This is a genomic window from Kitasatospora sp. NPDC096128, from assembly GCF_040303105.1.
Classification (GTDB): Bacteria; Actinomycetota; Actinomycetes; order Streptomycetales; family Streptomycetaceae; genus Kitasatospora.
The window spans coordinates 1-57671 of sequence record NZ_JBEOSP010000044.1; the positions used below are offsets into that span (position 1 = coordinate 1).

Below are 57671 nucleotides of genomic sequence, written 5' to 3' on the forward strand. Positions count from 1 at the left end.
CCACACCGGCACCAGCCACCGCACCAGCCATCACGACCACCCTCACTCGGAGTAGGAGAAACCGGCGGACCGAACGGGGGCACTGCGGGCCTCCGTACCGTCCGTCCTCGTGTCCACCAGTCAAATCCACGCCGGGCCGGCGAACCATAGCCTCCGCACTCAGGCACATGCGTGAGCGTCTACGGCACCGGCGGGGCCCCGAAGCCCGGGGCGGTACCTCCTCCGCCCTCCACCAGAACACATCGGGGCCACCACGAACCACCGGCTTCGACCTGCCCTCCAGCGGTCCTTGAGCGGCGCCGGCGGCCCGGCGACCGCCGCGCGGCGGAAAGCTGTGGCGCCACGGCGACGGAGGGCGCTATGCTCCCCGGCGATGAAGACCTTCACTGCTCTCGGATCGGAGGTCCCGTTCGCGCAAGGTGAGTGCTGATGCTCACCCGCACCGCGATCGAGGACGACTCCCGCTTCTCCTTCTGGCGGCGCGTACGCGAGTACGCCGTGCCGCCCACCATGATCGAAACCGCCACCGCGCGCCGACTCGCCGGTGACTGGGCCGGGGCCTGCGCCGCCGCCAACGTCGAGGTCGACTTCCGCCTGCGGGACGTCGCGCACGCCCACGGGCACGCCGTGGCCGAGCGGGTGCGCGAGGACCTGCGCAGCCTGGCGCCGGACCTGCTGCGCTGGCACCTGCCACGGACCGCCCCCGACGGACTGCTGCGCGCCGGGCTGACCGTGCCGCTCGCCCGTTACCCGGGCCGACGGCCGGTGCACCTCGTCGTCCGCACGCCGCCCACCTGGGCGGAGTACGGGCAGCGCTTCGGCCTGGCGCTCTGGGACGGCTCGGACCCCGGCCCGGCCCCGCACCCCCATCCGTACCCCAGCCGCCGGTACCGGCTCGACCTGCACCGGCACCTGTGGGACGCGGACCGCAGTGGGGAGTTGGCGGAACGGGCCGGCACCCTGCCCCCAACCGACCCACCGGACACCGGAGTCGGGCCGCACGGGCTGCGCCGCGCCGTCGAACGCTGGTCCGCCGAGGCCGAGTTGCTGCTGCGCGCCGAGGGGCTCCCGCCCGGGCCCGTCGCGGTACGGCTCGGGCGCGGCGAGCGGCTGCTGCTCGGACCCGACGGCCGCGTCGAAACGGCCGGCGGGGACGTCCGGGCGCTGCCGCTGCTGCCCGACGCGGCGACCTGGGTGCCGCCCGACCTGGACCTGCTGCGCGGCGGCGAGATCGAGCCGGAGCGGCTGCACCCGCTGGTCGCGGCCGCACTGGCGCCCGGCCACCGGACCGGCCACGAGGCCCGACCACCCGCCGGGCAACGGCTGGTGGAGTGCCGCGGCGCCCGGCACCGGATCGCCGTGGTCGACGGGGTGCTGACCGCGCTCGACCACGACCCGGCCCAGCTGCGCCGCGAGGAGCTGCTGGCCGCACTGTCCGGCACCCCGCTGCCCTGCCTGCGCGCGATCGACCAGGCGCACCGCGATCCGGTCGAACTGGCCGGTGTGCGCCGGCGGTTGAGTCACGGTGACACCGCCGGGGCGCTGGCCGTCGTCGAGGACCTGCTCGGCCCGCAGGCCGCACTGCGCGAGGGCCCGCTGCGGGACGAACTCGCGGCGGCGGCCGAGCGCCGGATCGCCTACGGCCTCTACCGCTCCGGCCTGACCACCGACCAGCAGGCCAGGGCCGCGATGCCCGTGACCCGCTACGACCTCTACCGGTTCGGCATGCCCCGGAACCGGGGGCGCCGGCACGCCTTCCCCCGGCCCCCGCACTCCGCCGCCCGCTGAGCCCCGAGCGAACCCGTACGAAGCCCGCGCCGAGACACGCGCGGAACCCCCCTGGCTTCCTCCGAACTCCAGAAGGTGATCACCCATGCCCATGCCCATGCCCGTGACCGCGCCCGCCCCGGCCCGACTCGACGTCGCCCGCCACCTGCTCGACCTGCTGGCCGACACCCGCACCGAACCGCGCCCGGACGACCAACTCGAGGCGCTCACCCTGGCCGTGGCCGCCGACCTGCCCGTGCTGCTCTGGGGCGAGCCCGGGATCGGCAAGACCGCCGCGCTCAACCAGCTCGCCGCCGCCCTGGAACTGCCGCTGACCACCGTCATCGCCAGCGTCCACGAGCCCTCGGACTTCTCCGGCCTGCCGATCGTCGGCGACGACCCGGCGCAGCAGGGCATCCCGCTGGCCCCGCCGGACTGGGCGGTGCGCCTGGTCCGGGCCGGGCGCGGACTGCTGTTCCTGGACGAGTTGTCCACCGCCCCGCCCGCCGTCCAGGCCGCGCTGCTCCGGCTGGTCCTGGAGCGCCGCATCGGCTCGCTCCAACTGCCGTCGGGTGTCAGGATCGTGGCGGCGGCGAACCCGCGATCCTCGGCGGCGGACGGGTGGGAGCTGAGCCCGCCGCTGGCGAACCGGTTCGTCCATCTGCAGTGGGTGCACGACCACGAGGTGGTGGTGCGCGGCCTCGGCGGGGTGTGGCCGGTCGCCACGCTGCCGCGGCTCGATCCGGCGGAGCTGACGGCGGCGGTCGCTTTCGCCCGTCGGGCCGTCTGCGAACTGCTCACCGTGCGGCCGGAGTTGGTGCACAGGCTGCCCACCAGCGAGACCAAGCGCGGCGGCGCCTGGCCGTCCCCGCGCAGCTGGGACATGACGCTGCGGCTGATCGCCTTCGCCACCGCGGCCGGCTCCTCCCGGGAAGTGCTGTCGCTGCTGGTCCGGGGCACGGTCGGGGACGGGCCCGGCCTGGAGCTGATGGCCGCGATGGACCGGATGGACCTGCCGGACCCGGAGGGGCTGCTCGCCGACCCGGCGAGCGCCGTGCTGCCCGAGCGCGGGGACCTGCGCCAGGTGGTGCTGGACGGAGTGGTCGCCGCGGTCCGCAACCGGCCGGAGCGGGCCCGCTGGGACGCGGCCTGGGCGCTGCTGGTGCGGGCGATGGCGACCGGGGCGCCGGACGTGCTGGTCGTCCCGGCCACCACGCTGGCCTCGCTGCGCCGGGAGGACTGGGAGGTCCCGGCGGCGATCGAGCACCTCGCCTCGACGGTGGCGCTGTCCCGGCGGGCCGACCGCGCCGCCGTCCGGGTCGCCGCCCGGACCGACGTGACGGCCGGCCGATGAGCGCGGGCAGCACGGCGAAGGGCAACACGGCGAAGGGCAGCGCACCGGGCGGCAGCGCACCGCCGGACACCGGCTGGAACGCCCGGCCCACCGCCACACCACTGGACGTCCGCCGGCGCGGCAGACCGCTGACCGCCCGCCCGCTGACCCGACCGGTGTCCACCCCGGTGCCCACCCCGGCGTCCGCACCGGCCTCCGCGTCCGCGGACCCGCGCCCGCTGGACCTCGACAAGCTGTACGCCGCCCGGCTGCAGGCCGTCCGGGCCCGCCCGTACCTGGCGACCGCGCTGTTCGCCCTGCACCTGATGGAGGACCGGCAGGTGCCGACCATGGGCGTCGACCGCTACTGGCGCTGCTACGCCTCCCCCGCCTTCGTCGAGCGCACCGCGGTGGAGGACCTCGCCTCGATCTGGGTCCACGAGGTCTCCCACCTGCTGCGCAACCACCACGGGCGCAGCGACCGCCTGGCCCGCGACCTCGGCCTGACCGGCCCGGCGGACCGGCTGCGGATGAACATCGCCGCCGACTGCGAGATCAACGACGACGCCTTCGGCGACGGCCTGGTCAAGCCCGCGGGCGCACTGACGCCGAAGCTCCTCGACCTGCCGGAAGGGGAGCTGATGGAGGACTACGTCCGCGGTTTCAGCTTCGACCTGCGCCGGCTGAACCTGGCCTGGCTGGACTGCGGCAGCGGCGCCGACGGCGTGGACCGGCCCTGGGAGCTGGGCCCGGACGGCGCCCACGGGCTGACCGCCCAGGAGCAGGACGCCGTCCGCTTCCGGGTCGCCGAGGGCATCCGGGGCCGCCCGGGAGACGCCCCGGCGGGCTGGCGGCGCTGGGCCGAGGAGGTGTTCCACCCGCCGCAGCCCTGGCGGCAGTTGCTGGGCGCGGCGCTGCGCTCGGCGGTCTCCGGGCCGGGTGCGGGCGGGGACTACAGCTACGGCCGTCCGGCCCGCCGCGCGGTCTCGCTGCCGGGGGTGGTGCTGCCGAGCCTGCGGCGGCGCCCGCCCCGGGTCTCGGTGGTCATCGACACCTCCGGGTCGGTCTCCGACGACGAGCTGGGCAGCGCGCTGCTGGAGGTCGCGGCGATCGGCCGGGCGGTCGGCGGCCGGCACGACCTGGTCACCGTGCTGTCCTGCGACGCGGCCCTGCAGAGCGTCGGCGGGCTCTGCCGGTCGGCGGGCATCCCGCTGGTCGGCGGCGGCGGCACGGACCTGCGGACGGGCTTTGCGGCGGCGCTGCGGACCAGCCCTCGGCCGGACGTCGTGGTGGTGCTGACGGACGGGCAGACGCCCTGGCCGTCCGTCGCGCCGTCCTGCCGTACGGTGGTGGGCCTGTTCCGGCGCCCGGCCCGGTACAGCGAGAACGACGGCGGGTACCGGCCGGACGCACCGCCCCACTGGGCCCGGGTGGTGCGGATCGGCTGAGGAACACGACGGCAGGAGCGGCGCGAGGCGGTCGGCCCCCGGGATCAGCGGGGGCCGACCGCCACGTGGCGGGAGCCGTCAGCCCACCATGGCCGCCAGCACGCTGCGCCAGTCCTCCCCCGGCTCCGGCTGGAGCGCGGCGGCCAGGGTCTCCGCCCGGTAGTGCCACGGGCGCCGCAGGTCGGGGTCGGCGTCGGGGCGCGGGTCCAGGGCGCTGGCGGAGCCGAGCAGCCGGATCAGCTCGGTGCCGAACTCCGCCCAGGAGACGTGCCCGGTGATCGCGTTGACGATCCGGCCGGCGGCGGGGCCGTCGGGCCGGGCGCAGGCGGCGAGGGCGCGGGCCAGGGCGGCGGAGTGCACCCAGGCGGCGCCGTGCCACTCCTCCGGCTCGCCCGGGGCCGCGGCGGGCAGGGCGATCGGGCGGCCGGCCAGGGCGGCCTGGTAGAGGTCGCCGGTGGAGCCCCAGCGGAGCTGGTCGCGCAGGCGCTGGTGCGGCCCCCAGACGATCGGGGCGCGCACCACGGTGGCCGGGCCGTGGCCGGTGGCCTCGGCGTGCTCGAACAGCATCCGCTCGCAGTCGAGCTTGGCCTGCCCGTACGCGGTGACGGGCGCGCCGCTGGGGCCTCCTTCGGCGACCTCGGTGCCGGGCGGGCGCCCGTAGGCGTCGATGCTGCTGACGAAGACGAACGGGCCGCCGGACCAGCCGTCCAGCAGGGCGCGCATGGCGGCCGTGTCGACCTGGTGCTCGGTGAAGGTGCAGGCGGCGTGGATGACGGCGTCCACGCCCTTGACCGCGCGCTGGAGGCTGTCGAGGTCGGCGAGGTCGCCCTCGGCGATCTCGGCGCCGTGCAGGGCCGGCAGGTGGGCCGACTCCGGCCGGACCAGGACGCGTACCGGCCGCCCCTGGGCCATCAGTTCCTGCAGCACGGCGGCCCCGACGCCGCCGGTGGCGCCGGTGAGCAGCACGGTGCCGGTGCGGGGCTCGGTGCTGTGGAAGGCGTCGGTGCGGGTGAGGGCGGCCCGGCGCTCCTCCTCGCGGAGGGCGAGCAGGGCGGCGAGGGCGCGCGGGGTGCGGTGCTCCAGGATGTCGAGTCCGGTGAGCGGCACCCCGGCCCGGGTGCGCAGGCGTTCGGCGAGCTGGACGGCGACCAGCGAGTGGCCGCCGAGGGCGAAGAAGTCGCCGTCGGCGGGCGGGACGCTGCCGAGCAGTTCGCCGAAGGCGGTGCGCACGAGGTCGAGCGGGCCGGCCGCGGCCGGAGTGGCGGTGGCCGCGGGGACGGCGGCGCCGGGCAGTCGGCCGCGGTCGACGGCGCCGTCCGCGCCGCGTGGGATGCGGTCCAACAGGGTGACGGCCAGCGGCAGTTCGGCGGCCGGGACGGCGGCCCGGAGCCGGGCGCGCAGGTCGGTGCCGCTGGGGGTGACCGGTCCGCGCACCACCGCGTAGGCCAGCGGCGGACCGTCCGCGGTCTCCACCACGGCGGCGTCGGCCACTCCGGGGTGGGCCGCCAGGGCCGCCAGCACCGGGTGCCGGGTGGTGGGGAGCAGCAGCTCACCGGGGAGTTCGGCGAGCGGGAGCTCCGCGTCCTCGACGACCGCGCGGAGCACGGCGGCGAAGACCTCGGCCAGCCGGGCCGCCGTGGCGCCGTCCAGTGCCGCGTGGTCGTGCTGGACCAGGCAGCGCGGCCGCGGGCCCTCCTCCAGCACCAGGGTGAGGTCGAACTTGGCGAGTCCCAGGTCGACGTCGACGTGCTCGGCGTCCAGGCCGGGCAGCGTCAGGGCCGTCGCGGGCTGGACGAGGTCGCAGCTGACCGACAGCAGCGGGGTGCCGTCGGCGCCGCGCGCGGCCGCGCCGAGCCGCTCGACCACCAGGTCGAAGGGCACCTGGTGGTGCTGCTGGGCGTCCAGCAGGGCACCGCGCACCAGGGCGAGCGCCTCGGCGAAGGAGCCGTCGCCGACCATGTCGGCCCGCACCGCGAGGGTGTTGACGCCCAGGCCGACGGTGCGGCGCAGTTCGGGCCGGGCCCGGTGGCCGCTGGCGCAGCCGAGGGTGAGGTCGTCCTGGCCGGCGGCGGTGCGCAGGGTGGCGAAGGCCGCGGTGAGGACGACGGCGAACAGGGTGGCGCCGTGCCGGGCACCGAGCTGTCGCAGGCCCTCGACCGTGGCGGGGTCGAGCGGCACGGCGTGCAGGCCGGCCCGGCGGTCGCGGGCGCCGGGGGCCACCGGCCGCAGCAGCGGCAGCGGGCGGGCGCCGGCCAGGTGGGCGGCGAGGGTGTCGGCGGCGGCGGTGAGTTCGGCGTCGCGGGCGCGCTCCTGGCGGGCGTACTCGGCGTACGGCATGCCCGGGGCCGGGAGCCGGGGCTCGGCGCCGTCGCGGGCGGCCCTGTACAGCTCGGCGAGGTCGGCGGCGAGGACGGGCAGCGAGCCGCCGTCGACCGCGATGTGGTGGATCGTCAGCAGCAGGGTGTGGTCCTCGGGCGCGTGCCGCAGCAGCAGGGCGCGCAGCACCGGTCCGTCGGTGAGGTCGAAGGGGCGGCCGGCCTCGGCCGCCAGTTGCTCCGTCGCGTCGGAGCCGGCGGCGTCCACGACCGGCAGCGGCACCGGGCCGGCCGGTTCGATGTGCTGGTACGGCTGTTCGCCCTGGCGCGGGTAGCGGGTGCGCAGCACGGCGTGCCGCTCGGCGAGGCCGGTGAGCGCGGTGGCGAGGGCGTCCCGGTCGAGCGGTCCGCGCAGCCGGGTGGCGATCGGGACGTTGTAGAGGGCCCCGCCCTGGCCGAGGTGCTCCATCAGCCACATCCGCTGCTGGGCGTGGGAGAGCGGGGCCGGGCCGGCGTCGACATCGGCGGCGGCCGGGCGCTGGGGGGCGAGGGCGGTGCGGCGGTTGCGGGCGCGCCGCAGCAGGTCGTTCTGGTCGGTGCTCATCGCTGGGGTGCTCCCGGGGTGTCGTCGGCGTCCCGCAGGGCGCGTTCCAGTAGTTCGGCCTGGCCGGCCACGGTGGGGTGGCCGAGGAAGTCGGCGAGGGACAGGTCGATGCCGAACTCTCCGGCCAGGTCGTCGACGACCCACATGGCGAGCAGCGAGTGGCCGCCCTCGGCGAGGAAGTCGGCGGCCGGGTCGTTGATCGGGCGCTCCAGGGCGCGGCTCCAGGCCTCGGCGACGACCTGCTGGATCGGGGTGAGTCCGGCCGCCACGCTCGCGCCGTCCGCCACGCCGCCCGCCACGCCGCCCGCCGCACGGTCCGGGGCGGCGGCGAGCGCGCGCCGGTCGACCTTGCCGCTGCCGGTGAGCGGCAGTTCGGCCAGGACGACCCAGGCGGTGGGCACCAGGTGGGCGGGCAGCCGCTCGGCGAGCCGGGTGCGCAGGGTCTCGACGGCCGCCGCGCAGCCCTCGGCGGGGACGACGCAGGCGGTGAGCGCGGCGTCGGCCCGTCCCGCCCGGCGGACCACCACGGCCGCCTCGGCGACCTCGGGGAACCGCAGCAGGGCCTGCTCGACCTCGCCGGGCTCGATCCGGAAGCCCCGGACCTTGACCTGGTCGTCGGTGCGGCCGTGGAACTCCAGTACGCCGTCGGGGCGTTGGCGCACCAGGTCGCCGCTGCGGTAGGCCCGGCCGCCGTCGGGGAGCTCGCGGAAACGCTCGGCGGTCAGTTCGGGGCGGTCGAGGTAGCCCAGGGCGAGCCGGCTCCCGCCGATCCACAGCTCGCCGACCGTGCCGGGCTCGACCGGGGCCAGCCGCTCGTCCAGGACGAGGGCGCGGGCGCCGCCGAAGGGCCGTCCGATCGGGACGGGGCCGCCCTCGCAGTCGGCGGGGGCGACCCGGTGCGCGGTGGTGAAGGTGGTGGCCTCGGTGGGCCCGTAGGCGTTGTACAGCTCCAGCCAGGGGAAGGCCCGCAGCACGGCCCCGGCGTGCTCGGGGGCGAGGGCCTCGCCGCCGACGGCCAGGGTGCGCAGCACGCCGAAGATCCGGGACTCCGTGGCGGCCAGGTGGTGGAAGAGCGCGGTGGTGAGGAAGGCGGTGGTGACGCCGGACCGCTCGATGTCGCGGACGAGCTCCTCGGCGCTGGGCCGCTCGGCCGGGGAGACGGCGACGGCGGCGCCGCGGGCGAGCGGGGCCCACAGTTCGAAGGTGGCGGCGTCGAAGGAGGGGGTGGAGTGGAAGAGCACCCGGTCGCGCGGGCCGATGGGCAGCCCGTCGGGGGCGGTGACCAGGTCGGTGACGGCGCGGTGCGGGACGAGCACGCCCTTGGGGCGGCCGGTGGAGCCGGAGGTGTAGTAGAGCAGGGCGGGCGCGTCCGGCTCGGCGGCGTCGGGCACCGCTCCCCCGGTCTCCTCGGTGCCGCGCTCGGTGAGCACCAGGGTGCGCTCGGCCGGCAGTCCGGCCTCGGCGAGCAGCGCCTTGTCGCCGAGGACGAGCCGGACGTCGGCGTCGGCGGTCATCTCGGCGATGCGCGGGGCCGGGTAGGCCGGGTCGAGCGGGACGACGAGGGCGCCGGCCCGCCAGACGGCGAGCTGCGCCACGGCGAACCTGGCCGAGCGGGCGCACAGCAGGCCGACGGCACTGCCGGGGCCGATCCCGTGCGCGGCCAGGACGGCGGCCAGGCGGCCGGCGGCGTCGTGGAGTTCGCGGTAGGTGAGGTAGCCGACGCCGTCGGTCAGGGCGAGCGCGCTCGGCTGCTGCTCGGCCTGCCGGGCGACCAGCGCGGGGAGGGTGGGGAGGGCGGGTGTCATGGCTGGGTCCCTTCCGGGCGCCCCGGCGCTGGGGCCGGGGCGCCGCTGTTCAGGTCAGGAGGTGCGAACGGGGGCGGCACGCGGGACCGGTCCCGTGTGCGCCCGGACGCGGCCCGCAGGGCCGGACAGGCCCTCAGGCCAGGGCCGCGGTGGGCATCCGCTCCTCGACCAGCCGGGCGACCGCCCGCAGGTCGGGCTGGCGCAGCAGCAGGGGGGCGCGCAGCCGCACGCCGTACTCCCCTTCCAGGGACTCCAGCAGTCTGGCGGCGGCGAGCGAGTTGCCGCCCGAGGCCAGGAAGTTGTCGCCCGGGCCGACGTCGGCGCGGCCGAGCAGCTCGCGGCAGAGCTTCAGCACGGTGCGCTCGACCGGGGTGTCGCCGTCCTCACCGCCGGCCGCCGGGACGGTCGGCTCGGCGGCGAGCAGCGCCGCGCGGTCCACCTTGCCGTTGGGGTCCAGCGGGAAGGTGTCGACCAGCCGGACGGTCGAGGGCACGGCCTGCTCGGGCAGCCAGGGCCGGACGGCGTCCAGCAGGCTCACGGGCTCGGCGTCGGCGTCGGCCTGGACGAAGGCGAGCAGCCGGACGCCGCCGGCGGACGCCGTCTCGGCGGCGACCACGGCCCGGCGCACCCGGGCGTCGCGCTCGAAGGCGGCCTCGACCTCGGCGGGTTCGATCCGCACACCGCTGACCTTGACCTGGTCGTCCAGTCGGCCGTGGAACTCCAGCACGCCGTCGGCCCGCATCACCACCCGGTCGCCGGTGCGGTAGACCCGGTCGATGCCGTCCACGCCGGGCGGCACCTCGACGAAGCGGCGGGCGGTCAGCTCGGGGTCGAGGTACCCGGCGGCCAGGCCTCGGCCGCCGATCCGCAGCTCGCCGGCCGTCCCCCTGGGCACCGGGCGGCCCTGCTCGTCGGTGACCAGCAGGACGGCGCCGGGGATCGGCAGGCCGATCGGCGGCGCGCCGGCGCCGTGGCCGCCGCCGGGGGCCATGGTGTGCACGGTGGTGGCGACGGTCGCCTCGGCGGGGCCGTAGGCGTTGTGGACGCTCGCGGTGACGTCCGGTCCGGGGGCGAGGCGCAGCCGGTCGCCGCCGACCACCAGGTGGCGCAGGGCCAGCCCGGCGGGCCAGGGCCGGTCGAGGATCGGCTCGGCCAGCGGGGTGGGCAGCAGGCAGGCCGTGATGCCGGACTCGCGCCACCAGTCGGTGAGCGCGCCGGAGTCCCAGCGGACGCTCTCCGGGGCGACGACGAGTGCGGCGCCGGAGGTGAGGGTGGCCCACAGCTCCATCACGTGCGGGTCGAAGGCGACGCCGACCAGCAGGCTGTGCCGCGCGCCGGGGCCGAGGCCGGTCAGCTCGCGGTACCAGTGCAGCACCGCGCCGAGCGCCGGTTCGGTGACGGCGACGGCCTTGGGGGTGCCGGTGGAGCCGGAGGTGAGCACGGCGTAGTGGGTGCCGATCGGCACGCTCACCTGCTCACCGGGTGTCAGGGCGGCCAGCACCCCGGCGGTGGTCAGGTCCTCGGCGGGCAGGGCGGCTGCGGGCAGGTCGAGTTCGAGGCGCTCGCCGCCGGGCGGCAGCACGGCGTCCTCGCCGATCAGACACGCCGGGCGCAGCTGGGCGGCGACGGCCCGCAGCCGCTTCTCGCCGGGGCGCGGGCCGAGCGGCAGGTGGACGGCGCCGAGCTTGGCTATCGCGAGGGTGACGGCGACCAGCGCCGCCGAGTGGCCGAGGCAGACGCCGACCAGGTCGCCCGCGCCGACCTTGCCGCGCAGCGACTCCGCCACGGTGTCTGCGAGGCGGTCGAGTTCGGCGTAGTCGAGGGTGCGGTCACCGTCGATCAGGGCGGGCGCCTGCGGGGTGCGGTGCGCCCAGGTGGTGAAGAGGTCGAGGACCGCGCCGTCCTGGTGCGGGCGGCCGTAGCCGATGCTCAGGGATTCCATCATCGTCTCCAGATACGTACGAGAAACCGTCAGTTCAGGCCCATGGAGCGGGCGGTGATCACCTTCTGGACCTCGGCGGCCCCTTCGATGATCGTGGTCATCCGGACGTAGCGGGCTGCCTCGTCGACCAGGACGGTCATGAAGCGTCCCCGGTGAGGACGCGTGCCTGGTCGGCCAGCACGGCGTGGCGGAACAGGGTGCGCAGCGGCGGGCGGCTGCCCAGGTGCGGCTCCAGGAAGGCGGCGAGCTGGGCGGCGAGCAGCGAGTGGCCGCCGACCTCGAAGAAGTGCGAGTCCGCGGTGAAGCGGTCGTGGCCGAGCACTTCGCGCCAGGCGGCGGCGATCAGCTCCTGGCCGGGGTCGGCGAAGTCGCTGGGCGCGCTCTCCCGCTCCTCCGGGGCCTCCTCGACCAGCCGGGCGAGGGCGGCGCGGTCGGGCTTGCCGCCGGGCAGGGTGGGCATCGCGGCGACGGCCGTCCAGGTGGCGGGGACGAGTCCGCCGGGCAGCCGGCGGGCCAGCGCGTCGTGCAGGGCGGCCTGGTCGGGGCGCTCGGCGCCCTCCAGGAAGCCGACCAGACGGGGGCCGGTCCGCGGGTCGTGGTGCAGCAGCACCGCGCAGGAGCGGCCGCCGAGTTCGGCGGAGGCGGCGGCCTCGATCTCCTCCAGTTCGATCCGGTGGCCGCGCAGCTTGACCTGGTTGTCGGCGCGGCCGAGGAACCGCAGTCGTCCCTCGGTGTCGCGGTAGCCGCGGTCGCCGGTGCGGTAGACCCGGGCGCCGTCGAGCCCGGGGAGGGTGGTGAACCGGGCCGCGGTGGGCTCCGGCAGGCCGACGTATCCCTCGGCCAGCAGCCCGCCGCTGACGGCGAGTTCGCCGACGCAGCCGTACGGGAGCGGGCGCAGCGTCTCGTCCAGGACGTGCAGGCGCACGCCGTCGAGTTCGGTGCCGAGCGGGATCTCGCCGTCCTCGGCGACGTCCTCGGCGGTGACCCGGTGGACGGTGGAGGTGACGGTGGCCTCGGTGACGCCGTAGGCGTTCAGCACCGTGGTGGCCTCGGCCAGGCCGGCCAGAGCGCGGGCGGGCAGCCGCTCGCCGCCGAGGACGAGCAGGCGCGGCTTCCAACGGCCGTCGCGCAGCGCCTCGCGCAGGTCCTCGCGCACCGCGAGCAGGTAGCTGGTGGGCAGGTTGGCGACGGTGACGCCGCGGGCGGCGAGCACGGCGACCAGCTCGGGCCCGGTGGGCACCTCGCGCTGCGGGACGACCAGGGCGGCGCCGACCGCGAGGGCGGGCAGCACCTCCTCCAGCGACACGTCGAAGGACGGCCGGGCGAACAGCAGCACCCGGTCGGCGGCGGTGAGTCCGTAGCGGGCGGCGATCGCCGCGACGTACCCGGCCAGGGCCTCGCGGCCGACCAGGACGGGCTTGGGCACGCCGGTGGAGCCGGAGGTGTGGATGATGTAGGCGCCGCCCTCCAGGACGGCGGCGGGCTCGGCCTTCGGGAAGGCGGGGCCGTCCAGCAGCGCCGGGGTGACGCCCTCGGCGGGCAGCGCGAGGGCGCTCTGCCGGGTGGCGAGGACGAGTGCGGGGGCGAGCCGCTCCAGCAGCAGGCCGAGCCGGGCGGCCGGGTCCTCGGTGGACAGCGGCGCGTGGACGGCGCCCAGGCGCAGACAGGCCAGCAGGGCGACCACGCTGTCCAGGCCGCGCGGCAGCACGGCGGCCACCGGCTGGCCGGCGCTGACCCCGGCGGCGCGCATCCGGTCCGCCAGTTCGCCGACCCGGCGGTCCAGTTCGCCGTAGGTGATCCGCTCGGTGCCGGCCAGCAGGGCGAGCGCCGTCGGGTCGTGGCCGGCGGCCGGGTCGAGCCCGAGCGGGACGACCGGGGCGGCCGGCTCGGCAGCGGGCGCGGGGGCCAGGTCGGCGAGCACCGTCTCCGGGTCGTCGAGGTAGCGGCGCAGCAGCTCCAGCAGGCGCTCGGCGAGCAGCACGGCCCGGGCCTCGCCGAACAGGTCGGCGTCGTAGTCCCAGATCAGGGTCATCCCGGCGGCGCCGTGCTTCTCGCCGACCACCCGGCGGTCGTCGGGCAGCAGCACCAGGTCGAGGTCGAAGCGGGTGGTGCCGGTGTTGAAGCCCTCGTACAGGGAGACGTCGAGGCCGGGCGCCTGGACGTCGGGCAGCGCGGCGTCGTGGGCGCTGAACATCACGTTGAACAGCGGGTTGTCTGCGCCGCCGGTGTGCAGGCCGAGCCGGCGGGTGAGCTCCTGCACCGGCAGGTCCTGGTAGGGCAGGGCGCGGAGCAGGACGTCGGTGACCTCGTCCACGGCCTCGGTGCCGGAGGCGGCCGGGTCGAGCCGCAGGCGCAGCGGCACGGTGTTGACGAACATGCCGACGGTGCCCTCGTAGCCCTCGGGGCGGTTGCCGACGGCGGTGCCGACGGTCACCTCGCGGTGGCCGCTGTGCCGGCGCAGCAGTTCGGCGAACAGGGCGAGCAGGGTGCTGAACGGGGTGTGGCCGTCGGTCTTGCTGCGCTCGCGCAGCCGCTCGGCGAGGTCGGCGCCGATCGACTGGCGCAGCTGCCCGCCGCGGTGCCGGCGCTGGACGCCGGGCCGGGCCAGCCCGGGCAGGGTGACCTCGCGCGGGGCGTCGGCCAGCTCGCGGGTCCAGAAGGCGAGGGCGCGCTCGCGGGCCTGCGGGTCGGCCTCGGTGCGGGCGTGCCGCTCGTACGACGGCGCGGCGGCCAACTCGTAGGACTCGCCGAGGACGTGGGCGCGGTAGACGGTGAACAGGTCGCGCAGGAAGATCGCGAAGGAGTGGCCGTCGTGGACGAGGTGGTGCTCGACGTGGATCAGCCGGTGGTGGTCGTCGGCGAGCCGGACCAGGTGCCAGCGCAGCAGCGGCGCCCGCTCGGTGTCCAGCGGCTCCTCGGCCTCGGCGGCGAGCAGGGTGCGGAACACGGCCTCCGGGTCCGCCTCGGCGGCGAAGTCGCTGTGCCGCAGCTCCGGTCGGCAGTCCTCGGCGACCCGCTGGCCCGGGAGGCCCTCCGGGCGGGCCACCAACTCCAGCCGCAGGCCGGGGTGCTGTGCCAGGACGGCGGTGAGCCCGGCGTGCAGGGCGTCCCGGTCGAGGGTTCCCCACAGGTCGAGGACGCCGGTGAAGTTGTAGGCGCGGCTGCCGGGCTGCATCTGCTCGTGCAGCCAGACGATCTCCTGCGAGGGAGAGAGTGCGAACATGGAGGATTCCCTTGTGTGGTGGGCGTGTCGGCACTGCGGTGGCCGGGCGCGGGCGTGGGGTCGTCCCGGTGCGGCCGGTGGGAGCCGGGCCGCACCGGGGTGGGGGCGCGGCCCGGGGTCCTCGGGCGGATGTGGTCCTTGGGGAGGATGGGGCCTGAGGGGCCGGGGCGTCCAGAGGTGACGACGCCGGACGGCTAGAGGTGACGGCGCAGCACGGCGAGCAGGTCGGCGAACGCGGCCTCGGCCTCGGCGGCCGGGAAGCGCTCGTCGTCCCAGGCCAGGCGCACCGTCAGTTCCTCGCCGTGGGAGGCGGAGACGGCCATCGGCGCGGCGAGCGGACGCCCGTCGAGGTCGACCTCCCGGCCGGGGACGCCGCCGAGCACCAGCGGCGGGCGGCGTTGCAGGTCCTCGAAGGTGAGCATCGCGTCCAGCCCGCCGGACCAGGGCGATCCGGCCGCGCGGGCGGCTCGGACCACCTCGTCGAAGGGGGTCCCGGCGTGGTCGAGGTCGTCCCACCAGTCGTCGCAGAGCGCCTCCAGGTCGGCGGCGGGCTGCGTCGGGACGGCGTGCACCAGGGTGTTGAGGAAGCAGCCGAGGGCGGCGGGCGCGCCGGGCGGGCGACCGCCCCAGGGGTAGCCGAGCGCGAGCGGGCCGTCCGTGCGCGAGCTGTCCGCGGGCCGGCCGCCTGCGGACCGGCCGCCTGCGGACCGGCCGCCTGCACGGTGCAGCCGGCGGGCGGCGGCGCCGACGGCGTCCAGCAGGGCGGGGAAGATCGCGCCGCGGGCACTGCCCCCGACGGCGGGCAGCCGCTCGACGAGCATGCCGGTGGTCCGCGCGGCGCCGCCGCCCGCCCCGGTCAGGCCGCCGAGCCGGCGCCCCCAGTGGGCCTGGGCGGCCGGGCCGGCGGCGGCCTCCTCGGCAGCCAGCTGGAGTTCGACGGCCTCCCGGAAGTCGGCGACGGCCCGCGGGTCGGGGCCCGTCGCCGGACTCCGGTCGTCCCGCCGGTAGGCCTCGGTGAGTTCGCCGACGAGCACCCCGAGCGACTGCTCGTCGCAGGCCGCGTGGTCCAGCGCCAGAGCGAGCAGGTCCTCCCCGCCGTCCGAGCCGCCGTCCGAGCCGCCGTCCGACTGCCGGGCCACCAGCAGGCGCAGCGCGGGCCCGTCGAGGGGCCAGTCCAGCAGCGCTTCGCGCAGCGCCTGGCGGGTGTCCGCGCCGGGGGCGACGTCGAGCCGGGCGACCTCGACCGAGGGGCCGCCGGTGCGCAGCACGGGGGTGCCGCGCACGGTGCCGAAGGCGCCGCACAGGGCCGGGTGGCAGGCCGCGACGGTGGTGGCGGCGCGGCCCAGGCGCTCCAGGTCGAGGGCGCCGGCCGGGTAGGCGAAGAACACCGGGGCGACGTCGGAGCGGGTCAGCGGCGCGAGCCGGCGGGTGATCAGGAACCGCCGTTGGGCGCCGGTCAGCGGGAGCAGTTCCACCGGGGAGTCGGCGGCGGCGGAGCGGTACCGGGCGAGGTAGGCGGCGGTGATGCTGGCGTGCACGGAACGGTCTCCGGTTTCCGGTGTCGGCTGGGGTCGGTCGGTGGGGTCGGGGGGTCAGGGAGCGGTGGGGCTCCCGGCGGGTTGCCGGGTGTCCTCGCTGTGGGCGTCCGCGCCGTGGGCCTCCTCGCCGCCGTGGGCCTCTTCGCCGTCCGCGTCCGCAGGTTCGGCCGGTGCCGTCGGCAGCTCGCGCATCCGCCGCAGCGGCGACAGCAGCAGCGGCACCGGCACCAGCAGGAAGCCCGCCGCGCACAGCCACAGCGCGGCGCGCGGGCCGGCCCAGTCGGCGACGGCCCCGCCGCCGAGGGCGCCGATCGGCAGGGTGCCCCAGACCAGGAAGCGCATGGTGGCGTTCATCCGCCCGAGCAGCTCGGGCGGGCAGACGCTCTGCCGGAAGCTCACCTGGGCAACGTTGTAGGCGACCGCGCCGAACAGCACCACGCCCGAGCCGAGGCCGAACAGCACGGCGCCCGCGCCGCCGCCGGACAGCGGCCAGAGCAGCGCGAACGGCGCGCTCACCACGGTGGCCAGCCAGATCAGCCGGGCCTGTCCGACCCGGCGGGACAGCTGCCCCGCGCACAGCGCGCCCGCCAGCCCGCCGACGGCGGAGGCCGACAGCAGGCCGCCGATGGCCCCGGGCGAGAGGTCGAGCACCCGGACCCAGAAGACGGTCTGCACGGCCATCAGCACGGCGGCGAACAGGTTGGACACCGCGGTGGCGGTGGCGATCGCCCGCAGCAGCGGGTGCCCGAGCACGAAGCGCACGCCCTCGGCCACCTCGGCGCGCAGCGAGCGCCCGGGCTCCGGCTCCGGCCGCTCCTCCGCGACCCGGATCCGGCTGAGCAGCAGGGCCGAGGCGAGGTAGCCGCAGGCGTCGGCCACGATGGCGAGCGGGGCGCCGAGCAACTGGACCAGCCCGCCTCCCAGGCCCGGCCCGGCGATCTGTGCCGAGGACCGTACGGTCTCCAACGCGCCGTTCCCGGCGACCAGTTGCTCGCGCGGCAGGACGGCGGGCAGGAAGGACTGGTGGGCCACGTCGAAGAAGACCGTGGCGACCCCGGTGACCAGCGCGACCAGGTAGAGCTGCGGCATGGTCAGCACTCCGAACGCCGCCGCCGGCGGGATCGAGCCGACCGCGACGCAGCGCACCAGGTCGGCGCGGATCAGGACCGGGAGCTTGCGCATCCGGTCCAGCCAGGCGCCGGCCGGCAGCCCGACCAGCAGGAAGGCCGCGGTCTCGGCGGCGGTGAGCAGGCCGACCTCGAACGGGGTGGCGTCCAGCACCAGCACCGCCACCAACGGCAGGGCGACCAGGGTGACCTGACTGCCCGTCTGGGCCGCCGCCGCTCCGGTCAGCAGGAGCCGGAAGTCGCGGTGGCCGAACAGACGGGCCTGGCGGGGGTGAGGCTTCTCGTTCATCGGTGCGACTCTCGGTCACACATTCGACACCGGGCAAGCACCAGGTCCCTTTCCGGACGATCCACGGCTCGACCGGATCCCGCCACCACGGTGACCGGCCCCTGCGCCTCCCTTACGAGCCCTGATGCCCCGGCGCCGATCGGGCGCGCGCCTGTCGCGGCCCGTCGGGCAAGGCCTCCGCGGCCCACCGGGGCGTCCGGGGCGGCCCGCGACCAGGGGTCCATTTCGCCGTCCGATATCCGGACACCGGCTTTCCGGCCATCGGCCCGAGCCGCTCAACTTGGCCGGAATCCATGGCGGAGGCACCTTCCGTAACCCCACCGTGATATCGGCGTAACCATCCGGAGCCGTGGCCGGCCGGCCACGGGCGGGCCCGATCCCCTACAGCCGGGTCACCGCCAGCACCGCCATGTCGTCGTCCCGCGGCCCACCCGTCCACCGGGCCACGTCCGCCACCAGCGCAGCCACCGCCTGCCCCGCCCCGGCGAACGGACCGAGCGGGGCCAGCCCGCGCACCGGGTCGTAGAACTCCCCCGCCGCGTCCCGCGCCTCGGTGACCCCGTCGGTCACCAGCAGCAGCGTGCACCCCGACGGGAAGGGCCTGGTCTCCACCTCCGGGCGCGCCACCCCCAGCGCGCCCATCCCGAGCGGCAGCCCCGGGTCGGCCGCGTCCCACCGGCTCACCCCGGGCTCCGCGCCGCCCAGCAGGTACGGCCCGGGGTGGCCGCAGTCCAGGGTCCGGGCGACGGCCTCCCCGGGCGGGAACTCCACCAGCAGCGCGGTGATGAACCCCTCCAGCCGCAGCTCCTCGCCCAGCCCCGCGCTCTCCCGGGCCAGCGTGCGCTCCAGGGCGTCCGCGAGCGCGGCGAGGTCCGGCTCCCGGTGGGCGTCCTCCCGGAACGCCCCCAGCAGCACCGACACCGCGCCCACCGCGTGCAGCCCCTTGCCGCGCACGTCCGCGATCAGCACCCGCACCCCGTACGGGGTGGCCTGCAGCGCGTACGCGTCCCCGCCGATCAGCGCCTCGTCCTGGGCCGCCCGGTAGCAGGCCGCGACCTCCAGCCCCGCCACCCGCCCCGGCGGCTGCGGCAGCACCGCCCGCTGGGCGGCCTCCGCCACCGACCGCACCCGCGCCAGCCGGCGCCCGTGCCGGGCCACCACCCGGTTCACCGCGATCCCGAGCAGCGCGGCGAAGGCGGTGTTCACCAGCTCCAGGTAGCCGTCCTGGGTCCCGATCGACCCGTCCCGCACGGAGAGCACCAGGATCCCGGTGACGTTCGCCAGCGCCACCGCGACGGTGTCCCGCAGCGACAGCAGCGCCCCGGACAGCACGGCGGCGGCCGCCAGCATCGGGTCACCCCAGTAGTCGGCCGGGTCCAGCGAGTTCCACACCAGGCCGCCGACGACCAGCAACCACGGCGCCAGCCGCACATACGGCGGCCACTGCACGGACCTCGAGGCCATCGGCTACCCGGCTTCCGTCTCACCTGCACCCGCGCGCCCGTACGCCGAGCGGGGGGCTCCTCCGATCGTAGGCACGGAGGACGCCGGGGCGCGCGAGGTGACCGGACCGGCGACCGACGGCCGGTTTTCGGCCACGCCCACGCGTCCGGCCCGCCCCCCCTGCGACCCGGATCCGGCACCCGGCATCCGGCATCCGGCATCCGGCATCCGGCATCCGGCATCCGGCATCCGGCATCCGGCATCCGGCATCCGGCCGCGAACGACCGCCCAGGCCCGAAGCCCTGCCCGCACCCTTCGCCACCGAGCCGGCACCCGTCACACGGTCAGGGTTCCGGGATCCGGCGGTCGGCCGGCGATGGCGCAATACCGGCCATCCGGCACGGTTCGGTTCGTGAGCGACGGTCCCCCTGTGAGAAAGTGACGGTGTCCAGACAATATCGCCCCGGTGTCCGACGCCGTCACGTCCGGCCCCGTGCCGCTGCCGGACGCGCACCCCTGACGGCGTCCTGGACACGGGACGGGACCGGGCCGGCCTGGGTCACCGGCCGGCCCGGTCCCGTCCCGGCGCCGGGCCCGGCGCCGTGAACCGTCAGCGGTCGTCCCGGCGGGCGGTGAAGCGCCCCGCGCCCCCGCCGGTCAGCAGTCCGGCCGGCAACCGCCGCCCGTACGCCACCAGCAGCAGGTGCTCAGCCCGGCCCTCCACCAGCAGCGGCCCCGGCCCGTACGACCAGCCGGTGTCCGTCGCGCGCAGCCGTACGCCGTCCAGCCGGGCGCCGAAGAAGCGCAGGCTGCGCGGCGAGACCCGGCCCAGCAGAGCGGTGGACCGGGGCAGCGGCAGGCGCGGGGGCAGGCCGAGGGCGACGGTGATGTCGAGGCCGTGGACGGCGTCGTGGGCCAGGGCGGCGATCCGGCCGCCGACCGGGGGCCGCCAGGGGTGCTCGGCGTGCTCGGCCAGGGCTGCGGCGAGCTGCTCCGTGGTGAGGGCGGCGGCGTCGCGGCGGGCGACCCGGTCGGCCATCCGGTGGACGTTGCCGCCGGCCCGGGTGAGTTCCCGCAGGGTCCGGAGGGTGGAGTGCCGGAAGCCGGTTCCCATGTGGGCGGCCACCTCGCGGACCCGCCAACCCCCGCACAGCGAGGGCGCGTTCCACTGCTCGGCGGTGAGGCCGGCCAGCAGCCCGGCGAGCTCCCGCCGCTCCGCCGCGACCTGCTCGCGGATCCATTCGACGCCGTGGTCCTGCTGCGCGCTGTTCATGCCCCCAGCCTGCGGCGGGAGTCGGCCGCACGTCCAAGACCGGGTTGTTCTGCCACCTATGATCATTCGTTATGGAACTCCGGCAGCTCCAGTACTTCGTCACCGTCGCCCGGCACGGCAGCTTCACCCGCGCCGCCGAACTGCTGCACCTGAGCCAGCCCGGAGTGAGCGCCCAGATCCGGCAGCTGGAGCGGGAGTTGGGCCACCGGCTGCTGGACCGCTCGGGCCGTACGGTACGGCTGACCAGGGTCGGTGAGGCGGTGCTGCCGCACGCGCGGGCCGCGCTCGCCGCCGCGGCGGCCGCCCGGCGGACGGCCCAGGAGTTCGACGGCCTGCGGCGCGGGCGGGTACGGCTCGGCATGGTCGCGGGCGCGGCGCTCACCCCGCCGCCCGCCGTGGGCACCTTCCCGGGGCTCGCCACCACGCTCGCCGCCTTCCGCCAGGAGCACCCCGGCATCGACTTCGCGCTCGCCGAGGACACCACCGCCGGGATGCTCGGCGCCCTGCGCGCGGGGCGGCTGGACCTCGCCGTGGTCGGCCTGCCCGCCGCCGCGAGCGGGCGGACGGACGACGACGGCTGGACGGCGCTCGCCGGGCTCGCCCTGCACCCCGTGCTGGAGGTCCCGTTGGTCGCGCTCTGCCCCGCGGACCACCCGCTCGCCGCCGGCGACGGCCCGCTGCCGGTCGCCGCGCTCGCCGGGCACGCCCTGGTGAGCACACCGCGCGGCACCGGCCTGCGGACGGCCCTGGAGCGCGCCCTCACCGGGGCGGGGGCGGCCCCGACCGTGGCCGTCGAGGCCGCCGCGCCGCCCCAGCTGGCCGAACTCGCCGCGCACGGGCTGGGCGTGGCCGTGCTGCCGGACCAGGAGCCGGTCACCGGACTGGTCGTCCGGCCGCTGGCCGACCCCGTCCCCCGGGTGCGGATCGCCCTGGTCTGGCCGACCGGGCGGCAGCCGGCGCCGCCGACCGCCGCCCTGGTGGCCCACCTGCGGGCCGCCTACCCGGGCCCGTGACCGGCCGCTACCCGGCCGCCGCCGTGCCGTCGCCGATGTGCAGCACCGCGGCCGCGCCGTCGAGGGTCTCCGGGTCGAGCGGGAAGTAGCCCAGGCGCGGGGTGGTGTCGGTCCGGGTGCGGGCCGTGCCCGAGAGCGGCGGGGCGGTCAACTGCCAGCCCCGGGGGCCGGACGGGAGCCCCGCCTCGTACGTCCCGGCCGGCGGCTCGCCGAGGCCGATCGCCTCGCTGCGCCCCAGGCTGCCCGCGATGAAGGCGTAGCGCCCGCCCAGCAGCGAGCCGACGATGTGGCCGGCGCCGTTCCAGCCGCAGTCCAGCTCCCCCTGGGACCAGGTGCTGGGGTTGCGCTGGAGGTGCCGGTTGTGGGCGAACACCAGGGTCGGCCCGCGCCGGGCCTCGACGGCGCGGATGTCGAGGAGGTTCTGCGCCATCAGCGAGTCGCGCATCCTGATCAGGCCGGAGATCCGGGGGCTCGGCTCCAGGCCCGGGATCGCCGACCGGGCGTGGTAGCGCAGCAGTCCGAGCCCGGCCCGCAGGTGCGTCCCGGCCCGGAGCCAGTCGGCGTGCGAGCTCGCCGCGATCAAGTCGGGTGCCCGTTCGTGGAGTTGGTTGAGGAGGTCGTCGGCGGTGCGGCGCAGCCGTACGGCCTCGGGAGTGGCGCCGGGCGACTCGGCGGCGTCCAGGATCGCCGCCTCGCGTTCCCAGCGCTCGTCCTCGCCGGTCAGCGCGGCGAGGTCGAGGTCGAGCCCGAGGTAGTCACGGACGTGTTCGAGGTAGCGGCGCGGGCTTGCGGCGGTGGTGTTCTCGGTCGGGATGTCGAAGCCGTGGCAGGCCAGTTGGTCGCCGGGTTCCCGGTCGCGGTTGAACTCGCGCATCCAGGCGACGAGTTCGCGGTTCGCCCGGTGGGCGCCGAAGCCGTGGGTGAAGCCTTCGGCCAGCACCGCGTCCAGGGTGCCGGTGCCGCGGCGGACGTGGTCGTCCACGGCGAGCGCGGCCACCCGGTCGGTCTCCAGGGCGATCGAGCGGAAGCCCTGCGCCACGAGTCGGGCGAACAGTCGGTTGCGGACCAGTCCGAAGGCCGGTTCCTGGTGGGTGGGCTCGCCGAGCGCCAGCAGTTCGCAGGAGGGGGCGCGGAAGTCTCTGATGTCCTGACTCATGAGCCTCAAGCGTATCCTTGGAAGAACGGTTGAGACTTTCGACGTCACAGCCCGGATTTTTCCGATGAAAGTCTCAAACGGGAGGACACTGCGGTGCGCCCCGCCGACCTCGCCCGCGAGCACGGCATCTCGACCCAGGCCGTGCGCAACTACGAGCGCGACGGCTTCCTCCCGCCCGCGACCCGCACCCCCACCGGGTACCGGGTCTACACCGAGCGGCACGCCGTCGCCCTGCGCGCCTTCCTCGCCCTCGTCCCGGCGTTCGGGCACGCGACGGCGGGCCTGGTGATGTCCGCCGTCAACACCGGCCGTCCGGACGAGGCGCTGACGGCGCTCGACCGGGGCCACGCCCAGCTGCTGCGCGACCGGGAGACGCTCGCCACCGTCCGCCGGGCGGTCGACCACCTCACCTCCGAGCAGCCGACCGACCGGGCCGACACCGGTCGCCCCCTCCCCGGCCCGCTCAGCATCGGCGAACTCGCCCACCGGCTCGGCCTCACCCCCGCCACCCTGCGGACCTGGGAGACGGCCGGCCTCCTCACCCCGGCCCGCGACCGCTCCGGCGGACACCGCCACTACCGCCCCGAGGACGTCCGCGACGCCGAACTGGCCCACCTGCTCCGGCGCGGCGGCCACCCGCTGGCACACATCGCCACCGTGGTCCGGCAGATCCGCACGGCAGGCGGCACGGACGGCCTGGCCGAGACCCTCGACGGCTGGCAGCAGCGCCTCACCACCCGCGCCCGGGCCATGCTCACCGCAGCGGCCCGGCTGGACGCCTACCTCACCTCGGCGCCCGGCCCGCCGGACGACCCGGACTACCCGGACGGGGCGGGCTGCTGAAGCACGGCGGTCGGCACCCCGCTCAACTCCGGCACCCCTGCCTCTCCTCGGCCCCCGGCGGGCCGGGCAGGACGGCGCCCGGGAGGCGGCCGCATCCTGCCGAGCCCGCGGAACCGCAGTTCCACCTCCGCGCGCCGCTCCGCCGGGACAACCGCGGTCACCGCCGGCCAGGACACCGGCTCACTCCCTCGGACGGACCTCAGGTGGACGACCATCGTCAGCCGGCCGTGACCCGCAGGTTGGCCAGCAGCTCCGTGCCGTCCGTACGCACCGCGAACACCCGCCCGGTGCGGTGCCAGCAGGTCACCGCACCGGCGTGCGCGCGCAGCCGGACCGAGGGGTCGGTCGTCGCCCCGGGCAGGACGGCGGTGAAGGCGGCCCCGGAGGCACCTCCGACGGTGGTCCGCAGGCCGTCCTCGGAGCGCTCGGTGAACGCCCAGTGGGCGCCGTCGGCACTGAGCACCACCGGCGGGCCGGTGACCGTCCGTTCCGCGCTCACCCGGCCGGTCCAGCTGAGCAGGTTCGTTCCGGGGACTTCGCCCGGCCGGGCGACCAGCAGCCGCCCGTCGGCGAGCGTCACCCGGTCGTCGGCGTCGTCCAGGTCGACCGCCGTGCGGGCGCGCAGCTCCCAGCCGGGCTGGTCCCACCGCCAGAGTTCGGTGAGCTCGGCGGTGTGGCCGCCGGCCCGGGTGTGGACGACCACCGCGCAGCCGGCGGGGGTGCGGGCGATCCGGCCCAAGGCCCTTTGGTCGCCGCCGAGTTCGCGGTGGACGACGGTCGGGCGGGCGGCGCGGGTGTCGAGCACGGTGAGGCCGTCCTCGTCGACGGTGAGCAGGTGGCGGCCGTCGTAGGAGGAGGCGATCCCGCGCACCCGCAGGGCCGTCCAGCGCTCGACCCGGCGGGTGGCCAGGTCGAGCCGGAACAGCTCGCGGACCGTCCCGTAGCGGGCGACCAGCAGCGCGGTGCCGCCGTGGTCGGCGACGACCAGCTGCTCGGCGGGCACGTCCCAGCGGACCCGGGTCCGGCCGTCCGGGCCGAGCAGCCGCACGCCCGCGTGGCCGCCGGCCACCAGCAGCAGGCCGGAGTCCAGCCGGGCCGCGTCCAGGACGGGCAGCGTGCCGGGGCGGTCGGCGGCGGTGACGGTGAGCGCCCCGCTCCGGCTGGGCCCGGTGCGCCGGGGCTTCGGCAGGTCGGCGGCTGCCAGCGGGTCGGCGCGCTTCAACAGCCGGGTGTGGACGGCGCTTTCGGAGCGCACGCCCGGGTGGCCGGACAGTCCGCCGGTGCGGACCAGGGAGCGTACGGCGAGGGTGGCGAGCTCGCGGTCGACGGCCGGGTCGGCGCACCGCAGCTCGGCGAGGGCCGCGACGGCGGCCGCGCGCTCGGCGGCAGTCGGCTCGGCGGCAGTCGGCTCGGCGGCAGTCGGCTCAGCCGCGTCGAGCACGGCCCGGACGGGCTGCACGGCGTCCTCGCCGAGCGCGAGCAGGTGGACCAGCGCCCGCCCGCGGGCCGCGCCGCCGAGTTCGGCGGCCTCGCGCAGGTCCGGCAGCACGCCCGCGCGCAGGGTCTCGTCCGGCCAGGCGGCCTCGACCGCGCCAAGCCGGTCCCCCGCCCGGCGCCGGTGGTCCACCCAGGCGGCGCGCAGCTCGCGGGCGGCCGCCGGGTCGGTCGCGGTGAGCCGCTCGACGGCGGTGGCGAAGGCGCCGCGCCGGTGGGCGATCCGCACCGCCCGCTCCCGGTTCCCGGCCCGCCAGTGCAGCCGCACCACCAGTTCCGCGGCCAGGCCGCGTCCTTCGGCGAGTTCGGCGGCCTGGGCGGTGCGGCCGTGCCGGTCCAGCAGGGCGACGGCCTCGGCGGGCGCGGCCAGCAGGTCGGCGAGCACGTACGCGGCCTCGTCGATCCGCCGGTCGCGCTCCAGGGCCTCGGCGGCCTCCCGGTAGAGGCCGGTCAGGTAGTCGTGGACGCTCGGCCCGCTGAGCGGCAGCGCCGTCGGCTGCCCGCCGCGGTCCTGCGGGCTGGGCCGCAGGGCGCCGGCGAAGCGGTCGGGCAGGCGCAGGGTCAGCAGGCCCTGCCCCGGGCGGCCGTCGGCGCCGCCGGACAGCCGGACGGCGTCGCGCAGGGCGTCCTCCCACCGGCGCTGGCGGAAGGAGCGGGAGAGCTGCTGCAGGTAGCGGGTGTGGCGTTGCCGGAGGAACGGCGCGGCGGGGCTGCGCAGCGCGAGCCGGGCCAGCCACTGGGCGTGCGGGCGCCGGGGCGGGCGCCGCCGGGCGGAGCCGCTGCCCGCGACCCCGCCGGAGCGGGAGCCTGTGCCGCCGCCAGTGCCGGAGCCGGAGCCTGTGCCGCCGCCAGTGCCGGAGCCTGTGCCGGAGTCGGAGCCGGAGCCGGCACTTCCAGTGGCTCCGCGGCCGGCCTTGCCCGCGGTCCGTGCCCTGCCCTCCTGGGCCGCGCGGATGCGGTCCGCGAGGAACGGGATCCTCGGCAGCACGGCCAGGGCGCCCCCGCACGTGCCGAGCAGCGTCAGCAGCCACCCGCGGCCGTCGAGGCCGTCGACCGCCAGGCCGGTGACGCCGACCAGCAGGCAGACGAGGGAGCAGAGGAGGAAGGTCCACCACTCCCGCCGCCCCACCGACCGCCCCGCCGCCGGGCCCGCGGCGGCCCCGACGGGCGGCCGGACCCGCCCGGCCCGGGCCGCCGTCCGCCGCATCCGCCGATCCACCCTGGCCCGGGCGTGCGGCAGGAGGAACGCCGGCCCGACGCTCAGGCCGACGGCCGCCGGGAGGACCGCGGTCACCCGGGAGAACCCCTCCAGGCAGACCAGCGGCAGGTACAGCACCAGGAGCACCAGGGCGCCGACGGCCAGGAGTTCCCGGGACGGGCGTACTCCGGCGTCGCCCCGCCCGGGCTGCTCGCCCAGCAGCCGCCCGGCCCGGCGGCTGCGCCCGGGGATGCCGGCGGCGGCGCGCAGGTCCACGGCGGCCGGGCTCGGCAGGTCGGTCTCGACCGGCTCGGTATCGACGGGGGTGCCGACCGGCCCCAGCCGGTGGAGGGTGAGCCCGCTGAGGTCCAGCCAGTCCGCGGGCTGCACGGCCCGCAGCTCGGCGATGACATGACGTTCCGTCAGGCCACCGGCGGTGAGAACGAGTTCACCGGCCGCGCCGGCCTGCCCCGGGCCCGCCACCAGCGCCCCGCCGACGGAGTGCAGCGGCGCGCCGGGCGCCCGGTCGGCGCGGGTCCGCTCCGGCTCGGGCAGCCTCAACAGCCAGCGCCCGTCAGGCAGTTCAGCCAGCTGGGCGCCGTCCTGCCAGTGCGCGAGCGCGCGTTCGGAAGCCTCGGCGGTGCCGAGCAGCGGCACGTCGAGGAGGAACCCGGCCGCGTCGACCACGGGGGTACCAAACGGAGGGCTACTGGCCGGAGTGCTGCCGGCCGGGGAACTGCGCATCAGTCGGTGCTCCTGATCACGGCGTGGGCGCGTCCGTCGACCGCGCTCGCGACCACCACCCGGCCCGGGCGGGGTTCGGCGGCGATCAGCGGCAGCCGGGGGTGGACGGCGGGCTCGGTCCGGCCGCCGGACAGCGCGGTGAGCGTCCGGTTGCCGTCGGCCCGGACGGCCCGCACCAGCCCGGCGGCCGGAGTGCAGGTGATCAGGACGGGTTCGAGGCCGTCCTCGACCAGTCCGATCACCTCGGCCTCCCCCTCCCCGAGGTGGATCCGGCGGTTCTCACCCCTGGCCGGGCGGACCTCCCAGGTCCGCCCGTCCTCGGACCAGCCGACGGCGCCGGCGCCGTGCACCAGGTGCGGCGCCCCGGAAGCCTCGGCGGGCAGCGGGACGGGCGACAGCCGGGGTTCCCGCGCGTGCCGGAACGGCCGCCCGTCCTCGGTCGAGACCACCGGTCCGTCGGTGCTCACCAGGCCTCCGGGCTGGATCCGGCGCCACTGACCGGTCACCGGCAGCACCAGGTCCTCCCCCTCTCGCAGCAGTGGCAGCACCGGCCGGGCCATCAGCTCGGCGAACCCGGCGGAGCCGGGTTCGGGCAGGCCGAGCGCCGCCGGCTCGACCCGGTAGTCGTCGGAGCCGCTCAACGCGCGGCCGCTCACGTGCAGCGCCAGCCGTCCGTGCCGCACGTACAGCACCAGCAGGCGCCCGCTGGTGCGCCCGGCCGCGATCACCTGGCCGGGCAGCTGGTGGCGGCGCGGCCGGGCGGCTCCGTCCACGGCGCCCCTGGCCTTCACGTCGAGGGCGATCAGCACGCCCGGCGTCCGGCCCCGGGTGAGCAGGGTGGCCGCGCTGCCGGTGAAGGCGGGCAGCGCACCGCCGACGGCGGGCAGTGGGGCGTCCAGTTGCGCCGAGGCCCGGAAGCCGCTGCCGCGCAGGGCTCGGACGGCGACCGCCGCCGGGGGCAGCGGCAGTTCGACGGCCGGTGCGCCGTCCACCCGGACGGTCACCCGCGCGACGCCCGCCGCGCTCCAGCCCGTCTCCTCGCACACCACCGTGCGCCGCCGGGCGGGCAGCCGGGCCGCCAGCCGGGGCGAGGTGAGCAGCCAGCACTGCGCGGCCGGGTCCAGCGCCCGCTCCGCGTACCGGACGTCCTCCGGGTCGGGGTCGCTGTGCTGCCGGGCCTTGAGCCAGCGCGGCAGCAGTTCGGCGAGGTCGCCGCCGATCAGCCGTCCGGGCGGGTCGCCCAGGACGCCGACCAGCAGCTCGGTGCCCCGGGCGGCCGCCCGGCGGTGCAGGACGAGCAGCGCGGCCAGCTGCACCAGCCGCGCCGCGCCCGCCTGGGCCGGCCCGGCGTCGACCAGGGCGACCACCTGGCCGCGGCTGACGGTGTCGCGCAACTCGGCTTCCAGTTCGAGCAGTTCGCCCTCGCTCCAGCGGCGCAGGAACTCCTCGGGGAACTCCTCGGCGAGCAGCCACTCGGACGGCAGCAGCCGCTCCGGCCGGCGGCCGCGGGCCAGGCCGCCGTAGCCGTCCGGCTCGCCCTCGGCCCCGGTGACGGGCTCGCGCGTGCCGATCAGCGCGTCCAGGCGGCGCAGCAACGGGCCGAGCGCGGTGGCGAGTTCGGGGGTGAGCGCGGACAGTGTCCCGGCCCAGGGCGCGATGGCGGCGGCGGCCGTCACGTCCCGGCCGCTCGCCCCGCCCGCCCCACGAGCCGTCACTGTGCCGGCCACCCTCGGCGCACCCGGGCCAGCCGCTCGTGCTGCTCCTCGACCCAGCCGTCCGCGAGGTCCACCGGGACCGCCATGGCCGTCCCGGAGCCCCGCACGTCCTCGACGGTGACCAGCGGCACCGCGAACTGGGTGTTGAACTCGATGTTGATCTCGGGGTTGCGCAGGTCGGTCATCCAGCACGCGTCCCGGCCGCGCGCCAGCTGGTCCAGGGCCGCCGCCCAGTCGTCCAGGTCCGCGGGCGAGAGGCGCAGCGGCAGCCCGCCGTTGCAGAAGGTGCTCGCCACCAGGACCTCGGCCTCGAGCTCCCCCGACCCGCCGCGGCCCAGCACCCTGATGACGACGCTGTTCTCCCGGTCGGCCAGGCGGACCAGCTCCACCGCCTCGGCCGCCTCTTTGCTGCTCACGCTTCCACTCCGTGCCGCTCCACTGCTCCGGTCCTCACTGCTCACACACTCGCTCAACGCCTGGCACACCACCGGCACCCGGCCCCCCGAGGCCGTCCAGGCCCGCCGGATCGCAGCCCGTCACCGGCCGGTCCCCGACCAGCGCGTGACCGGGGACGAGGACGCACACCTGCCCGTCCGCCGCCCCGAGCGCCGCCCGCCACAGGGCCGCCGCGGGCAGCGGGCGGGCCGTGGTGGGCACCAGCACCCCGCCGTCGGCACCCAGGTAGCGGGCGCCGTCGGCCCAGGGCAGGTCCCGCGCCTCGCCCAGGACCAGCAACGCAGCCCCGTCGGCTGCCACGGCGAGGCGGTGCCCGGCCGCCAGTCGGGACCGCGTCGCGGCCGCGAGAGCGGGGACGGCGTCCCCGAGGGCGAGGACGGCGACCGGCTCCAGCGGTGGTTCACGGCGCTCCCAGCGGAGCGGGGCACCGGTCACGAGGGGGCGACCACCGCGACCGCCGAAACCGCCGCGACCGCCGCGACCAGTCCGGCGCGGACGCCGGCCAGCGGCGCCGGCAGGTCGGCCGGGTCGAAGCCGGCGTCGATCTCGCGCAACACGGCCTCCAGCCGCAGCCGGGAGTCCTGACCGCCCGGCAGTCCGCCGCGTTCGGCGTGTTCGCCGCCTTCGCTGCCTCCGCCACCTCCGCCGTGTTCGGCGTGTTCGGCGAGCAGCGCGGCGCCGGTGCGCTGGAGGCGTTCGGCGCGGGCGGCGGTACTGCGGGAGAGTTCCTCGGCGGTGTGCGCCAGGCTGCGGTTGGCGGCCTGGTCGATCAGGTCGGCGAGGGTCTCCCGGGCGAGCGCCTGGGTGTCGGCGGTGGGGGCGATCAGCGGGAGCACCCAGAGGTCGCGGGCGGAGGCGGCGGTACGGCCGTCCAGGACGGCGGCCGCGGCGACCAGGTTCTGCGAGCGCACGGCCCGCCGGTCACTGACCGGGATGCCCGCCGAGCGCATCCGGCGCAGCGCGGTGGCCAGCAGCGGGGTGACGGCGTCGAGGTCGCAGCCGCGGGCGGCGGCGGTCAGCCGGTCGAGGGCGCCGAGCAGGTCCCCGGCGGCGACGGGCGCGGCCGGGCGGCGGCCGGACTCCAGGAGTTCCTCCAGGCGGGCGTCGGCGACGGGTTCAACGAAGACGCGGGCGAGGAAGCGGTCGGCGAAGGCCGCCAGAGCCGGGTCCTCGGGCAGGTGGTTGGCGGCGCCGACGCAGATCCGCAGCGGGCTGGCGAGCACGGTGCCGCCGCGCCGGAAGACCCGCTCGTTGAGCAGGCCGAGCAGGGTGTTCAGGACGGCGGTCGAGCCGAGGAACACCTCGTCCAGGAAGGCGATCTCGGCTTCCGGCAGCATCCCAGCGGTCTCGAACTCGACCCGCCCCTCGCGGAGCCGGCGCAGGTCGACCGGGCCGAACAGCTCGTTGGGCTCGGTGAAGCGGCCGAGCAGGTACTCGAAGTACCGCCCGCCGAGCTGCGCCGCGACGCGCCGGACGGCCTCCGACTTGGCCGTCCCGGGCGCGCCGACCACCAGCAGGTGCTCCCCGGCGACGGCGCACAGCACCACCGTCTCGGCCACTGCCTCCCGGCCGACCATGCCCCGCCCGGCGGCGGCCACCGCGACGGCGACGAGCTCGGCGTCGGCAGTGGGCGCGATGGCGGGGGCGGGTATCGGGGCGGCGGGGCTGCTCTGGGTCACGAGTACGAGAGTCTACGGTGGCCCGCGCGCCGCTCACCAGCGGGTTCCCGACCGGGCCCGCCGCCGCCACCTGCTGCGCCTGCGCCTGCGCGCTGATCGATCGGCAGGCCGGGGCGGATTCGACGGTGAGATTCCGGTAACGAGCCGTTCACGCCGCGCGGGCTCTCGGGGAAACAAGCGGTTCCTAGCGTGTCCGCTCATGGATGCACAGCTGTATACGCCCTCGACCGCCGCGCCGGCTGCCACACCGACTGCCGTACCGGCTAAGGGGGTTACGCCCACACCCGCACTGCGCGAGACGGTCTACACGAAGCTCCGTGCGGCCGTGCTGGACGGCGGGTTCGGTGCGCGCGAGAGGCTGGCCGAGGTGCGGCTGGCGGCCCGGTTCGGGGTGTCGCGGACCCCGGTGCGCGAGGCACTGGCACGGCTGGCGTCCGACGGGCTGATCGAGCGGGGGGACGGCGGCTTCTTCGTCACCATCCCCAACCTGACGCGGCTGAAGGACTTCTACGAGCTCCGGGTCACCCTGGAACTGCGCGGTGTCGCGCGGGCGATCGAGGACCCGTCCATCAGGCACGACCCGGCGGTGATCACGGCCGAGCTGGACCGCTGGTACGCGATGCGGGAGAGCCCGCCGGTGCCCGACCCGCGGTTCGTCGTGCAGGACGAGCGCTTCCACGCCGAGCTCTCCCGCGCCTCCGGCAACCCCGCGCTCACCGACGCCCTGGTGGCGGTCAGCGAGCGCATCCGCCAGGTGCGGATGTACGACTTCCTCACCCGGGACCGGGTCGAGACGACCGTCTCCGAGCACATCGAGATCATGGAGCTCGTCCGCGACGGACGTCTCGACGAGGGCTACCGGGCCCTGCACGCCCATGTGGGCGACTCGATGGCCGTGGTGCTGGAACGGGCCCGGCGCGCCATGTCCCAGATGGCCCTGCACGCCGACCGCCTCTGAATCCCCTGGCTGCCCGGCAGTCACCACCCGACACCGCCGCACCCCACACCCGGCACCGCCACACCCGGCACCGCCGCACCCCGGAAGGGCTGACCATGAGCACCGCCGAATCACGTCTGACGACGACCACACCACCCGACGCCGAGAAGAGCCAGGCGACGAAGGAGACCCTGGAGGACTACACCCTCCGTTTCGCGCCCCGCAGTTACCGCCGCTGGACCCCGATGGTCGTGGCGACCACCGCGCTCGGCGGCATCGCCTACATGGCCGACTTCTCCATCGGCGCCGGCATCGGCCTGGCCCACGGCACCGGCAACGCGCTGGTGGCGATCGCCGTGGCTGCCGCGGTCATCTTCGTCACCGGCTTCCCGCTCGCCTACTACGGCGCCCGCTACAACATCGACCTCGACCTGATCACCCGCGGCGCCGGCTTCGGCTACTACGGCTCGGTGCTGACCAGCGTCATCTTCGCCAGCTTCACTTTCATCTTCTTCGCCCTCGAAGGCTCGATCATGGCCCAGGGCCTCAAGCTCGGCCTCGGGCTGCCCCTGCCGCTCGGCTACGCGGTCTCCACGCTGATGGTGATCCCGCTGGTGATCTACGGCATGAAGGCGCTCAGCAAGCTCCAGGTGTGGACGACACCGGTCTGGCTGGTGCTGATGGTCGCCCCGCTGGTCTACCTGATCGCCGACGACCCCGGCACGGTCGACCGCTTCCTCTCCTACCCGGGCACCGGCGGCGCGGGCGGCGGCACCGGCGGCGGGGGTGGCGTCGACACCGCCGCCGTGCTCCTCGGCGCGGGTGTCTGCCTGTCCCTGATCGCGCAGATCGGCGAACAGATCGACTACCTGCGCTTCATGCCGCCCAAGACCGAGTCCAACAAGCGCAGTTGGTGGACCGCCGTGATCATGGCCGGCCCCGGCTGGGTGGTCCTCGGCGCCCTGAAGCAGGCCATCGGCGTCTTCCTCGCCGTCCACATCCTCACCGAGGTCGGCGCGGCCGCCGCCCCGGAGCCGATCCAGCAGTTCAAGGGCGCCTTCGACGCGATGATGCCGTCCTGGCTGGTCGTCCCGCTCGCCGTGGCCCTCGTCGTGATCAGCCAGATCAAGATCAACGTCACCAACGCCTACTCCGGCTCGCTGGCCTGGACGAATTCCTTCACCCGGGTCACCAGGCACTACCCCGGACGGATGGTCTTCGTCCTGGTCAACCTCGGCTTCGCGCTCGCCCTGATGGAGGCCGACATGTTCAGCTTCCTCAACAGCATCCTGGGCTTCTACTCGAACTGCGCGATCGCCTGGGTCGTCACCGTCGCCACCGACATCGGCGTCAACAAGTACCTGCTGAAGCTCTCCCCGCTGCAGCCCGAGTTCCGCCGCGGGATGCTGCACGCCGTCAACCCGGTGGGCGTGGTGGCCTTCGTCGCCGCCTCGGGCCTGTCGATCGCCATGTACTTCCACGCCCTCGGCGACACCCTCCAGCCGTACTCGCCGGTGGCCGCCGCCGTCATCGCCTTCGTCCTCACCCCGCTGATGGCGGTCGTCACCAGGGGCAGGTACTACCTGCGCCGCTCCGGCGACGGCATCGACGAGCCCCTGCTCGACACCGCGGGCAATCCCAGCGCGGTCGTCCTCGACTGCCACGTCTGCCACCAGCCCTACGAGCGCCCCGACCTGACCGCCTGTGACACCCATGAGGCGATCGTCTGCTCGTTGTGCCTGAGCACCGACAAGGTCGGCGACCACGTACTGCCCGCAGAGCCGGTACAGCCCGCACAGCCGCTCGGCGTCTGACCCCGACGCACCGGCGGCGCACCGCGCGCCGCCCCGACGCCCGCTCCGGAGGAGCCGCCCCGTGTTCGACACCCTGCTCGTCGCCAACCGCGGCGAGATCGCCTGCCGCATCCTGCGCAGCGCCCACGCCCTCGGCTTGCGCACGGTGGCGGTGTACTCCGACGCCGACAGCACCGCCCCGCACGTCCGGATGGCCGACCAGGCCGTACGGCTCGGCCCGGCGCCCGCCGCCGAGAGCTACCTGCGCGCCGACCTGGTCCTGGCGGCCGCCCTGGCGACCGGCGCGGGAGCGGTCCACCCCGGCTACGGCTTCCTCTCCGAGAACGCCTCCTTCGCCGCCGCGGTGGAGGCGGCCGGCCTGGTGTTCATCGGCCCGACCCCGGCCCAGCTGGAGGTCTTCGGCGCCAAGCACACCGCCCGGGCAGCCGCGCTCGCCGCCGGAGTGCCCCTGCTGCCCGGCAGCGGGCTGCTCGCCGACGAGGCGGCGGCGCTGAGCACGGCGGAGACGATCGGCTACCCGGTCATGCTCAAGGCCACCGGCGGCGGGGGCGGCATCGGCATGCGGGCCTGTGCCGGACCGCGGGAGCTGCGGGAGGCGTTCACCCAGGTCACCCGGCTGGCCCAGGGCAGCTTCGGGGACGGCGGGGTGTTCCTGGAGCGGTACGTGGACGGCGCCCGCCATGTCGAGGTGCAGGTCTTCGGCGACGGCGCCGGCGGGATCGCCGTGCTCGGCGACCGCGACTGCTCGCTCCAGCGCCGCAACCAGAAGGTCCTGGAGGAGGCCCCGGCACCGGACCTCCCCTTCCACGTCAGAACTCGACTGCACGCGACGGCAAGGGAGTTGTGCGCGTCGGTCGACTACCGCTCGGCCGGCACCGTGGAGTTCGTCCACGACCCCGCGCGCCAGGAGGCGTACTTCCTGGAGGTCAACACCCGCCTCCAGGTCGAGCACCCGGTCACCGAGGAGACCCATGGCGTGGACCTCGTCGCCTGGATGCTGCGTCTGGCCCGCGGCGAGACCGGCTTCCTCCACGAACCGGTCCCGCGCGGCCACGCGGTCGAGGCCCGGATCTACGCCGAGGACCCCGTCCTCGACCACCGCCCCAGCTCCGGCCTGCTGACCCGGGTCCGCTTCCCCGAGGGCGTCCGCGTCGACGGCTGGGTCGAGACCGGGCAGCTGATATCCACGGCGTACGACCCCATGATCGCCAAGATCATCGCGACCGGCGACGACCGCGCCGAGGCCCTGGACCGCCTCGCGCAGGCCCTGGCCGACACCAGGATCGACGGCGTGGAGACCAACCTCGGCCTGCTCCGCGCGGCCTGCCGGGCGCCCGAGGTGCGGGCCGCCGTGCACACCACCGCCACGCTCGCGGGCATCACCGATCCCCGTCCGCGCATCGACGTCGTGCGCGGCGGCGCGCAGACCACCGTGCAGGACTGGCCCGGGCGCACCGGCTACTGGGAGGTCGGCATCCCGCCCGGCGGCCCGATGGACGACCGCTCCTTCCGCCTCGGGAACACCGCCGTCGGCAACCCCGAGGGCGCGCCGGGCCTGGAGTGCACGCTGGAGGGAGCGGCCCTGCGCTTCTCCCACCCGCAGGTGGTCTGCGTGACCGGCGCACCGGCCGAGGTCCGGGTCGACGGACAGCCCGTCGAGCAGTGGCGGCCACTGGAGCTGACGGCGGGCCAGGTGCTGGACGTAGGAACCCCGAAGGGCCCCGGCATGCGGACCTACGTCCTCGTCCGCGGCGGCCTGGACACTCCCGACCACCTCGGCAGCGCCGCCACCTTCACCCTCGGCGGCTTCGGCGGGCACGCCGGACGGGCCCTGCGCGCCGGTGACGTCCTGCGCCCGGCGGCGCCCGCCCCCGACGCCCCGGCCCCTTCGGCGGTGCCGGCGGCGGACCGCCCGCACTTCGCCACCCACTGGCGGATCGCGGTCAGCGAAGGCCCGCACCCCGCACCGGACTTCCTCACCCGCGAAGGCCTGCGCACCGTCTACGGGACGGACTGGAAGGTCTCCGCCCAGTCCGCCCGCACCGGCGTACGGCTCATCGGCCCACGCCCCGAATGGGCCCGGCCGGACGGCGGCGAGGCCGGACTGCACCCCTCCAACGTCCACGACACCGCGTACTCCGTCGGCGCGGTCAACTTCACCGGTGACACGCCCGCCATCCTCGGCCCCGACGGCCCCAGCCTCGGCGGCTTCGCCTGCCCCGTCACCATCGTCCGCGCCGACCGCTGGAAGACCGGACAGCTGCGTCCCGGCGACACCGTGCGCTTCGTCCCCGTCAGCGAGGCGACCGCCGACGTCCTGCGCCGCACCCCCGCCCTGCCCATCCTGCCGACGGGCGGCGACCCGGACGGCGACGACGGCGTCCTCGCCCGCCGCCCGGCCACCGACACCACCCCCGAGGTGACGTACCGGCGCGGCGCCGAGGACAACCTCCTGGTCGAGTACGGTCCGATGACGCTCGACCTGGCACTGCGGATGCGCGTCCACGCCCTCGCCCAGCACCTGCGCGCCCTGCGCCCGTCGGGGCTGGTCGACATCACTCCCGGCGTGCGATCCCTGCACCTGCACACCGATCCCGACGCGCTCCCGTTGCGCACCCTCCTCGGCCTGCTCCAGGAGGCGGAGGACCAGCTCCCCGCGACCGCCGACCTGACCGTCCCCAGCCGGGAGGTCCACCTCCCGCTCTCCTGGGACGACCCCACCGTCCAGGAAGCCATCGCCCGCTACACGGCCTCGGTCCGCGACGACGCACCCTGGAACCCGTCGAACCTCGAGTTCATCCGCCGCATCAACGGCCTGGACAGCGTGGCGGCCGTACGGCAGGCCGTCTTCGCCGCCCAGTACCTCGTCCTCGGCCTGGGCGACGTCTACCTCGGTGCCCCCGCCGCCACCCCGCTCGACCCGCGCCACCGCCTGGTCACCACCAAGTACAACCCGGCCCGCACCTGGACCGCCGAGGGCGGGGTCGGCATCGGCGGCGCCTACCTGTGCGTCTACGGCTTGGAGAGCCCCGGCGGCTACCAGCTCATCGGCCGCACCGTCCCGGTCTGGGGCGGGCTGCGCCCACCCCGCTCCTTCGCGGACGGCGAGCCCTGGCTGCTGCGCTTCTTCGACCGCATCGTCTGGCACCCGGTGAGCCCGGAGGAACTCCTCGACGTCCGCGCCGACCTGGCCGCCGGACGCACCGCGCTGGACATCCGTCCCGGCACCTTCTCCCTCGGCGAGCACGAGCGCTTCCTGCGCGAGAACGCCGACAGCATCGAGGCCTTCCGCACCCGGCAGGCGGCCGCCTTCGAGGCGGAGCGCCAGGCGTGGGAGAAGGCGGGCGAGTTCGCGCCGCGCGAGGCACCCGACCCGGTCGTCCAGGACGCCGCCGCCCTGACCCTCGAACCGGGCAGCGTCCTGGTCGAGGCACCGCTCAGTTCGACCGTGTGGAAGGTCGAGGCCCGGCCGGGCGCCCTGGTCTCGCCCGGCCAGCCGCTGCTCGTGCTGGAAGCCATGAAGATGGAGGTGGTGGTCCGGGCCCCGGCCGGCGGCGTCGTCGCCGACGTCCTCGTCACCCCCGGCCAGCAGATCGACGCCGGCGCCCCGCTGGCCGTCGTCAGGGAGACGGCCGCAGAGACCGCCGCAGAGATCGTCGAAGAGACCGTCGAAGAAGCAGAAACCGTCGAGGAAGAGGTATCCGCATGACCCAGGCCCCGACCGTCAGCTGCGCCGAGCGCGTCACCGACGCCTACCGGCGCATCGCCGAAGCCGACCGGCCCGAGGTCTGGATCACCTTGCGCCCGGAGACCGACGTCCTGCCGGAGGCCCGCGAACTGGACCGGCGCATCGCCGCCGGGGCCGAACTGCCGCTGGCCGGAACGGTGGTGGCCGTCAAGGACAACATCGACGTGGCCGGCCTGCCCACCACCGCCGGCTGCCCCGACTACGCCTACACGCCGGGCAGTTCGGCACCCGCCGTACAGCGGCTGGTGGACGCGGGCGCGCTCGTCCTCGGCAAGACGAACCTGGACCAGTTCGCCACCGGCCTGGTCGGTACCCGGAGCCCCTACGGCCCCGTCCGCAACGCGCTGCGCCCCGAGAAGATCTCCGGCGGCTCCAGCTCCGGATCGGCGGTCGCCGTCGCCCTGGGCATCGCCGACATCGCCCTCGGCACCGACACCGCCGGCTCCGGCCGCGTCCCCGCCGCCCTCAACGGCATCGTCGGCGTCAAGCCGACCCTCGGGCTCGTCCCCACCACCGGGGTCGTCCCCGCCGCCCGCTCCTACGACGCCGTCACCGTCTTCGCCCGCACCCTCACCGAGGCCCAACGGGCCCTGGCCGTCATGCTCGGCCCCGACGAGAGCGATCCGCTCAGCCGCAGCTGGCCGGACGACGTCCGCCTGTCGGCCCCGGAGCACCCACGCATCGCGATCCCCGGGGACGCGGACCTCGCACCGCTCTCCCCGGAGGCTCGGGCCGCGTTCCACACGGCCGTCAAGCACCTGGAGGCCACCGGCGCCGAGACCACCGTCATCGACGTCTCGCCCCTGCTCCAGGCGGCACGGCTCCTCTACGACGGCGCGCTCGTCGCCGAACGCTACGCCGCGGTGGGCGAGTTCATCTCCCGTGACCCGTCGGCCGCCGACCCCACCGTGGCCGGGATCATCCTCGCCGCCGCCGACCTGCCCGCCCACGCCCTGGCCGCCGACCAGGAACGCCTCGACGGCTACCAGGGGATCGCCCGCCGGCTGCTGTCCGGCTACGACGCGCTGCTCCTGCCGACCACCACCGAACACCCCGACATCGCCGCCGTCCAGGCCGACCCCGTCACCGTCAACTCCCGCCTGGGCACCTACACCAACTTCGTCAACCTCCTCGACCTCGCCGCCGTCGCCGTCCCGGCCGGCGAGGCCGACGGCAGCCCCTTCGGCGTCAGCGTCATCACCCGCGCCTTCGAGGACCAGCCCGCGCTCGACATCGCCGCCCGTCTCACCGGCGAACAGGCCCCGACCCCCCTGCCCGGCACCGGGGTCGACCTCGCCGTCTTCGGCGCCCACCTGCGCGGCCAGCCCCTCAACCGGCAGCTCACCGACACCGGCGCGCGCTACGCGGGCGAGGTCACCACGACGGCCGCCTACCGGCTCACCGCGCTGACCACCGTCCCGCCGAAGCCCGGCCTGGTCCGGGTCGGCCCGGGCGCCGGGGGCCCGATCACCGGGGAACGCTGGACCCTCTCACCCGCCGCCCTCGGCCGCCTCCTGGCCGGCCTGCCCGCTCCCATGTCCCTGGGCCGGATCGAACTCGCCGACGGCAGCTGGGTGCTGGGCTTCCAGTGCGACCCGCACACCGCGTCCACCGGAGCGGACATCACCCACCACGGCGACTGGCGCAGCTACCTCGCGACGATCGCATCCTGACCGGACGGACGGTGCCAGCGGCGGGGTTCCCCCGTCCATGAGGACGGGTTCTCACCGGTGGAGCCACGTCGCCGTCACGGTGAAACTTTCACCCTCGGGATCGAACCGATCGGCCGAATCACCAGGACGACGGGATGGAACCCGACCATTCCTTGACAGGTCGCGGCCACTGATGCAACGTCATCACTCCGAAACACGGCCGAAACACGAGCAGGCCCGCCGCAGGCTCGGCAAGATTGTTAGCGCTCACAACGCCCGACGAACCCTTGCCGACAGCCGGGGCGCCTGCTCGACCGCCGCCGCCGTCACCAGCCCGCAGAGGAAGAGGTCCCATGCCACGATCCCGGTACCTGAAGTCCCGCCTGCTCGCCGTACTCCTCGCGATCGGCGCCGCGTTCGGCGTGAGCCTGTCCGTCGCCCCCCAGGCCGGTGCCGCCTCGTTGACCCGGATCACCGACTTCGGCGACAACCCGACCGGCCTGCAGATGTACGTGTACGTGCCGAACGGCGTCAAGGCCAACCCGCCCGTCCTGCTGGCGCTGCACGGCTGCCAGGGCTCCGGGCCCTACCTGTACTCCAGCACCGACTTCGGAGCACTGGCCGACCGGTACGGATTCATCGTCGTCTACCCCTCGACCAACCCCGGCGGCAGTTGCTGGGACGTCTCCTCCGACCAGGCGCTGAGGCGCAACGGCGGCAGCGACCCGGTCGGGCTGATGTCGATGATCACCTACACCGAGCAGCACTACGGCGGGAACCGCAACGCCGTGTACGTCACCGGCGAGTCCTCGGGAGGCATGATGACCAACGTCATGCTCGCCGACTACCCGGACGTGTTCAAGGCGGGCGCGGCCTTCATGGGCGTGCCCTACCACTGCTTCTACACGGGCACCGTACGCGGCTGGAACGGCCCCTGCGCCGGGGGTCAGGTCTCGATGGCCGCGCAGCAGTGGGGCGACCTGGTGCGCGGCGCCGATCCCGGCTACACCGGGCCGCGCCCCCGCGTGCAGTTGTGGCACGGCACCGCCGACCCGATCCTGAACCACCGCGACCTCGGCGAGGAGACCAAGCAGTGGACGAACGTCCTCGGAGTGGGCCAGACCCCGTCCTCGAGTGACACCCCGGCCGCCAACTGGAACCGGAGCCGGTACGCCGACCGCTCCGGCACCACCCAGGTCGAGACGTACAGCATCGCCGGGGCCGGGCACCAACTGCCCGTCCAGGGCACGCCGATGGCCGCCACCGCCATCCACTTCATGGGGCTGGACGGCAGCCGCACCGCCCCCGCCGGCACGGGTGCGCTGCGCGCGGTGGGCGCGGGCAGCTGCCTGAGCAACCCGAACTCCAGCACCACGCCCGGCACTCAGCAGCAGATCCGCGGCTGCACCGGCGGGGCCGAGCAGACCTGGACGCACAGCCCGTCGAACGAGCTGACGCTCACGGTCGGCGGCAGCGTGCTGTGCCTGGACGCCGACGACCGGGGCACCGCCAACGGCACCAGGGCGATCGTCTGGTCGTGCAACGGCCAGGCCAACCAGCAGTGGAACGTCAACTCCGACGGCACGATCACGAGCGTCCAGTCCGGCCTGTGCCTGGATGTGACCGGAGGGTCCACCACCGACGGCACCCCGGTCGAGCTCTGGTCCTGCAACGGCGGCACCAACCAGCAGTGGGCCCTCGGCCGGCCCTCGGCCGGTCGGACCCCACCGCACACCGCGGTGAACGCGAACAGCAGTGAGCGCGAACAGCCGTGACAAGGGAGAGCCGCTTGACTTCCTCCCCCTCCCGGAGGAGGGGGTTCTCCTCGGCCTCGCGGCTGAGCCGCTGCGCGTGAGCGCCATGGCCAACGGCACTCAGGCCCGACTGTGGGACTGCAAGGGCGACGCCGGCCAGCAGTGGAACGTCAACTCCGGTGGCAGCATCCCGTGCCGGTGGCATCCGGGCACAGGCCCGACTGCGCTCCGGTGACCGTGCCGACTGCCCCCCGCGCGGTCAGGACTGCGCCCGCTCCGGGGTGCGTTGCAGCCGGAAGGCGTCCGCGAGGACGGCCTGGGCGAGCACCCGGGCCGGGCCGCGGGCGGTGGTGCGTCCGGTGGTGAGGGCGAAGTCGGTGGTGCCCAGGTCCGGCAGGCCCGGCTGGTCGGGCAGCGGCCGCAGGCCCGACGGGATCAGGCTCCGGGCGTGCGGCACCACGCCGAGGCCGGCCAGCGCGGCGGCCCTGACCCCGGACAGGCTGGTGCTGGTGCAGGCGATCCGCCAGGGTCGGCCGTCGCGTTCGCAGGCCGCCAGGGCGCGCGCCCGGGTGATGCTGGGCGGCGGGTAGACGATGAGCGGCAGCGGCTCCGCCGGGTGGTCCGGCCGGAAGTCCTCCGCCGCGGCCCACACCAGCCGGTCCTGCCAGACCAGTCGGCCCTGGGAGTCGCCGCCCGGCGGGCGCTTGCCGAGCACCAGGTCGAGCCGCCCGTCGGCCAGTTGCTCGTGGAGCACGGCGCTGAGCCCGACGGTGAGTTCGAGGTCGACCTGGGGGTTGCGCCGCCGGAAGCCCCGCAGGATCTGCGGCAGTTCGGTGTGGACGAAGTCCTCCGAGGCGCCGAACCGCACCCGCCCGCGCACCTGTGTCCGCGCGAAGTGGTCGAGCGCCTGCTCGTGCGCCTCCAGGATCGCCCGGGCGAAGCCGAGCATCTCCTCGCCTTCGCCGGTGAGCTGCACGGAGTGGGTGTCGCGCAGGAAGAACCGCCGCCCGGCAGCCTCCTCCAGCCGCCGCACGTGCTGGCTGACCGTCGACTGCCGCAGGCCCAGCCGTTGGGCGGCGCGGGTGAAGCCGCCGGTCTGGGCCACCGCGAGGAAGGACCTCAACTGCACCGGATCGAACATCCGGCCACCCTATCCGCTGATATCACGAATCATGATGACAGTGAGTGCGACCAGCAGGATTCACCATCACCCGAACGCGCGTCAGGCTGAGACCGTCCCAGCCGAACCACCAGCGCGGAGAACCATGCCCGGCCCGAACGCCCCAGCCCCAGCCCCAGCCCCACCCCGATCCCGCCCAACAGGCCGCCTGCGCGCCCGGCCGCTGCTGCGGCGCCGCGCCCGCCTCCGGGTCGACCCGTTCATCGCCTCCCTGCTCGGCACCGTGGCACTCGCCGCCCTGCTCCCCGCCCGCGGCGCCGCCGCCCCGGTCGTCTCGGACGCCGCCACCGGCGGGGTCGCCGTGCTGTTCTTCCTCTACGGCGCCCGGCTCTCCGCCCGCGAGGCCTGGAACGGGCTCAAGCAGTGGCGGCTGCACGGCACCGTGCTCGCGGTGACCTTCGTCCTCTTCCCCCTGCTCGGGACAGCCGCCCACCTGCTGGTGCCGAGCGTCCTGACACCGCAGCTCTACCAGGGCCTGCTGTTCCTGACCCTGCTGCCCTCCACCGTGCAGTCCTCGATCGCCTTCACCTCGATCGCCCGCGGCAACACCGCCGCCGCGGTCTGCAGCGCCACCTTCTCCAGCCTCTTCGGCGTCCTCCTGACCCCGCTGCTCGCCGCCGTACTGCTGCACACCAAGGGCGGCGTCTCGGCGGGCACCGTGCTGGAGATCGCCGAGCAACTCCTCCTGCCCTTCGCCGTCGGCCAGGTGCTGCGCCGCTGGATCGCCGCCTGGACGGCCCGCCACCGCGCCGTCCTCGCCCTGGTGGACCGCGGCTCGATCCTGCTGGTCGTCTACAGCGCCTTCAGCGCCGCCGTCGTCGGCGGGATGTGGAGCACGCTCTCGCTCCCCCGGCTGGCCGCCCTGCTGGTGACCGAGTCGGCGTTGCTGGCACTGGTCCTGACCGCCACCCTGCTGGGCGGCCGCCGGCTCGGCTTCGACCGCGGTGATCTGATCGCGATCGTCTTCTGCGGCTCCAAGAAGAGCCTGGCCGGCGGCGTCCCGATGGCCGCCGTGCTCTTCCCCGGTGCGGCGGCCGGGCTGATGGTGCTGCCGCTGATGCTCTTCCACCAGCTGCAGCTGATGGTCTGCGCCGTCCTGGCCCGCCGCTGGGCCGCCCAGACCCCGGCCGCCCAGGCCCCGGCCGCCGGGGCGAGCCGCCCGAACGAAGCGCTCGCCCAGGCCTGACGCCCGCCGGAGCCCTCACGACCAGGGGTCGCACGACCGAGGCGGGCAGGAAATCCAGGTGCCCCGGCCGCCACTCGCCCCTACCCTTCCCGCCATGGACAGTACCGGGGCCGAGCGGCTCCTGAACGTCGTGGACGTCGAGGCCACCTGCTGGGCCCGCGGCCAACCGCAGGGCGCGGTGAGCGAGATCATCGAGATCGGGCTGACCGTCGTCGACCTGGCCACCGCGGAGCGCCTCGCCCGGCACCGGATCCTGGTGCGTCCCGTCCGCTCCACGGTCAGCGGGTTCTGCACGGAGTTGACCGGCCTCACGCAAGGCGAGGTGGACGGCGGGGTCGGCTTCGCCGAGGCGTGTCGGCTGCTCGCGACCGAACACCACGCCGGGTCCCGCCCGTGGGCCAGTTGGGGCGACTACGACCGCAACCAGTTCACCCGGCAGTGCCGGTCCACCCGGACGCCCTATCCCTTCGGCCGGCACCACACCAACGCCAAGGCGGTCTTCACCGAGGCGTACGGCCTGCGCAGACGCCCCGGCATGGCGGAGGCCCTGGAGCTCGCCGGGCGGCGGCTCGAAGGCCGCCACCACCGCGGCGAGGACGATGCCTGGAACATCGCCGGCCTCGTCCTCCACCTCTCCGAGCGGGGCGTCTGGCCGGACCCGAGCTGAGCGCCCCGTCTCCCCTGTTCAGACTGCGGCCTGACGGGCCGCCAGGTCGTCCAGGATGGTGGCGGTGGCGGTCGCGCCGAAGCGTTCGGCGCCGGCGGCCACGAACTCCAGCATCCGGTCCAGGGTGCGCACCCCGCCCGCGGCCTTGACCCTCATGTGCGCGGGGACGTTCGCCCGCATCAGCCGGACGTCCTCCAGGGTCGCGCCGCCGGGCGCGAAGCCGGTGGAGGTCTTCACGAAGTCCGCGCCCGCCAGGGTGCTGAGCCGGCAGGCGCGCAGTTTGGCCTCGTCGTCGAGGTAGGCGTTCTCGAAGATCACCTTGGTCAGGCCGGCGCCCGCCGCGGCGTCGACGACCGCCGCGATGTCCTGCCGCACCGCGTCGTCCTCGCCACCGAGCAGCAGGCCGATGTTGAGCACCATGTCGAGTTCGGTCGCGCCCGCCGCCAGGGCGTCGGCCGCCTCGCCCGCCTTGGTCGCCGTGGTGGTGCCGCCGTGCGGGAAGCCGACGACGGTGCCGACCGCGACCGCGGTGCCGGCGAGCGCCTTGACCGCGAGGGTGACGTCGGCGGGGCGCACGCAGACGGCGGCGACGTCGTAGGTCGCGGCGAGTTCGCAGCCGAGCAGGACCTCGGTGGTGGTGAGTTCGGGCCGCAGGAGCGAGTGGTCGATCATCTTGGCGAGCTGCCGGACCTCGATGCCGGTGGAGTCCATGAGCCTGTCCTAGGGGTGAGGCGTTTTCGCGGCGCACCGCTCGGGGCGCGACCGCGCGGACGGTCCGACCGTAGCCCACACCTGTCTAGCTGTCTATACAGCCAGGCGGGGCACACGCCCACGGTGAATGTGACGCGAATCACGTTGCACACCCCTTGCCATTGATGTCTTTCGCCATGGAATGTCCCGCTCTGCACTGGTCTACGCTGGTTGACTAGACAGCTAGACGGCGTAGTCTCAATTTCGGAGGCCCCCTTTTGGAAACGGATTTCGCGCCCAGGTACCACCGGATCGAACAGGCGCTCCGGAGCCGGATCGCCGAACACCGACCACACGACCCGCTCCCCTCGGAAGCGGATTTGTGCGAGGAATTCGGGGTGAGCCGCATGACCGCCCGGGCAGCCGTTCAGCGGCTCGTCACGGAAGGTCTGGTCTACCGGGTTTCCGGGCGCGGGACATTCGTCGCGGAACCGCCGACGCACCGTCGCGCGGAAAACCTCGTCCGATTCAGCGAAGAAATGCGCAGACAGGGCCGGAAGCCCTCGTCACGACTGATTTCGGCCGCTCTCCGGGCGGCTCGGCCGGAGGAGGTCCACCGGCTCCGGCTCCGCAAGTCGGCCCAGGTCGTCGAGATCGACCGGGTCCGGCTGGCCGACGGGATCCCGACCGCACTGGAGCGGGCGGTGTTCCCCGAGGACCTCGCCGCCCTGCTGGAGGTCGACTTCCGGACGGCCTCGATGCACGAGACGCTCGCCGGGCTCGGCCGGACGCCGACCCGCGGATACTCCTCCATCCGGGCCGAGACGGCCGGTGAGCGCGAGGCGGAGCTGCTGGCGGTGGCCCCGGGCACCGCCCTGCTCGTCGAGGAACGCCTCATCACGGACCAGGACGAGCACCCCCTGGAACTCACCCGGACCCGCTACGTGGGCGACCGGTACGCACTGGACGTCGCCTTCGAGGTCGAATCCTGAGACGACCCCCGAGCCGCGCGGTCGCCGCCACGACCCGCGGGAGGACGAAGGGTCGCGACCGCGGGCAGACGAAGGGCGCCGAACGAACCGCACGGAACGACATTTCCGACGGGGGACTGCAACAACCGGCGGGCGATGCGGCCCGCCACTGCCAGCGGTGGAACGACACGAATGTGCGGAGGGAAAACCGTGTACGCGTACCTGATGTCCTCTCCCGGCGAAATAAATCGCACCGTGGTGCCCGACCCGGAATGTCGCGAGGACGAGATCCTGCTGCAGACCGAGGCCGTTTCGATCTGCTCGACCGACGTCTCCTACTTCCGCGGCCACCTCTTCTCCGAGAAATGGCCGATCATTCCCGGGCACGAATACGTGGGAAGGGTCGTCGAGGTCGGAAAGCGGCTGCGGGACGACGTCCGACCGGGCGACCGGGTCACCTACTGGGGACAGACCGACTTCGACGGAATGGCCGAGTACCGGGCGCTGCGCCCGCTCTTCCCCGGCCGAGCCGGCGTCGAGACGGCCTGGTACACCGGGCGGAACTTCTACGACGCCGACCAGGCCGCGGCGGTCGTCCTGCCGCCGCACGTGCCCTCGGACCTCGCCTCCGTGATCGAGCCGCTGACCTCCGTCCTGCGCTCGTTGCTGCTCAACCCGCCGAAGCCCGGCGACACCTGCGTCGTCCTCGGCTGCGGCCCCAGCGCCCAGTTGGCCGTCCAGGTGCTGCACCGCCACCTCGGCGCCGGCTCGATCACCGTGCTGGACCGCAACAGCGAGCGGATGGACCTCGCACTGCGGCACGGCGCCGCCCACGCCTTCAACACCGACACCCAGGCCGCGGAACTCGAGGCGTACGTGCGCGAGCACCACGACCACTACGCGGACTACGTCTTCGACGCCCTGCCCCACATCGCGGCGCCGGTGCGCCCCGCCGGGCCGACCGGCGCCCCGGACAAGGACATCCGGGAGATCGCGATGGGCCTGCTGCGCCCCGGCGGCTCGTACGTCATCTACGGCGCGACGGCCGTCCCGCAGCGGCTCAACACCTGGATGATCCTGGCCAAGGGCCTCAAGCTGCTCTCCACCCCCTTCGACGTCCGCTCGTTCCCGATGGCCCGCTCCGCGCACGTCACCGCCGTGGCCCTGCGGCTCGTCGAATCGGGTCTGGTCGACCCCGCCCCGCTGATCACCACCCGGGCCCGGCTCGACGACGAGGCCGCCGTCCGCGAGGCGTTCACCGGGTACGGCCTGGGCGCGTCGATGAAGACCTCACTGCTGGCCCCGTCCGTCCTCCTCGACCACGTGCGCCGCACGGCCGCCGCGACCGTCCCCGCCCTCTCGGCCGCCGCGACCGCGTCCGGGGCCGGCACCCCCGGCGCCCTCGCCGAGCAGGCCGGGATACCCGGGTGACCGCCGCCCCGGCGCCGGTCGCCCGGGCCCAGGGGATCCCTGCCTTCGCCCGCGACCGGCTGACCGCCACGGCCTACGGCGGCCTGGCCGTGTACGCCTACGTCCTCTACGCGCTGGGCCCGCTGCTGCCGCTGCTGCGCCAGGACCTGCGGCTGTCCTACGCGCTGATGAGCCTGCACTCCACCGCCTTCGCCGCCGGCGCGATGCTCACCAACCTGCTGTTCCGCCGACTGCGGACCCGCCTGGACCACCGGGTGCTCTTCTGGTCCGCGCTCACCACCCTGGCCCTGGGCTCGCTCCTGCTCGCGACCGGGCTCTCCGCCGCCGTCACCCTCACGGCGGCGCTGCTGGGCGGGATCGGCGGGGCGCTGCTGCAGACCACCGCCCTGGCGGTGCTGGCCGAGCACCACGGCGCCCACGAATCCCTGCGGGCCCGGGCCCTGGTCGAGGCCAACGCCGCGGCGAGCGTCAGCGCGCTCGCCGCGCCGCTGGTCATCAGCGGCCTGGACGGCGCCGGGGCCGCCTGGAACTGGTGCCTGGTGCTGCCGGCCCTCGCCGTCGCCGCCATGTACCCGGTACTGCGCGCGGAGCCGCTGCGCCCACGCGCCCTGCCCTCCCCCGGGGGAGCCACGACGGCGGCCCGGCAGCCCGACCGACCGGGCGGCTCGTTCCCGCTCCGCGCCGCCCTGTGCGGCCTGGTCGTCGGCTTCGAGTTCTGCCTCGCCTACTACGCCGCGCCCCTGCTGACCAGCACCGCCGATCTGACGGACGGTCAGGCCTCATCCGCCCTGGCCCTGTTCTACGGCGGTGAGCTGGCCGGCCGGCTCGCGGGCAGCCGGCTGACGGCCGGCGCCCGGACCGCCCGCTCGGCCGCGCTGGTGGCCGGCTCGCTGACCGTCGCCGCCGCCGGGTTCCTCGCCCTGTGGCTCGCCTCCACCAACTGGCTCGCCCTGCTGGGCCTGTTCCTCGGTGGGCTGGGCGTCGCCAACCTCTTCCCGCTGACCCTCTCGCTCGCGGTGAGCGCGGCCCCGGGCCGCACCGACCAGGCCACGGCCCGCGTCCAACTCGCGGTCAGCACCTGCATCATGCTCGCACCCCTGCTGCTCGGCACGCTGTCCGACCGACTCGGCGTCCGATCGGCCTTCGGCCTCGCCGGCCTCCTGCTGCCCCTCGCCGCGCTGCTGCTCGCCACCGGGCGACGCCGCCCGGCCCCCTCCGACGCGTCCCCCTCGGGAGCCACCCCGCATGTCCGCCACTGAGAGCTCCGCCCGGGCCCGCGACACCCTGGCCCGCAACCACCGCACCGGATTCTCCCGGGCCGCCCAGCGCCACTACGACTTCACCTGCCCCTCCCCGGACAGCTACCCCTTCCAATGGGCCTGGGACAGCAGCTTCCACGCCATCGCCCTCACCCACGTCGACACCCGCCGGGCCCGGGACGAACTGCGCTCCCTGCTCAGCGCGGCCACCCCGACCGGCTTCCTGCCGCACATGGTCCTCTGGCAGGACGACCTGCGCCCGCGGGCCACCGAGGACTTCAGGATCGACCTCTGGGAGGGGTGGCGGTCCGTCACCATCGCCCCGCCCGTGGTGGCCCGGGCCGTCGAGCGGGTGTACCGGGCCACCGGCGACAACCTCTGGCTGCGCCGCGTCCTGCCGCCGACCCTCGCCTTCTTCGGCTGGCTCAGGGAGCACCGCACCAGCCCCGGCACCGGCCTGCTGGAGATCTACCAGCCCGACGAGTCCGGACTGGACAGCAGCCCCAAGTACGACGGCGCCCTCGGCATCGAAGCGGCCGCCGAGGGCGCGGTGCGCGACGCCTGGCACGACGCGATGCGCTCGCTGATCACCGCCTACTCCTCCCCCGCCCGCACACCGGAGACCCCGCTGCGCGCGCGGCGGCTGTTCGTCTGGAACGACGTGCTCGTCAACACGGTCTACGCCGACGGGCTGGCCTGCCTGGCCCGCCTGATGCGGACGGCCGGAGCCAACGGGCGCGCAGCGAACGGGCGCACCGCGGACCGGCTGGCCGCGGAGTCCGGCGCGATCGGCGCCGCCCTGATGCGCCACTGCTGGGACGAGACCACCGGCGCCTTCCACGACCTCGACCTGGTCGCCGGCAAGCGCGACGGGATCCTCACGGCCGGCTCCCTGCTGCCCGTCCTCCTGGACTCGGTGCCGGAGCCCGCCGCCCGCCGGGTGATCGAGCAACACCTGCTGAACGAACGGGAGTTCTGGCGGCCCCACCCGGTGCCCAGTGTCGCCGCCACCGAACCCTCCTACGACCCCGGGTTCCGCACCGGGGCCATCTTCCGCGGCTCCAGCTGGATCAACCTCAACTGGTACCTGTACTGGGGCCTGCGCCGACGCGGCTACCGGGCGGAGGCCGACACGCTCGCGGCGCGCAGCTGCGCACTCGTCGCGGCCTCCGACACCACCCGGGAGTGCTACGGCCCGGAGGACGCGGCCGGGCACGGCGCGCGCTCCTTCGGCTGGAGCTCCCTCGTCCTGGACCTGGCCGCCGCCCCGGCCGCGTCGACGGAAGAGGGCTGACATGGCCAACTGGGGATTCCTGGGCGCCGGTTCGATCGCCGCCTCCAGCCTCGCCCCCGCCGTGCACGCGGCCCACGGCCCGCGCCTGCACGCCGTCGCCGCGACCGACGCGCGACGGGCCCGGGCCCTCGACCCGGCGCGGGTGTACCCCGACTACGGGGACCTGCTGGACGACCCGGCCGTCGACATCGTCTACATCGCGCTCCACAACAGCGCTCACCGCCCGTGGGTGGAACGCGCCCTGCGCGCGGGCAAGCACGTGCTGTGCGAGAAGCCGCTCGGGCTGACCGCCGCCGAGGTCGCCGCCATGACCGCCACGGCCCGGGCCACCGGACGGCTGCTCGTCGAGGCCGCCTGGAACCGTTGGCACCCGCGCACCCGGGACCTCGAAGGCCTGATCGCCCGCGGCGCGATCGGCACCGTCCGCTCCGTCACCGCCCGGTTCGACGGTCTCGCCCCCGCCCCCGGCAACTACCGCCGCGACGCCGCCCTCGGCGGCGGCGCCCTCTACGACGTCGGCTACTACGCCGTCTCCGCCGCACTCGCCGCCTTCGGCTGGCGCGCGCCGAACGTTCTCCGGGCCGAGCAGGACCACTGGCAACCCGGCTCCGCCGACTCGGCCACCCGCGTCCTGCTGGAGTTCCCCGGCCGGGGAACGGCCGAGGTCGGCTGCTCGCTCGTCGGCGCCGTGTCCGAGACCTTCACCGCCACCGGCACGGACGGCTCGATCACCCTCGCCCCACCGGCCTACTGCGCCGGCTCCGCCGCCAGCGACCTCACCGCCACCGGCGCGGACCGGCGCCACTACCCGGCCCAGAACCCCTACCGCCTGATGGTCGAGGCGGTGGACTCCGCCGCCCGGGGGGACACCACCGCCCACCTCGTCCCGCTCGCGCAGTCACTCCTCATCGCGACCACCCTGGACGCCGTCCGCGGCCACCTTGCAGGAGGCGGCTGACGACCGACACCGGCCGGCCCCGGTTCGGCTCCCCGGCACCCGGCCCGACCTGCCGCGATCCGGGAAGCTCTGATTCGATAGGGGGCGTCGCCACCGTCGTCACCGCCGTCTGCAAGGAGCAGGACCCTGAGTACGTCGTTCGCCGAAGCCTTGTCCGTCGGCCTGCTGGTCCTGGTGCTGGTCTGTGCGGTGGCCCGGCCGTGGGGGTGGCCGGAGGCGGTGGTCGCGGTGCCGGCCGCGGGGCTGGTGGTCGCCACCGGCGCGATCCCGTGGGCGCACGCGGTGGCCGAGGCGCAGCGGCTCGGGCCGGTGATCGGGTTCCTGGCGGCCGTGCTGGTGCTTGCGCAGTTGTGCGACGACGAGGGGCTGTTCCGCGCCTGCGGGGCCTGGATGGCCCGCACCGCGGCCGGGAGTCCGCGGCGGCTGCTGGCCCAGGTGTTCGTCGTCGCGTCGGTGATCACGGCGGTACTCAGCCTGGACGCCACCGTGGTGCTGCTGACGCCGGTGGTGTTCGCCACGGCGGCCCGGCTCGGTGCCCGCCCCAAGCCGCACCTGTACGCCTGCGCCCACCTGTCGAACACCGCCTCGCTGCTGCTGCCGGTCTCCAACCTCACCAATCTGCTGGCCTTCGCCGCCAGCGGGCTCAGCTTCACCCGCTTCGCCGCCCTGATGGCGCTGCCCTGGCTGGCGGCCGTCGCGGTGGAGTACGTGGTGCTGCGCCGCTACTTCGCCGCCGACCTGGACGCGGGCACCGCGGCCGACGCCGAGGTGGCCGTACCGGAGATGCCGCTGTTCGCGCTGCTCACGGTGGCGGGCACGCTGGCCGGCTTCGTGCTGACCTCGGTCGTCGGGGTCGATCCGGCCTGGGCGGCCGCGGCCGGCGCCCTGGTGCTGGCCGTCCGGGCGCTCGCCCGGCGCCGCACCTCCCCGGCGGCGATCGTCCGCTCGGCCGCCGTGCCGTTCCTGGCCTTCGTCCTCGCGCTCGGCATCGTGGTCCGGGCGGTGGTCGACAACGGGCTGGCCTCCGCGCTCGGGCACCTCCTCCCGGGCGGCAGCTCGCTGCCCGCCCTGCTCGGCGTCGCGGCGCTGGCGGCCGTCCTGGCGAACGTCATCAACAACCTGCCCGCCACCCTGGTGCTGCTCCCGCTGGCCGTCCCCTCCGGCTCCGGCGCCGTCCTGGCCGTGCTGCTGGGGGTGAACATCGGCCCCAACCTCACCTACGCCGGCTCGCTGGCCACCCTGCTGTGGCGGCGGATCGTCCGCGAGCACGACACCGAGATCGGCCTGGGCGAGTTCACCCGGCTCGGGCTGCTCGTGGTACCCGCCGCCCTGACGGTCTCCGTGGTGGCACTGTGGGGGTCCCTGCAGATCATCGGAGTTTGAGGAGGCCGACACCGTGACCGTCGTCGTCTGGATCGCCGAAGGCACCTGGCCCGCCTGTGTGGACGCCGCCCGCGTCCACGCGCCGCAGGGCGCGGAGCTCGTCCTGCTGCACGTCAGCGGCCAGGACGTGCCCGGCGTCGCGCACGGCGCCTTCGCCGGCCTGCTGGGGCGCGGCCACCGCGAACGCGACCCCGGCGACCAGGTGGAGCGCCTCGCCGCCGCCTCCGCCCGGCACCTCCTGGACGCCGCCGCCGACCGCCTCGGCCGCCCCTGCACCCGGCTGGAGCGCACCGGCCGCACCGAACGCGAGGTGGTCACGGCGGCCGAGGGGGCCGAGCTGCTGGTCCTGGCCCGGGACGGCGACCGCACCCGGCTGGGGCCCCACAGCCTCGGCCCCGCCACCCGCTTCGTCGTCGACCACGCCCCCTGCCCCGTCCTGCTCGTCTGGCCGGAGCCGGCGCCGGGGGCCGAGACCCTGCCCCCTCCTCCGCCGCACCGGCACCGGTAGGCGTTCGGTGCCCGGCGTCCGGCCTCGGGTGGGAAGAGCCGGAGGCGGTCCCGTGATCGACTGAGCCGGCCCGCGAACCGCGCCCGCCCGCCCGCGCCCGCCCGCCCGGGTCAGGGCGCCTGCGGCACCGGCTTCCACGGCGTGTTCGCAGCTGGTCGGCCGGATATGACTGCACGGTGCTGTGCCGTCAACGCGGAGCGGTTATTTCACTCACTCGGACGGAGGGCATGCACCCTTCCGCCGCAGCTCGGGGCGCCCGCACAGCCGGTCGCGCACACCCGAGGTACACGTGATCTCCGCAGAAGCCCCGCGCCGGACCGCTGTCGCGACGGGGGCGGACCTGCATAGGCTCCGCAGACACCCGTCGCGGCACACGGGCACCTTACGGAAGATCGAATGAGTTACTGCACGTTCTGCCAGCGGCACCTCAACGGCGCCCTCTCCTGCCCCGGCTGCGGGCGGCCCGCAGAGGCGCTCCCGCAGCAGGCTCCGGTCCGCCCGGCCGCGGCCCCGGCCACCGCGGCGCCCGCGCCCCGGCGGGCCCGGCGGCGATCGAACCGGCGGCGCGGCGCCCTGCTCGGCCTGGTCGCGCTCGGCGTGGTGGCGGGCGGACTGACCACCGCGGTGGTGGCCTTCGGCGAGGGCGACGGCTCGGCGGTCCCGCTCCCGCCGGGCGGGACGACGGCGCCCGCGTCGACGGCCACGCCGTCCGCGCCCGGCTCCGCGCGCACCCCCACGACGACGCCGACCGCGCCGGGCACCGCGAGCGCCCCGGCACAGCCCTCGGCCACCAGCGCCCGGCCCAGCGCGTCGCGGACGACCGCCGCCCCGTCACGCCCGGCCGCGTCGACCGCCCCCCAGCCCGCGCCACCCACCGCGGCGCCGACCACCGGGGGGCACTCCCCCAGCCCGACCGCACCCTCCCCCTCACCCTCCGCGACGGCGACCTGCAAGCCGTTCCTGTTCTGGTGCACCTGACCCCTTCGGGAGCGGTCGAGGGCGCGGCGGGATGATGTCGGCCTGCTCGGGCGCGGGCAACCGGCTCCGGACCCCGCGCAGCTGAACACGGCCGCACGGCCGGTCCCGCCACGGTGGCGGGACCGGCCGTGCGGCACCCGCCGTTACGGTGCGCCGGTCGGCGCGAGCGCGTGGACGGTGACGATCGGGTGCAGCCGGCGGGTGTGGTCGACCGGGCGGACCGGGCCGGTGAGCCGCAGCGTCGCGGTGAGCCGGTGGTCGGTACTGGAGGCGGCGATCCGCAGTTCCAGGGCGCCGGGCTCGACGACCCGCCGGCCGTCGCGGCCGGTGAAGGAGGCCAGATCGGCGGGGACGGTCAGCTCCACCCGGCAGCCCGCTCCGGCGTCCAGCGGGATCCGCCGGTAGCCGATCAGCCGCTGCACCGGCTGGACGACGGAGGCCACCGGGTCGTGGAGGTAGAGCTGCACCACCTCGGTGCCCGCCCGGGTGCCGGTGTTGTGCAGCTCGAAGGCCAGCCGGAACGCTCCGTCGGTGCCCGTCTCGGCGGTCGCCACCGCCAGGGCGGACCAGCTGAACTCGCTGTAGCCGAGCCCGTGGCCGAAACCGAAGGCCGGAGTCGGGTCGGTGCTGGAGACCCCGCCGGCCTGGGCCAGCCGGGCGGCCAGGTAGGTGGAGGGCTGGACGCCGGGGTGCGCGGGGACGGAGACGGGCAGCCGCCCGGACGGGTTGACCCGGCCGCTGAGCACCCCGGCGAGCGCCGTCGTCCCGGACTCGCCGGGGAAGAAGCACTGGACGATCCCGGCCGCCTCGGTGACGGCGCGGCCCAGCGCGTACGGCCGCCCGGCCAGCAGGGTGACCACCGCCGGAGTCCCGACGTCCAGCACCGCCTCCAGCAATTCCCGCTGCTTGCCGGGCAGTTCGAGCGATTCGACGTCGCATCCCTCGCCGCTGGTGCCGCGCCCGAACAGCCCGGCCCGGTCGCCGAGGGCGAGCACCACCACATCGGCCCACCGGGCGGCCTCGACCGCCTCGGCAAGGCCGGCGGTCTCCTCGCCGTCGACCGTCACGCCGAGCACCGTGCGCAGCTCGGCGCCCGTGAACTCCGCCGCCAACGCCTCGCGGAGGGTGGGGAGTTCGAGGCCGAGCGGCGTCCCGGGGTGCTGACTGCCCACGTGCACCGGGAAGGAGTAGCAGCCGAGCACCGCGGTGGGCTCCTCGGCGTTCGGGCCGATCAGCGCGATCCGGGCGGGGTTGCGCAGCGGCAGCAGGCCGTCGTTGCGCAGCAGCACCACGGCCTGCTCGGCGAGCTCGGTGGCGAGGGCGCGGTTGGCGGGCCGGTCCAGGTCGACCAGGCCGCGCAGCGCCGCCGGGTCGCCCGGGTCGGCGTCGGCGAGGACGGCCGGGACGGGGTTCCAGTCCGCGTCCAGCAGCCCGAGTTCGGCCTTCTGGACCAGGACCCGGCGCAGCGCCCGGTCGATCAGCCGCTCCGGGACGCTGCCCGCCACGACCGCGTCGAACAGCGGCTGTCCGAAGGCGTCGACGGTCGGCAGTTCGACGTCGACTCCCCCGGCCAGGGCGAGCCCGGCGGCGTCGGAGCGGTCCTCGGCCACGCCGTGCAGGGTGGCGAGGAAGGCGATCCCGAAGTAGTCGGCGACGACCGTGCCGGTGAACCCCCAGGTGTCCCGGAGCAGTCCGGTGAGCAGGGCCTGGTCGGCGGCGGAGGGGAGGCCGTCGGTGTCGGTGTAGGCGGGCATGACCGAGCGCGGGCGGCCCTCCCGCACGGCCATCTCGAAGGGCGGCAGGATGACGTCGGCGCGCTCGCGCGGGCCCATCGAGACGGGGGCCAGGTTGCGTCCGGCGCGGGAGGCGGAGTACCCGGCGAAGTGCTTGAGGGTGGCGACGATCCCGGCCGACTCCAGGCCCTGGACGTAGGCGGTGGCGATGGTACCGACCAGGTACGGGTCCTCGCCGATGGTCTCCTCGACCCGCCCCCAGCGGGCGTCGCGGACCACGTCGAGCACCGGGGCCAGCCCTTGGTGGACGCCGACGGACCGCATGTCGCGGCCGATCGCAGCGGCCATCCTGCGGACCAGCCCGGGGTCGAAGGCGGCGCCCCAGGAGAGCGGGACGGGGTACGCCGTGGCCCCCCAGGCGGCGAAGCCGGCCAGGCACTCCTCGTGGGCCAGGGCCGGGATGCCGAAGCGGTTGGCGGCGACGATCCGCTGCTGGGTGCGCAGCAGCGAGAGCGCGCCCAGCGCCGGGTCGACCGGGACGGTGCCGAACGGCCGGGTCAGCTGGCCGAGTCCGAAGGGCAGCAGGGTGTCGAGGTCGGGGGGCGGCGCCATCTCGTGCTGGTGCGGGGCGACTTCCTCGCCGTCCGGGTCGGCGCCGACCCAGGCGCCGACCAGTTGGGCGGTCTTCTCCCGCAGGGTCATCGCGGCGATCAGGGCGTCGGCCCGGGCCTGCGGGGTGAGCGTGGTGTCGTGCCATGCGGCCTCGGAGGCGGGCTCGGTCAGGGGCCCGAGCCCGGGCGCGGGCTTGCGGTGGTCGTTCATTTTCCTCCGACCCCCGTCAGGCCCTGGACCAGGGCGCGGCGGGCGAACAGGTAGACGACGAGGACGGGGAGCATGGACAGCACGACGGCGCTGAGCAGTCCGGGGACGTCGACGCCGTGTTCGGTCTGGAACTCGTACAGGCCGAGGGTGACGACCTTGGTGGATTCGGACTGGGTGAGGATGAGCGGGAAGAGGAAGCCGTTCCAGGCCTGGAGGGCGGCGAAGACCGTGATCGAGGCCAGTCCGCCCTTGGACATCGGGAGCACCAGCTGCCGGAACACCCGGGCCGGGGAGGCTCCGTCCATCGCCATCGCCTCGTACAGCTCGGGGCCGATGTCGCGCATCGCGCCGGTCAGCACCAGGGTGCAGACCGGCAGGCAGAAGGCCGCGGTCGGGAGGATGACGCCGATCAGGTGGTCGTACAGGCCGGTCTTGCTGATGACGTAGAACATCGGCACGATCACCGCCTGGGCGGGGATCGCCAGGCCCAGCAGGAACAGCCGGAACACCCAGCCGGTCGCCCGGCCGCGGGCGCGGACGATGGCGTAGGAGAGCGGCGGGACGACCAGCAGCACGATGGCGACCACACCGGCGGTGACGGTCAGGGTGTTGAGGAAGTCCTGGCCGAAGCCGCTGGAGAGGTCGGTCAGGTAGTTCTGCACGGTCCACTGGGCGGGCAGGCCGAGCGGGCCCTCGGTGGAGTAGTCGGCACGGGTGCGGAAGGTGGCGATCAGCAGCACGTACAGCGGCAGGCCGACCAGCACCAGCCAGACCAGCGAGCCGAACCCGGCGAGGACGTTGGGGCGTCGGCGCATCACAGGCCCTCCGTGGTGCCGCGCATCTTGTCGTAGCCGGAGACCCGGACCACTACCAGCGAGATCAGGGTGGCGACGACCACCAGGACCAGCGCGATCGCCGAGCCGACGCCGAAGTCGAAGCCCTTGAAGGCCTTCTGGTACATGTAGTAGGCGGTCACGGTGGTGTCGTTGCCGGGGCCGCCCTGGGTGAGGATCAGCACCGTGTCGAAGGTGGTCAGGCCGCCGACCACCATGAGGATCATCGAGGTGATGACGGTGTTGCGCAGCTGCGGCAGGGTGATGTGGAAGAACTGCCGCACCCGGCCCGCGCCGTCGACCGCCGCGGCCTGGTAGAGCACCTGGGGGATCGCCCGGGCCCCGCCCTGGTAGATCAGCGCGTGCAGCGGGGTGAACTGCCAGACGCCGACGAAGGTCAGCACGCCGATCGCGCCGCTCCTGGTGCCGAGCAGGTTGCCGTCTCCGAACAGCCAGGTGAGCTCGGCCGGTACGCCGAAGTTGGGGTCGAGCACGGCCCGCCACACCACGGAGACGGCGGTCGCCGAGAGCAGCAGCGGCACGAAGTAGATCGCCGAGAGCACGGCCCGGTTGCGCTGTCGGCCGGCGGCCCAGACGCCCAGCAGGATGCTGACCGGTGTCTGGGTCACCACGCCGAGGACGGTGAGCAGCAGGGTGGTCCAGATGGACTGGAGCATCACCGGGTCGTGGATCAGGGCGGTCCAGTTGTCCAGGCCGTTGAAGCGCGGTTCGCCGATGCCGTCCCAGCTGGTGAAGGAGAGCACGACGACCAGCAGCAGCGGTGTGAGCGCGAACAACAGGAAGAACACGGCTGCCGGGAGGGCCCAGACGAAGCCCGGGCGGGTCGCCCCCGCGCCGGGGCGCGTGCGGCGGGCCGCACGGCCGGCCGCCCCCCGGCTCGTCGCCAGGCTGGTCATGAGGTCGGCAAGGCCTGCATGGCCTTGATGAAGCCGTCGGCGTCGAGCCTGCCGTCGAAGAACTGCTGGACGGCGGTGTGCATCGGGGTCATGGCGCTCGGCGGGTAGGCCTGGTCCCAGGAGAGCTGGAACGAGGGCGCGGCCTTGACCAGCTGGTACTGGTCCTTGGAGTAGCCGGGGCTGGCGGAGAGGTCGAGGTGGTCGAGGGTGTTGGTGGTGGTCGGCAGGTTGCCGATGGCCAACTGGGCCTTCACGAAGTCCTCGGAGTACATCAGCTTGAGGAAGGCCGCGGCGGCCTCCGGGTGCTTGGTCTTCTTGAGCACGGAGTAGAAGTTGTTGGTGTTGCCGACGACGTCGGCCGGGTCGCCCTTGCCGCCGCTGAGGGACGGGAAGGCGCTGTAGCCGAGGCCGGACTTGGCGAAGTCCGGGTTGGCGTCCTGCTGGGTGGAGTAGTACCAGGAGCCCATCAGCTCGAAGGCGGCCTTGCCCTTGGCGACCAGGGCCGGGGAGCCGCCGTCGGTGAACTTCACGGAGTCGTAGGTGCTCCCGAA

The 57671-nt window shown here is 75.4% G+C and carries 40 protein-coding genes and 1 pseudogene (1 of these 41 running past the window's edge); 21 read left to right on the top strand and 20 right to left on the bottom strand.

All coding sequences use genetic code 11. From position 1 onward, the window contains the following. Positions 1 to 429 precede the first annotated feature (429 nt). From ABTY61_RS33990 to ABTY61_RS34000, 3 genes are all read left to right on the top strand, one after another. Entirely contained in the window at positions 430 to 1788 is a 1359-nt protein-coding gene (locus ABTY61_RS33990; RefSeq protein WP_350509011.1) for a hypothetical protein, read from the top strand. Between the two features lie 97 nt (positions 1789 to 1885). Further along, positions 1886 to 3121, top strand: a complete 1236-nt coding sequence (locus ABTY61_RS33995) for an AAA family ATPase (RefSeq protein ID WP_350509056.1) — start codon at positions 1886 to 1888, stop codon at positions 3119 to 3121. Next, the gene (locus ABTY61_RS34000; protein WP_350509012.1) at positions 3118 to 4548 is read left to right on the top strand and encodes a vWA domain-containing protein; all 1431 of its coding nucleotides are present in this window, start codon (positions 3118 to 3120) and stop codon (positions 4546 to 4548) included. Before ABTY61_RS33995 ends, ABTY61_RS34000 begins: the two co-directional genes overlap by 4 nt. Positions 4549 to 4626: 78 nt before the next feature. On the opposite strand, the gene ABTY61_RS34005 is transcribed toward ABTY61_RS34000, so the two are convergent. From ABTY61_RS34005 to ABTY61_RS34040, 8 genes are all read right to left on the bottom strand, one after another. Continuing rightward, on the bottom strand, positions 4627 to 7467 hold the full coding sequence (locus ABTY61_RS34005; protein WP_350509013.1) for a condensation domain-containing protein: 2841 nt from the start codon (positions 7465 to 7467) through the stop codon (positions 4627 to 4629). Then, positions 7464 to 9272, bottom strand: coding sequence for a non-ribosomal peptide synthetase (locus ABTY61_RS34010; protein ID WP_350509014.1), 1809 nt, complete (start codon positions 9270 to 9272; stop codon positions 7464 to 7466). Before ABTY61_RS34010 ends, ABTY61_RS34005 begins: the two co-directional genes overlap by 4 nt. 133 nt (positions 9273 to 9405) lie before the next feature. Further along, positions 9406 to 11214, bottom strand: coding sequence for a non-ribosomal peptide synthetase (locus ABTY61_RS34015; RefSeq protein WP_350509015.1), 1809 nt, complete (start codon positions 11212 to 11214; stop codon positions 9406 to 9408). Between the two features lie 136 nt (positions 11215 to 11350). After that, positions 11351 to 14437: a non-ribosomal peptide synthetase gene (locus ABTY61_RS34020; RefSeq protein WP_350509016.1), complete on the bottom strand. Its 3087-nt coding sequence runs from the start codon at positions 14435 to 14437 to the stop codon at positions 11351 to 11353. 194 nt (positions 14438 to 14631) lie between these two features. After that, positions 14632 to 15975, bottom strand: a complete 1344-nt coding sequence (locus ABTY61_RS34025) for a non-ribosomal peptide synthetase (protein ID WP_350509017.1) — start codon at positions 15973 to 15975, stop codon at positions 14632 to 14634. A gap of 54 nt (positions 15976 to 16029) precedes the next feature. Next, entirely contained in the window at positions 16030 to 17391 is a 1362-nt protein-coding gene (locus ABTY61_RS34030) for an MFS transporter (protein WP_350509018.1), read from the bottom strand. 381 nt (positions 17392 to 17772) lie between these two features. Beyond that, the gene (locus ABTY61_RS34035; RefSeq protein ID WP_350509019.1) at positions 17773 to 18855 is read right to left on the bottom strand and encodes a PP2C family protein-serine/threonine phosphatase; all 1083 of its coding nucleotides are present in this window, start codon (positions 18853 to 18855) and stop codon (positions 17773 to 17775) included. Positions 18856 to 19444: 589 nt separating this feature from the next. Then, complete coding sequence (locus ABTY61_RS34040; protein ID WP_350509020.1) at positions 19445 to 20107, bottom strand: maleylpyruvate isomerase family mycothiol-dependent enzyme; 663 nt, start codon at positions 20105 to 20107, stop codon at positions 19445 to 19447. A 71-nt stretch (positions 20108 to 20178) separates the two neighbouring features. Here ABTY61_RS34040 and ABTY61_RS34045 point away from each other — a divergent pair, with 71 nt between their 5' ends. Next, positions 20179 to 21120 (top strand): LysR family transcriptional regulator, encoded by a 942-nt coding sequence (locus tag ABTY61_RS34045; protein WP_350509021.1) that lies wholly within the window; start codon positions 20179 to 20181, stop codon positions 21118 to 21120. 7 nt (positions 21121 to 21127) lie between these two features. On the opposite strand, the gene ABTY61_RS34050 is transcribed toward ABTY61_RS34045, so the two are convergent. Next, positions 21128 to 22276 (bottom strand): erythromycin esterase family protein, encoded by a 1149-nt coding sequence (locus ABTY61_RS34050; protein WP_350509022.1) that lies wholly within the window; start codon positions 22274 to 22276, stop codon positions 21128 to 21130. A gap of 93 nt (positions 22277 to 22369) precedes the next feature. Here ABTY61_RS34050 and ABTY61_RS34055 point away from each other — a divergent pair, with 93 nt between their 5' ends. Then, the gene (locus ABTY61_RS34055) at positions 22370 to 23119 is read left to right on the top strand and encodes a TioE family transcriptional regulator (protein WP_350509023.1); all 750 of its coding nucleotides are present in this window, start codon (positions 22370 to 22372) and stop codon (positions 23117 to 23119) included. A 217-nt stretch (positions 23120 to 23336) separates the two neighbouring features. On the opposite strand, the gene ABTY61_RS34060 is transcribed toward ABTY61_RS34055, so the two are convergent. From ABTY61_RS34060 to ABTY61_RS34080, 5 genes are read right to left on the bottom strand one after another with little or no spacing between them, the layout of a single operon-like run. Beyond that, positions 23337 to 26498: a bpX6 domain-containing protein gene (locus ABTY61_RS34060; RefSeq protein ID WP_350509024.1), complete on the bottom strand. Its 3162-nt coding sequence runs from the start codon at positions 26496 to 26498 to the stop codon at positions 23337 to 23339. A 56-nt stretch (positions 26499 to 26554) separates the two neighbouring features. After that, positions 26555 to 28270 (bottom strand): hypothetical protein, encoded by a 1716-nt coding sequence (locus tag ABTY61_RS34065; RefSeq protein WP_350509025.1) that lies wholly within the window; start codon positions 28268 to 28270, stop codon positions 26555 to 26557. Then, entirely contained in the window at positions 28267 to 28686 is a 420-nt protein-coding gene (locus ABTY61_RS34070) for a DUF5959 family protein (RefSeq protein WP_350509026.1), read from the bottom strand. The genes ABTY61_RS34065 and ABTY61_RS34070 overlap by 4 nt, the downstream gene beginning before the upstream one ends. A 34-nt stretch (positions 28687 to 28720) precedes the next feature. Continuing rightward, positions 28721 to 29161 carry a bpX5 domain-containing protein gene (locus ABTY61_RS34075; protein WP_350509027.1) on the bottom strand — a complete coding sequence of 147 codons (441 nt, stop codon included), beginning with the start codon at positions 29159 to 29161 and terminating at the stop codon, positions 28721 to 28723. Continuing rightward, positions 29158 to 30405: an AAA family ATPase gene (locus ABTY61_RS34080; protein ID WP_350509028.1), complete on the bottom strand. Its 1248-nt coding sequence runs from the start codon at positions 30403 to 30405 to the stop codon at positions 29158 to 29160. Before ABTY61_RS34080 ends, ABTY61_RS34075 begins: the two co-directional genes overlap by 4 nt. A gap of 199 nt (positions 30406 to 30604) precedes the next feature. Between ABTY61_RS34080 and ABTY61_RS34085 the strand changes: the two genes are divergently transcribed. From ABTY61_RS34085 to ABTY61_RS34105, 5 genes are all read left to right on the top strand, one after another. Continuing rightward, on the top strand, positions 30605 to 31363 hold the full coding sequence (locus tag ABTY61_RS34085) for a GntR family transcriptional regulator (protein ID WP_350509029.1): 759 nt from the start codon (positions 30605 to 30607) through the stop codon (positions 31361 to 31363). A 95-nt stretch (positions 31364 to 31458) separates the two neighbouring features. After that, positions 31459 to 33156 (top strand): allantoin permease, encoded by a 1698-nt coding sequence (locus tag ABTY61_RS34090; protein WP_350509030.1) that lies wholly within the window; start codon positions 31459 to 31461, stop codon positions 33154 to 33156. A gap of 61 nt (positions 33157 to 33217) precedes the next feature. Then, positions 33218 to 36865, top strand: a complete 3648-nt coding sequence (gene uca / locus ABTY61_RS34095) for an urea carboxylase (RefSeq protein WP_350509031.1) — start codon at positions 33218 to 33220, stop codon at positions 36863 to 36865. Next, the gene (atzF, locus tag ABTY61_RS34100) at positions 36862 to 38577 is read left to right on the top strand and encodes an allophanate hydrolase (protein ID WP_350509032.1); all 1716 of its coding nucleotides are present in this window, start codon (positions 36862 to 36864) and stop codon (positions 38575 to 38577) included. Before uca ends, atzF begins: the two co-directional genes overlap by 4 nt. 332 nt (positions 38578 to 38909) lie before the next feature. Continuing rightward, positions 38910 to 40331 carry an extracellular catalytic domain type 1 short-chain-length polyhydroxyalkanoate depolymerase gene (locus ABTY61_RS34105; protein ID WP_350509033.1) on the top strand — a complete coding sequence of 474 codons (1422 nt, stop codon included), beginning with the start codon at positions 38910 to 38912 and terminating at the stop codon, positions 40329 to 40331. Positions 40332 to 40569: 238 nt separating this feature from the next. Here the strand turns inward: ABTY61_RS34105 and ABTY61_RS34110 are convergent, their stop codons facing one another. Beyond that, the gene (locus ABTY61_RS34110; RefSeq protein ID WP_350509034.1) at positions 40570 to 41451 is read right to left on the bottom strand and encodes a LysR family transcriptional regulator; all 882 of its coding nucleotides are present in this window, start codon (positions 41449 to 41451) and stop codon (positions 40570 to 40572) included. 262 nt (positions 41452 to 41713) lie between these two features. Here ABTY61_RS34110 and ABTY61_RS34115 point away from each other — a divergent pair, with 262 nt between their 5' ends. Together ABTY61_RS34115 and ABTY61_RS34120 are read left to right on the top strand one after the other, a co-directional pair. Beyond that, a complete protein-coding gene (locus tag ABTY61_RS34115) occupies positions 41714 to 42676 on the top strand; it encodes a bile acid:sodium symporter family protein (protein WP_502895475.1) in 963 nt (320 codons plus the stop codon). A gap of 94 nt (positions 42677 to 42770) precedes the next feature. Beyond that, positions 42771 to 43343 carry a 3'-5' exonuclease gene (locus ABTY61_RS34120; RefSeq protein ID WP_350509035.1) on the top strand — a complete coding sequence of 191 codons (573 nt, stop codon included), beginning with the start codon at positions 42771 to 42773 and terminating at the stop codon, positions 43341 to 43343. An 18-nt stretch (positions 43344 to 43361) separates the two neighbouring features. Here the strand turns inward: ABTY61_RS34120 and deoC are convergent, their stop codons facing one another. Continuing rightward, entirely contained in the window at positions 43362 to 44054 is a 693-nt protein-coding gene (gene deoC / locus ABTY61_RS34125; protein ID WP_350509036.1) for a deoxyribose-phosphate aldolase, read from the bottom strand. A gap of 257 nt (positions 44055 to 44311) precedes the next feature. Between deoC and ABTY61_RS34130 the strand changes: the two are divergent. The 9 genes and pseudogenes from ABTY61_RS34130 to ABTY61_RS34170 form a co-directional block, all read left to right on the top strand. After that, positions 44312 to 44506: pseudogene (locus ABTY61_RS34130) on the top strand (GntR family transcriptional regulator); the annotation flags it as partial. Between the two features lie 66 nt (positions 44507 to 44572). Then, positions 44573 to 45025 (top strand): GntR family transcriptional regulator, encoded by a 453-nt coding sequence (locus ABTY61_RS34135; protein ID WP_350509058.1) that lies wholly within the window; start codon positions 44573 to 44575, stop codon positions 45023 to 45025. A gap of 189 nt (positions 45026 to 45214) precedes the next feature. Next, positions 45215 to 46435, top strand: coding sequence for a zinc-dependent alcohol dehydrogenase (locus ABTY61_RS34140; RefSeq protein ID WP_350509037.1), 1221 nt, complete (start codon positions 45215 to 45217; stop codon positions 46433 to 46435). Next, complete coding sequence (locus tag ABTY61_RS34145) at positions 46432 to 47694, top strand: MFS transporter (protein ID WP_350509038.1); 1263 nt, start codon at positions 46432 to 46434, stop codon at positions 47692 to 47694. The genes ABTY61_RS34140 and ABTY61_RS34145 overlap by 4 nt, the downstream gene beginning before the upstream one ends. Then, positions 47681 to 48988 (top strand): amylo-alpha-1,6-glucosidase, encoded by a 1308-nt coding sequence (locus ABTY61_RS34150; RefSeq protein WP_350509039.1) that lies wholly within the window; start codon positions 47681 to 47683, stop codon positions 48986 to 48988. Before ABTY61_RS34145 ends, ABTY61_RS34150 begins: the two co-directional genes overlap by 14 nt. Before the next feature lies 1 nt (position 48989). Next, entirely contained in the window at positions 48990 to 49946 is a 957-nt protein-coding gene (locus ABTY61_RS34155) for a Gfo/Idh/MocA family protein (protein WP_350509040.1), read from the top strand. A 126-nt stretch (positions 49947 to 50072) separates the two neighbouring features. After that, the gene (locus ABTY61_RS34160; protein ID WP_350509059.1) at positions 50073 to 51329 is read left to right on the top strand and encodes an arsenic transporter; all 1257 of its coding nucleotides are present in this window, start codon (positions 50073 to 50075) and stop codon (positions 51327 to 51329) included. 13 nt (positions 51330 to 51342) lie between these two features. Then, on the top strand, positions 51343 to 51837 hold the full coding sequence (locus ABTY61_RS34165) for a universal stress protein (protein ID WP_350509041.1): 495 nt from the start codon (positions 51343 to 51345) through the stop codon (positions 51835 to 51837). A 396-nt stretch (positions 51838 to 52233) separates the two neighbouring features. Next, positions 52234 to 52815 (top strand): hypothetical protein, encoded by a 582-nt coding sequence (locus ABTY61_RS34170; RefSeq protein WP_350509042.1) that lies wholly within the window; start codon positions 52234 to 52236, stop codon positions 52813 to 52815. Between the two features lie 143 nt (positions 52816 to 52958). On the opposite strand, the gene ABTY61_RS34175 is transcribed toward ABTY61_RS34170, so the two are convergent. The 4 genes in view from ABTY61_RS34175 to ABTY61_RS34190 are tightly spaced (each overlapping or abutting the next) and all read right to left on the bottom strand, a layout consistent with a single transcriptional unit that may run on beyond the window. Next, a complete protein-coding gene (locus ABTY61_RS34175; protein WP_502895476.1) occupies positions 52959 to 55370 on the bottom strand; it encodes a beta-xylosidase/alpha-l-arabinosidase in 2412 nt (803 codons plus the stop codon). Continuing rightward, the gene (locus ABTY61_RS34180; RefSeq protein WP_350509043.1) at positions 55367 to 56185 is read right to left on the bottom strand and encodes a carbohydrate ABC transporter permease; all 819 of its coding nucleotides are present in this window, start codon (positions 56183 to 56185) and stop codon (positions 55367 to 55369) included. Before ABTY61_RS34180 ends, ABTY61_RS34175 begins: the two co-directional genes overlap by 4 nt. Next, a complete protein-coding gene (locus tag ABTY61_RS34185) occupies positions 56185 to 57120 on the bottom strand; it encodes a carbohydrate ABC transporter permease (RefSeq protein ID WP_350509044.1) in 936 nt (311 codons plus the stop codon). Before ABTY61_RS34185 ends, ABTY61_RS34180 begins: the two co-directional genes overlap by 1 nt. Next, positions 57117 to 57671 carry the final stretch of an ABC transporter substrate-binding protein gene (locus ABTY61_RS34190; RefSeq protein ID WP_350509045.1) on the bottom strand. 738 nt of this gene lie beyond the right edge of the window, so the window shows 555 of its 1293 coding nt (coding positions 739-1293); its start codon lies off the right edge, out of view; the stop codon is at positions 57117 to 57119. The genes ABTY61_RS34185 and ABTY61_RS34190 overlap by 4 nt, the downstream gene beginning before the upstream one ends.

Coding starts and splice junctions, on each gene's coding strand:
- ABTY61_RS33990 (WP_350509011.1), top strand. CDS start 430: ATGCTCACCCGCACCGCGATCGAGGACGACTCCCGCTTCTCCTTCTGG.
- ABTY61_RS33995 (WP_350509056.1), top strand. CDS start 1,886: ATGCCCGTGACCGCGCCCGCCCCGGCCCGACTCGACGTCGCCCGCCAC.
- ABTY61_RS34000 (WP_350509012.1), top strand. CDS start 3,118: ATGAGCGCGGGCAGCACGGCGAAGGGCAACACGGCGAAGGGCAGCGCA.
- ABTY61_RS34005 (WP_350509013.1), bottom strand. CDS start 7,467: ATGAGCACCGACCAGAACGACCTGCTGCGGCGCGCCCGCAACCGCCGC.
- ABTY61_RS34010 (WP_350509014.1), bottom strand. CDS start 9,272: ATGACACCCGCCCTCCCCACCCTCCCCGCGCTGGTCGCCCGGCAGGCC.
- ABTY61_RS34015 (WP_350509015.1), bottom strand. CDS start 11,214: ATGGAATCCCTGAGCATCGGCTACGGCCGCCCGCACCAGGACGGCGCG.
- ABTY61_RS34020 (WP_350509016.1), bottom strand. CDS start 14,437: ATGTTCGCACTCTCTCCCTCGCAGGAGATCGTCTGGCTGCACGAGCAG.
- ABTY61_RS34030 (WP_350509018.1), bottom strand. CDS start 17,391: ATGAACGAGAAGCCTCACCCCCGCCAGGCCCGTCTGTTCGGCCACCGC.
- ABTY61_RS34035 (WP_350509019.1), bottom strand. CDS start 18,855: ATGGCCTCGAGGTCCGTGCAGTGGCCGCCGTATGTGCGGCTGGCGCCG.
- ABTY61_RS34040 (WP_350509020.1), bottom strand. CDS start 20,107: ATGAACAGCGCGCAGCAGGACCACGGCGTCGAATGGATCCGCGAGCAG.
- ABTY61_RS34045 (WP_350509021.1), top strand. CDS start 20,179: ATGGAACTCCGGCAGCTCCAGTACTTCGTCACCGTCGCCCGGCACGGC.
- ABTY61_RS34050 (WP_350509022.1), bottom strand. CDS start 22,276: ATGAGTCAGGACATCAGAGACTTCCGCGCCCCCTCCTGCGAACTGCTG.
- ABTY61_RS34085 (WP_350509029.1), top strand. CDS start 30,605: ATGGATGCACAGCTGTATACGCCCTCGACCGCCGCGCCGGCTGCCACA.
- ABTY61_RS34090 (WP_350509030.1), top strand. CDS start 31,459: ATGAGCACCGCCGAATCACGTCTGACGACGACCACACCACCCGACGCC.
- atzF (WP_350509032.1), top strand. CDS start 36,862: ATGACCCAGGCCCCGACCGTCAGCTGCGCCGAGCGCGTCACCGACGCC.
- ABTY61_RS34105 (WP_350509033.1), top strand. CDS start 38,910: ATGCCACGATCCCGGTACCTGAAGTCCCGCCTGCTCGCCGTACTCCTC.
- ABTY61_RS34110 (WP_350509034.1), bottom strand. CDS start 41,451: ATGTTCGATCCGGTGCAGTTGAGGTCCTTCCTCGCGGTGGCCCAGACC.
- ABTY61_RS34120 (WP_350509035.1), top strand. CDS start 42,771: ATGGACAGTACCGGGGCCGAGCGGCTCCTGAACGTCGTGGACGTCGAG.
- deoC (WP_350509036.1), bottom strand. CDS start 44,054: ATGGACTCCACCGGCATCGAGGTCCGGCAGCTCGCCAAGATGATCGAC.
- ABTY61_RS34135 (WP_350509058.1), top strand. CDS start 44,573: ATGCGCAGACAGGGCCGGAAGCCCTCGTCACGACTGATTTCGGCCGCT.
- ABTY61_RS34150 (WP_350509039.1), top strand. CDS start 47,681: ATGTCCGCCACTGAGAGCTCCGCCCGGGCCCGCGACACCCTGGCCCGC.
- ABTY61_RS34155 (WP_350509040.1), top strand. CDS start 48,990: ATGGCCAACTGGGGATTCCTGGGCGCCGGTTCGATCGCCGCCTCCAGC.
- ABTY61_RS34170 (WP_350509042.1), top strand. CDS start 52,234: ATGAGTTACTGCACGTTCTGCCAGCGGCACCTCAACGGCGCCCTCTCC.
- ABTY61_RS34175 (WP_502895476.1), bottom strand. CDS start 55,370: ATGAACGACCACCGCAAGCCCGCGCCCGGGCTCGGGCCCCTGACCGAG.
- ABTY61_RS34180 (WP_350509043.1), bottom strand. CDS start 56,185: ATGCGCCGACGCCCCAACGTCCTCGCCGGGTTCGGCTCGCTGGTCTGG.
- ABTY61_RS34185 (WP_350509044.1), bottom strand. CDS start 57,120: ATGACCAGCCTGGCGACGAGCCGGGGGGCGGCCGGCCGTGCGGCCCGC.